General features: G+C 48.0%; 51 protein-coding genes (1 of these 51 running past the window's edge). 14 read left to right on the top strand and 37 right to left on the bottom strand.

Annotated elements, in window-relative coordinates:
* A protein-coding gene (gene arsJ / locus TW77_RS01840) for an organoarsenical effux MFS transporter ArsJ (RefSeq protein WP_046003250.1) crosses the window boundary here: on the top strand, positions 1-1,175 show its 3' portion. The gene continues 25 nt to the left of window position 1, outside the view; 1,175 of the gene's 1,200 nt are visible here — the last part of the coding sequence; its start codon lies beyond the left edge, outside the window; the stop codon is at positions 1,173-1,175.
* 59 nt (positions 1,176-1,234) lie between these two features.
* Here the strand turns inward: arsJ and TW77_RS01835 are convergent, their stop codons facing one another.
* From TW77_RS01835 to ccoN, 12 genes are all read right to left on the bottom strand, one after another.
* Entirely contained in the window at positions 1,235-3,214 is a 1,980-nt protein-coding gene (locus TW77_RS01835) for a methyl-accepting chemotaxis protein (RefSeq protein WP_046003249.1), read from the bottom strand.
* 229 nt (positions 3,215-3,443) lie between these two features.
* Entirely contained in the window at positions 3,444-4,361 is a 918-nt protein-coding gene (gene ttcA / locus TW77_RS01830; protein ID WP_046003248.1) for a tRNA 2-thiocytidine(32) synthetase TtcA, read from the bottom strand.
* A gap of 148 nt (positions 4,362-4,509) precedes the next feature.
* Positions 4,510-5,433 carry a universal stress protein UspE gene (gene uspE, locus TW77_RS01825; RefSeq protein ID WP_046003247.1) on the bottom strand — a complete coding sequence of 308 codons (924 nt, stop codon included), beginning with the start codon at positions 5,431-5,433 and terminating at the stop codon, positions 4,510-4,512.
* A 100-nt stretch (positions 5,434-5,533) separates the two neighbouring features.
* Positions 5,534-6,262, bottom strand: a complete 729-nt coding sequence (locus TW77_RS01820; protein WP_046003246.1) for an FNR family transcription factor — start codon at positions 6,260-6,262, stop codon at positions 5,534-5,536.
* Between the two features lie 226 nt (positions 6,263-6,488).
* On the bottom strand, positions 6,489-7,160 hold the full coding sequence (locus tag TW77_RS01815; protein WP_046003245.1) for a sulfite exporter TauE/SafE family protein: 672 nt from the start codon (positions 7,158-7,160) through the stop codon (positions 6,489-6,491).
* The gene (gene ccoS, locus TW77_RS01810; RefSeq protein ID WP_010385448.1) at positions 7,138-7,320 is read right to left on the bottom strand and encodes a cbb3-type cytochrome oxidase assembly protein CcoS; all 183 of its coding nucleotides are present in this window, start codon (positions 7,318-7,320) and stop codon (positions 7,138-7,140) included. Before ccoS ends, TW77_RS01815 begins: the two co-directional genes overlap by 23 nt.
* Complete coding sequence (locus TW77_RS01805; protein WP_046003244.1) at positions 7,317-9,692, bottom strand: heavy metal translocating P-type ATPase; 2,376 nt, start codon at positions 9,690-9,692, stop codon at positions 7,317-7,319. The genes ccoS and TW77_RS01805 overlap by 4 nt, the downstream gene beginning before the upstream one ends.
* 5 nt (positions 9,693-9,697) lie before the next feature.
* Complete coding sequence (locus tag TW77_RS01800) at positions 9,698-10,189, bottom strand: FixH family protein (protein WP_046003243.1); 492 nt, start codon at positions 10,187-10,189, stop codon at positions 9,698-9,700.
* Between the two features lie 118 nt (positions 10,190-10,307).
* Positions 10,308-11,273, bottom strand: coding sequence for a cytochrome-c oxidase, cbb3-type subunit III (ccoP, locus tag TW77_RS01795; protein ID WP_046003242.1), 966 nt, complete (start codon positions 11,271-11,273; stop codon positions 10,308-10,310).
* Positions 11,270-11,455, bottom strand: coding sequence for a cbb3-type cytochrome oxidase subunit 3 (locus TW77_RS01790; RefSeq protein WP_010373992.1), 186 nt, complete (start codon positions 11,453-11,455; stop codon positions 11,270-11,272). Before TW77_RS01790 ends, ccoP begins: the two co-directional genes overlap by 4 nt.
* A 6-nt stretch (positions 11,456-11,461) precedes the next feature.
* A complete protein-coding gene (gene ccoO, locus TW77_RS01785; RefSeq protein WP_046003241.1) occupies positions 11,462-12,082 on the bottom strand; it encodes a cytochrome-c oxidase, cbb3-type subunit II in 621 nt (206 codons plus the stop codon).
* A gap of 12 nt (positions 12,083-12,094) precedes the next feature.
* Positions 12,095-13,528 carry a cytochrome-c oxidase, cbb3-type subunit I gene (gene ccoN / locus TW77_RS01780; RefSeq protein ID WP_046003240.1) on the bottom strand — a complete coding sequence of 478 codons (1,434 nt, stop codon included), beginning with the start codon at positions 13,526-13,528 and terminating at the stop codon, positions 12,095-12,097.
* Between the two features lie 97 nt (positions 13,529-13,625).
* Here ccoN and TW77_RS25025 point away from each other — a divergent pair, with 97 nt between their 5' ends.
* The 5 genes from TW77_RS25025 to TW77_RS01755 all read left to right on the top strand — a co-directional run bounded on the left by TW77_RS25025 (position 13,626) and on the right by TW77_RS01755 (position 22,165).
* On the top strand, positions 13,626-14,336 hold the full coding sequence (locus TW77_RS25025; RefSeq protein ID WP_156158574.1) for a hypothetical protein: 711 nt from the start codon (positions 13,626-13,628) through the stop codon (positions 14,334-14,336).
* Between the two features lie 196 nt (positions 14,337-14,532).
* Positions 14,533-18,531, top strand: coding sequence for a hypothetical protein (locus TW77_RS01770; RefSeq protein WP_046003239.1), 3,999 nt, complete (start codon positions 14,533-14,535; stop codon positions 18,529-18,531).
* 65 nt (positions 18,532-18,596) lie between these two features.
* Positions 18,597-19,688: a hypothetical protein gene (locus tag TW77_RS01765; protein WP_046003238.1), complete on the top strand. Its 1,092-nt coding sequence runs from the start codon at positions 18,597-18,599 to the stop codon at positions 19,686-19,688.
* 10 nt (positions 19,689-19,698) lie between these two features.
* On the top strand, positions 19,699-21,609 hold the full coding sequence (locus TW77_RS01760; RefSeq protein WP_046003237.1) for a hypothetical protein: 1,911 nt from the start codon (positions 19,699-19,701) through the stop codon (positions 21,607-21,609).
* Between the two features lie 79 nt (positions 21,610-21,688).
* Positions 21,689-22,165 (top strand): GreA/GreB family elongation factor, encoded by a 477-nt coding sequence (locus tag TW77_RS01755; protein WP_046003236.1) that lies wholly within the window; start codon positions 21,689-21,691, stop codon positions 22,163-22,165.
* Here the strand turns inward: TW77_RS01755 and TW77_RS01750 are convergent, their stop codons facing one another.
* Positions 22,166-23,161, bottom strand: a complete 996-nt coding sequence (locus TW77_RS01750) for a GlxA family transcriptional regulator (RefSeq protein ID WP_046003235.1) — start codon at positions 23,159-23,161, stop codon at positions 22,166-22,168.
* A gap of 117 nt (positions 23,162-23,278) precedes the next feature.
* Between TW77_RS01750 and TW77_RS01745 the strand changes: the two genes are divergently transcribed.
* Positions 23,279-25,180, top strand: coding sequence for a beta-ketoacyl synthase (locus tag TW77_RS01745; protein WP_046003234.1), 1,902 nt, complete (start codon positions 23,279-23,281; stop codon positions 25,178-25,180).
* A 48-nt stretch (positions 25,181-25,228) separates the two neighbouring features.
* Here the strand turns inward: TW77_RS01745 and fghA are convergent, their stop codons facing one another.
* Both fghA and TW77_RS01735 read right to left on the bottom strand, forming a co-directional pair.
* Positions 25,229-26,071, bottom strand: coding sequence for an S-formylglutathione hydrolase (gene fghA / locus TW77_RS01740; protein ID WP_046003233.1), 843 nt, complete (start codon positions 26,069-26,071; stop codon positions 25,229-25,231).
* A 9-nt stretch (positions 26,072-26,080) separates the two neighbouring features.
* Positions 26,081-27,205 carry an S-(hydroxymethyl)glutathione dehydrogenase/class III alcohol dehydrogenase gene (locus TW77_RS01735; RefSeq protein WP_275041922.1) on the bottom strand — a complete coding sequence of 375 codons (1,125 nt, stop codon included), beginning with the start codon at positions 27,203-27,205 and terminating at the stop codon, positions 26,081-26,083.
* 94 nt (positions 27,206-27,299) lie between these two features.
* Here TW77_RS01735 and TW77_RS01730 point away from each other — a divergent pair, with 94 nt between their 5' ends.
* A complete protein-coding gene (locus TW77_RS01730) occupies positions 27,300-28,166 on the top strand; it encodes a LysR family transcriptional regulator (protein WP_046003231.1) in 867 nt (288 codons plus the stop codon).
* Here the strand turns inward: TW77_RS01730 and TW77_RS01725 are convergent.
* Complete coding sequence (locus tag TW77_RS01725; protein WP_046003230.1) at positions 28,163-29,824, bottom strand: SulP family inorganic anion transporter; 1,662 nt, start codon at positions 29,822-29,824, stop codon at positions 28,163-28,165. The genes TW77_RS01730 and TW77_RS01725 overlap by 4 nt on opposite strands.
* 167 nt (positions 29,825-29,991) lie before the next feature.
* On the opposite strand from TW77_RS01725, the gene TW77_RS01720 reads away from it, so the two are divergent.
* From TW77_RS01720 to TW77_RS01710, 3 genes are read left to right on the top strand one after another with little or no spacing between them, the layout of a single operon-like run.
* Positions 29,992-31,203: a lipoprotein-releasing ABC transporter permease subunit gene (locus TW77_RS01720; protein WP_046003229.1), complete on the top strand. Its 1,212-nt coding sequence runs from the start codon at positions 29,992-29,994 to the stop codon at positions 31,201-31,203.
* Positions 31,196-31,894 (top strand): lipoprotein-releasing ABC transporter ATP-binding protein LolD, encoded by a 699-nt coding sequence (lolD, locus tag TW77_RS01715; protein WP_046003228.1) that lies wholly within the window; start codon positions 31,196-31,198, stop codon positions 31,892-31,894. The genes TW77_RS01720 and lolD overlap by 8 nt, the downstream gene beginning before the upstream one ends.
* A gap of 4 nt (positions 31,895-31,898) precedes the next feature.
* Positions 31,899-33,125 carry a lipoprotein-releasing ABC transporter permease subunit gene (locus tag TW77_RS01710; protein WP_046003227.1) on the top strand — a complete coding sequence of 409 codons (1,227 nt, stop codon included), beginning with the start codon at positions 31,899-31,901 and terminating at the stop codon, positions 33,123-33,125.
* 63 nt (positions 33,126-33,188) lie between these two features.
* On the opposite strand, the gene TW77_RS01705 is transcribed toward TW77_RS01710, so the two are convergent.
* The 10 genes from TW77_RS01705 to TW77_RS24080 are packed head-to-tail and all read right to left on the bottom strand — an operon-like array spanning position 33,189 to position 43,719.
* On the bottom strand, positions 33,189-34,808 hold the full coding sequence (locus TW77_RS01705; protein ID WP_046003226.1) for a bifunctional diguanylate cyclase/phosphodiesterase: 1,620 nt from the start codon (positions 34,806-34,808) through the stop codon (positions 33,189-33,191).
* A gap of 5 nt (positions 34,809-34,813) precedes the next feature.
* Positions 34,814-35,878 carry a protein-glutamate methylesterase/protein-glutamine glutaminase gene (locus TW77_RS01700; protein WP_046003225.1) on the bottom strand — a complete coding sequence of 355 codons (1,065 nt, stop codon included), beginning with the start codon at positions 35,876-35,878 and terminating at the stop codon, positions 34,814-34,816.
* Positions 35,875-36,678, bottom strand: coding sequence for a CheR family methyltransferase (locus tag TW77_RS01695; protein ID WP_046003224.1), 804 nt, complete (start codon positions 36,676-36,678; stop codon positions 35,875-35,877). The genes TW77_RS01700 and TW77_RS01695 overlap by 4 nt, the downstream gene beginning before the upstream one ends.
* A 6-nt stretch (positions 36,679-36,684) precedes the next feature.
* Positions 36,685-37,230, bottom strand: coding sequence for a chemotaxis protein CheW (locus TW77_RS01690; RefSeq protein ID WP_046003223.1), 546 nt, complete (start codon positions 37,228-37,230; stop codon positions 36,685-36,687).
* Between the two features lies 1 nt (position 37,231).
* On the bottom strand, positions 37,232-37,801 hold the full coding sequence (locus tag TW77_RS01685; protein ID WP_046003222.1) for a chemotaxis protein CheW: 570 nt from the start codon (positions 37,799-37,801) through the stop codon (positions 37,232-37,234).
* Positions 37,802-37,807: 6 nt separating this feature from the next.
* Positions 37,808-39,790: a methyl-accepting chemotaxis protein gene (locus tag TW77_RS01680; protein WP_205623840.1), complete on the bottom strand. Its 1,983-nt coding sequence runs from the start codon at positions 39,788-39,790 to the stop codon at positions 37,808-37,810.
* A 22-nt stretch (positions 39,791-39,812) separates the two neighbouring features.
* Entirely contained in the window at positions 39,813-41,903 is a 2,091-nt protein-coding gene (locus TW77_RS01675) for a chemotaxis protein CheA (protein WP_046003221.1), read from the bottom strand.
* A 2-nt stretch (positions 41,904-41,905) separates the two neighbouring features.
* A complete protein-coding gene (locus TW77_RS01670) occupies positions 41,906-42,187 on the bottom strand; it encodes an STAS domain-containing protein (protein ID WP_046003220.1) in 282 nt (93 codons plus the stop codon).
* 5 nt (positions 42,188-42,192) lie between these two features.
* Positions 42,193-42,561 carry a response regulator gene (locus TW77_RS01665; RefSeq protein WP_046003219.1) on the bottom strand — a complete coding sequence of 123 codons (369 nt, stop codon included), beginning with the start codon at positions 42,559-42,561 and terminating at the stop codon, positions 42,193-42,195.
* A 21-nt stretch (positions 42,562-42,582) separates the two neighbouring features.
* The gene (locus TW77_RS24080; RefSeq protein ID WP_052712998.1) at positions 42,583-43,719 is read right to left on the bottom strand and encodes a methyl-accepting chemotaxis protein; all 1,137 of its coding nucleotides are present in this window, start codon (positions 43,717-43,719) and stop codon (positions 42,583-42,585) included.
* 180 nt (positions 43,720-43,899) lie between these two features.
* Here TW77_RS24080 and TW77_RS01655 point away from each other — a divergent pair, with 180 nt between their 5' ends.
* The gene (locus TW77_RS01655; RefSeq protein ID WP_046003218.1) at positions 43,900-44,334 is read left to right on the top strand and encodes a DUF4826 family protein; all 435 of its coding nucleotides are present in this window, start codon (positions 43,900-43,902) and stop codon (positions 44,332-44,334) included.
* On the opposite strand, the gene TW77_RS01650 is transcribed toward TW77_RS01655, so the two are convergent.
* The 8 genes from TW77_RS01650 to cspD form a co-directional block, all read right to left on the bottom strand.
* Complete coding sequence (locus TW77_RS01650; RefSeq protein ID WP_046003217.1) at positions 44,318-44,776, bottom strand: GNAT family N-acetyltransferase; 459 nt, start codon at positions 44,774-44,776, stop codon at positions 44,318-44,320. The genes TW77_RS01655 and TW77_RS01650 overlap by 17 nt on opposite strands.
* 122 nt (positions 44,777-44,898) lie before the next feature.
* Positions 44,899-46,053 (bottom strand): cupin domain-containing protein, encoded by a 1,155-nt coding sequence (locus TW77_RS01645; RefSeq protein ID WP_046003216.1) that lies wholly within the window; start codon positions 46,051-46,053, stop codon positions 44,899-44,901.
* Positions 46,054-46,133: 80 nt separating this feature from the next.
* On the bottom strand, positions 46,134-47,504 hold the full coding sequence (gene purB / locus TW77_RS01640) for an adenylosuccinate lyase (protein WP_046003215.1): 1,371 nt from the start codon (positions 47,502-47,504) through the stop codon (positions 46,134-46,136).
* A gap of 35 nt (positions 47,505-47,539) precedes the next feature.
* On the bottom strand, positions 47,540-48,142 hold the full coding sequence (gene hflD, locus TW77_RS01635) for a high frequency lysogenization protein HflD (protein WP_046003214.1): 603 nt from the start codon (positions 48,140-48,142) through the stop codon (positions 47,540-47,542).
* On the bottom strand, positions 48,142-49,242 hold the full coding sequence (mnmA, locus tag TW77_RS01630) for a tRNA 2-thiouridine(34) synthase MnmA (RefSeq protein WP_046003213.1): 1,101 nt from the start codon (positions 49,240-49,242) through the stop codon (positions 48,142-48,144). The genes hflD and mnmA overlap by 1 nt, the downstream gene beginning before the upstream one ends.
* A gap of 107 nt (positions 49,243-49,349) precedes the next feature.
* Positions 49,350-50,009, bottom strand: coding sequence for an rRNA large subunit pseudouridine synthase E (locus TW77_RS01625; protein ID WP_046003212.1), 660 nt, complete (start codon positions 50,007-50,009; stop codon positions 49,350-49,352).
* A gap of 102 nt (positions 50,010-50,111) precedes the next feature.
* On the bottom strand, positions 50,112-52,334 hold the full coding sequence (locus TW77_RS01620) for an NADP-dependent isocitrate dehydrogenase (RefSeq protein WP_046003211.1): 2,223 nt from the start codon (positions 52,332-52,334) through the stop codon (positions 50,112-50,114).
* A 409-nt stretch (positions 52,335-52,743) separates the two neighbouring features.
* Entirely contained in the window at positions 52,744-52,962 is a 219-nt protein-coding gene (cspD, locus tag TW77_RS01615) for a cold shock domain-containing protein CspD (RefSeq protein WP_046003210.1), read from the bottom strand.
* Between the two features lie 203 nt (positions 52,963-53,165).
* On the opposite strand from cspD, the gene clpS reads away from it, so the two are divergent.
* On the top strand, positions 53,166-53,483 hold the full coding sequence (gene clpS, locus TW77_RS01610) for an ATP-dependent Clp protease adapter ClpS (protein ID WP_046003209.1): 318 nt from the start codon (positions 53,166-53,168) through the stop codon (positions 53,481-53,483).
* Between the two features lie 28 nt (positions 53,484-53,511).
* Positions 53,512-55,779 (top strand): ATP-dependent Clp protease ATP-binding subunit ClpA, encoded by a 2,268-nt coding sequence (gene clpA / locus TW77_RS01605; RefSeq protein WP_046003208.1) that lies wholly within the window; start codon positions 53,512-53,514, stop codon positions 55,777-55,779.
* Positions 55,780-55,883: 104 nt separating this feature from the next.
* Here clpA and infA read toward each other — a convergent pair whose 3' ends face one another.
* The 3 genes from infA to aat all read right to left on the bottom strand — a co-directional run bounded on the left by infA (position 55,884) and on the right by aat (position 57,608).
* Positions 55,884-56,102, bottom strand: a complete 219-nt coding sequence (gene infA, locus TW77_RS01600) for a translation initiation factor IF-1 (protein WP_002962494.1) — start codon at positions 56,100-56,102, stop codon at positions 55,884-55,886.
* A gap of 92 nt (positions 56,103-56,194) precedes the next feature.
* Complete coding sequence (locus tag TW77_RS01595; RefSeq protein ID WP_046003207.1) at positions 56,195-56,899, bottom strand: arginyltransferase; 705 nt, start codon at positions 56,897-56,899, stop codon at positions 56,195-56,197.
* Positions 56,892-57,608: a leucyl/phenylalanyl-tRNA--protein transferase gene (aat, locus tag TW77_RS01590; RefSeq protein WP_046003206.1), complete on the bottom strand. Its 717-nt coding sequence runs from the start codon at positions 57,606-57,608 to the stop codon at positions 56,892-56,894. The genes TW77_RS01595 and aat overlap by 8 nt, the downstream gene beginning before the upstream one ends.
* Between the last annotated feature and the right edge of the window lie 63 nt (positions 57,609-57,671).

Genomic DNA, 57,671 nt, shown 5'->3' with positions numbered 1-57,671 from the left:
TTAAGCAGTATCTGGTTATCACAGGCAACTATTGGTCGTTTACACTGACTGATGGCGCACTGAGAATGCTGGTGGTGCTGTATTTCCATCAGCTGGGTTACAGTCCCATTGCCATCGCGTCGTTGTTTTTACTTTATGAAGTATTTGGTGTGGTAACTAACTTGGTTGGCGGCTGGTTGGGTGCCAGAATGGGCTTGAACAAGACCATGAATGTGGGGTTGTTTTTGCAAATTGTCGCACTGCTTATGTTAGCCGTGGATCCACAATGGCTCAGTGTTGCTTATGTCATGGTCGCTCAGGCCTTATCCGGCATCGCCAAAGACCTCAATAAAATGAGTGCCAAAAGCGCCATTAAGTTGTTGGTGCCAAAAGAGCAAGATGGCGTACTTTTTAAGTGGGTTGCGATACTGACAGGCTCTAAAAACGCACTCAAAGGAGTCGGGTTCTTCCTTGGTGGATTATTGCTGACACAGCTGGGTTTTCAGGGCGCATTGTGGTTTATGAGTTTGATGCTGCTGGTAACCTGGGTACTCAGTTTAATATTACTCAAGCAGGATCTGGGCAAGAAAAAACACAAGCCCAAGTTCTCAGAGATGTTTTCGACCAGCAAACAGGTTAACTGGCTGTCGGCTGCAAGGCTATTTTTGTTTGCTTCCCGGGATGTCTGGTTTGTGGTGGCGTTGCCTGTCTACCTGGCCAGTGTGTTTGGCTGGGATCACTGGTGGGTTGGCGGATTTATGGCCAGCTGGGTGATTGCTTATGGGCTGGTGCAGGCCAACGCGCCCAAGCTTTTAGGCAAGCAGTGCTCGAGTAGTCAGCAAGCCTTAATATGGGTTGCCGTGCTGACTCTGTTACCTGCGCTAATTGCCCTGGCATTGTGGTCGCAGTGGTATGTACAAGTGTCGATTGTGGCGGGTTTACTGATATTTGGCGCCGTGTTCGCCGTGAACTCTTCTCTGCACAGTTTTTTGATCGTGCATTTTGCTGATGAAGACGGGGTGTCGATGGATGTTGGTTTCTATTACATGGCCAATGCGATGGGTCGCCTTGCGGGAACCATATTATCGGGCCTGGCCTATCAGTATGGCGGACTAGTTAGCTGCTTGCTGATATCCAGTGTTTTACTCATGCTTGCGACTGCACTTACGTATGGGCTGCAACGCCACACCAGGTAGGCTTGTAAAAGTAAGACAAACCAGAAGGTTTGTCTTACCTTATGAGCGTATTGAGCTGCTTATGGCAACTTAAAGCTCGCGGTGATTTGCTTGAGCTTTCTTGACTGTTTATCCAAATCCAGGCTGGCACTGGCCACCTGATCTGCGCCTGCGGCGTTATCCAGTGCAGCTTGTTTAATAGCGTCAATATTGTAACTGATCTCTTCCGTGGTTGAGGTCTGCTGTTGTGCTTCCTGAGCGATACGTTTTGCACTTGCCGAAATTTCCTGAATTTGTTCGACGCTGGTTTGCAGGCTGGCAGCACTATCATTGGTTGCTGAGATGGATGCCTGAGCAACTTCGGCAGACTGATGCATTTTATCAACCGCTTGTGCGGTGGCACTTTGTAGCTCCTGGATCATGGTCTCTATGTCACCGGTAGACTGCTGAGTTTTGTAGGCAAGCTGGCGTACTTCGTCTGCAACGACGGCAAAACCGCGGCCATGCTCGCCAGCTCTGGCTGCCTCTATGGCGGCATTAAGCGCCAGCAGGTTGGTCTGCTCGGTGATAGCCTGGATCACCTCAATCACTTTACCTATGTTCTGAGCCCCTGATTCTACGTCTTTGATCGCTCGTTCAGAGTCGCTGATCACCTGATCGAGAGTCGTCATTTTAGAAACACATTCCGCCAATGTCTGGCTCGCGGCCTGAGTGCTTTCTTGTGTGTCGACACTGAGCGCTGCAACCTGATTGGCGCTATTCGCAACACTTTCGACAGACTGAGCAGTGGCGGCAATGGCCAGGGCGACTTGCTCAATGTTGGCATGTTGCTCCTGCAAGCTGGTGTTGGCCTGCTCACTGGCTGCACTGGTCTGGCTGGCCGTAACGGCAAGCTGAGAAGTCGTTTCACTGATTGTCCCAATCACGCCGGTGAGATAGCTGGTCATTTGCCTCATAGCGCCATATACGCCGGTCACATTGGTGTCCTGGCTAAAATCCTGGCGCAAATCACCTGAAGCAATACGCTCACTGATATCGCGCATCGTGCTGGGCTCTCCACCGAGTGGGCGCAGGACCGAGCTTGCGATCAACCAGGTTGCCACACTGATTGCGATAATTGCAATAGCACCTATCAGGGCAATAAACCAATACAATTGATAAATTGGCGCAAATGCCTCTGCTTTGTCAATCTCACTCAGTAGCACCCAGTTTAGGCCAGCAAATTGAAATGGCATATAGGCCGACAAAACGGGGTTACCATTGTAATCAATGATCAGTTCTGTCTCAGAAAAGCCCTGCAGGCCACGCCTGACTGCATAGGTATCTACACCATTACGCGCGACTGAGCCGGCAAAACTGGCTGTTACACTGTGCGCTGTAGGGTCCAGGTAGGAGTCGGAACGCATTCTTAAATCTGAGCCCACCAGATAGGATTCGCCCGTTTCGCCCATACCATCACGTTGTTGCATAATGTCGTTAATCGTATCTATGGCGATTTGTAACGCAATAATGGAGTGAGTTTGCCCGTCAACCTGAACAGGCACGCCGATAAATGCAGCGGGCTCGTTATTACTCGGAGCGTATTGTTGATAATCTGTGATAGAAAACTGGCGACCATTGAATGTGTTGCGAAATAGCTGAGCAAGTCCTGAATCGCGATAAGGCCCGGTTCTCAGGTTGGTCTGATAGTCACTCTCTTTAGCGACGGTATAGCTAATAAAACCGTTAGTCTCGATGATAAACAGGTCATAAAACCCTTTTTGCTCGATAAAATGCTTGAACAGAGCGTGATTATCTTGGGCAAGCTCAGCTGTGCCTGAGCGAGTCTTGGCGCTGGCTATTTGCTGCCATTGTGCAGCGATCAGGCTCAGATCTGCCTTACGAGCCTTGAAATAATCGTCGATTTGACGGTGTTTGATGTGTTTGATGGAGGTCAGCTGGTTATAAGCCTGACGCTCTAAAGCATCTGATGCGGTAATTAAGGATGTGATTGCCATAAACGCAGCGGGCAGCAAGCCAACGAGCATGAATGAAATCAGCAAACGGAGTTTGGTGGACATGGGTTACCTGACTTAAGGTTGTTTTGCTAAATGCAATTAAAAATGATTATTATCACGCATTGTAAACAAAAATCCCTTTAGTGGGAACTATTGCACCCTAAAAGTTAAAAAAAAGAAACAAAGTTCTTATTTTTCGCTTGCGACAGATTTGCTGACAGTACGTAATGTGATTGCGTATGGTTGGATCTGCGGTGGCAGAAACCGGGCGCAGGCGCACCCGGCAGATAATTTAACTGAGTTCTATTGCCTGGATCTGAACTGTTTGCTCGTCTTCATCCTGCTCAGCGTTTGCAGGAACGCTTGGAAACTCTGGCTTATCGAGCGCAATATCGCCCCCATCAATAACATCGTCTTTTTGCAAAGCACGGAAATCAAATAAAGCATGATCTGCCAGGTGCGAGGGCACGACGTTTTGCATGGCAGTAAAAATGCTCTCAACTCTGCCCGGGTGAGTGGTATTCCACTCATTGAGCATGGCTTTAACATGCTTACGCTGCAAATTTTCTTGTGAGCCACACAAGTTACAGGGAATGATTGGGAATGCCTGACTTTGCGCATAATGTGCAATGTCGGCTTCTTTACAGTAAGCCAGCGGGCGGATCACCATATGCTGACCATCATCGCTCATCAGCTTAGGTGGCATACCTTTTAATTTGCCGCCGTAAAACATGTTCAAAAACATGGTTTCAATCATGTCGTCTCGGTGGTGACCCAGCGCAATTTTGGTTGCGCCCATTTCTTTGGCCGTACGGTACAAAATACCGCGACGCAAACGAGAGCAAAGAGAGCAGGTGGTTTTACCTTCCGGGATCTTATCTTTGACGATTGAATAGGTATCTTCTTCGACGATTTTGTATTCTATGCCAAGGGTATCAAGATACTCAGGCAGAATATGCTCTGGAAAACCCGGTTGCTTCTGATCCAGGTTGATGGCGAACACGTCGAACTTAATGGGAGCAACGCGCTGTAAGTGTTGCAGCACGTCCAGCAAAGTATAACTGTCTTTACCGCCAGACAGGCAAACCATTACGCGGTCGCCTTCTTCGATCATATTAAAATCGCCTACAGCCTGACCGGCCAGCCTTCTTAAGCGTTTTTGCAACTTGTTCAGGCTATATGCTTGCTTTGCTTCTTGTGAGTGAGACACTCGCCCCCCTATATAAAAATGACGGCAAAAATAAATAAGGGCGCATTATACCGCCAGACCAGTAAACTGCAATATTAGCGGTGTGATTATGAACAGGCAAAAAGAGGAAAGGATCGGCACCTGTTCGGTGCCGATAATGGTATTGGACTTATTCTGCTAGCGGGCTTTTGTAACCGTCAGGTTTAAGGGCCAGTACGTCGCAATCCAGGCTGTCGATAACATGCTCTGCCGTGTTCCCAACCAGTGCTGCACTGAGACCTGTCCGTCCGACGGTACCAATTACAACCAGCTCGGCATTTTTTTGTTTCGCAATATGCGGGATCACATCCTCTGGTAAGCCTTCCTTAATCACACACTGGCTGTCGCTCAGGCCAAATCGCTGCGCCAGTGCCCAGGTTTCGTCTTCGTGATGCTTCTTCACCGCTTCATTGTATTGAGACGGGTTAAACTCTGGGATCTCAATGGCGATATTGACGGGGGTTGCCGGATAAGTGTTAACCAGGCTCAAAGAGGCGTTGGCAAGCTCACATAAAAACTGCGCGTCTTTGATAATACGATTGTTCAGCGCCTGATGCTGTTCGTCATCACTGACCGCATTGACTGCCGCGAGTATTTCGCCTTTTTCCGGCCAGGCATGATCTTTGACCAATAAGACCGGGGCAGGGCACTTTCTGATCAGGTGCCAGTCTGTCGGTGTAAAAATCACAGACTTAAGGGTGTCATGTTGATGAGTTGCCTTAATGACGAGATCAAATTCGTGTTCGAGTACCGTTTTGATGATGGCTTCATAAGGCCGGTTATGCCACACCACTTTGGTTTCGATTTCAATGTCTTGATAGCCACTGGTGAGTTCTGAAATCCAGGCTTCACGGTCCTTAATCACCGCTTCTCTCATCGCCTCACGTTCTTCTCGCGACAACATAGTCGTCATCTCGTAAGAAAAATCATAAATGGATAAAAAGGCTGTGATCTTCGCGCCTGTTTTTTGCGCCAGACTGATAGAACGATCCAGACTGTTCTGTTGTTGTTTGGTCGGATCTATGATGGTGAGAATGCGTTTGATTTGTTCCATAACGGGCTCCTTAATCTTGCACGGACGATTTCAACTCTGTTTACAGTGTAATCGAAATCGCCGTGGTATAAAGCAAAAGTGAGCCGTTAATTGCCTTAGATCAAAGAGAAATTGCGGCGGCCTTGGCCAGCTCATCAATATCCAAAATGGTGATGAATTTGCCTTCTACTTTAATGATCTCTGCTTTTTGAAAGCGACTCAACAGGCGGCTAATGGTTTCAACGGTTAGCCCCAGATAATTGCCAATTTCGCCTCGGGTCATGGTAAAGCGGAACTCTTTACGCGAGAAGCCCCGCTCGCCAAAGCGGTTCGACAGGTTGTAGATAAAAGTGGCCAGGCGCTCTTCAGCTGTTTTCTTGTTAAGCAACAATAACATTTCCTGATCGTAGTTAATCTCGCTGCTCATCAGGCGCATGATCTGCTGTCTGAGCTTCGGTAGCTTACCAGCCAGCTCGTCTAAGGTGTCAAATGGGATTTCACAGACCATAGAGGTTTCTAATGCCTGAGCAAAACTTTGGTGCTGCATTTTGTTAATAGCATCAAAGCCGACTAAGTCACCGGCCAGATGAAAGCCAGTGATCTGTTCATCACCTTGTTCTGAGATAGTGTAGGATTTAAAGGACCCAGAGCGCACCGCAAAGATTGCGTTGAGCTCGCTACCGGACTCGAACAAAAAGTCCCCCTTGTGCAGAGGTTTTTTACGCTCGATGATTTCATCCAGCTTATCCATTTCACTGCCGTTTAAAGAGAAGGGCAGGCATAATTGGCTGATACTGCAGTTGTTGCAGCTGATAGTACATTGACTTTTTGAACGATTATTTAAATCCATAACAAATCCGTTATCTATGACGCACGTTAATGACATTCTATTAGATGCGGCCATATTTTAATACTTGAACTTTGCGATACCTGATATTCGGGTATACCATCTACTAGCTGTGTTTTAGATACTGCAAACAGAGTACTAAGCCACATTTTGATCAACTCAGGTCAAAAAACTCCCATTCTTTAACCGAAGCAAATGACTCTCATCTAATAGTATTACTGCGTCTAGATTAATGTACTAGTTTGTCCGTTGCAATGATTAGTAGATAAAAGCCATACCAAATAAAAATATTGCCAAGCGCAATGCGTGTTGCCTTGTGATTTAAGAATGTATTGAGCAACTGGGCGGTTTGGCCTACCGCTAGCATGGCCGGAAAAGTGCCCAGTGCAAACGCGGCCATTGTGAGTGCACCGCTCAGGCTGCTGCTCGCCTGCAGGCTCCAGGTCAGTGCTGAATAGACCAGCCCGCATGGCAGCCAGCCCCACAAGGCTCCGTATGCCAGCGCTTTGACCTTGCTGTCGATGGGGAGCAAGTATTTGTTAAGCTGCACCAGACGTTGCCAGAGCAGCCATTTTCCTGCTTTTTCCAGCCAGTTGAGCGTCGCGGCAAGCCGCATGACATAGATACCAACCAGCAGCATAAATACGCCACTCAGCACATTTAATATGTTAGCAAACAAGGTGCTTTGCTTGGCAAATGCCGCGCCGAGTCCGGCAACCAATGCGCCAGCCACCATGTAACTGCCTAATCTGCCGAGGTTATATAGCAGCGCAGTAACAAAAGGCGACTGCTTGGTTTGGGCAAGTTGCAGGCTGGATGCGATACCACCACACATCACCAGACAATGGCCGCTGCCAATCAGGCCCATGACAAAGGCGCTAAACAGACTTATCTCGGTCATTACTTTTGTTGTGTTGCTCTTTATCGTCTTCGAACAGAATGCTGTGGCCCTGCTTATTCAGATCAGAAAACTGCTCGCTTTTGACAGCCCAAAAAAACACCCCGATCGCGATGATGACAAACAAGATTGCAATCGGAATAAGGATATAAATAATACTCATAGCTTCAGTAACCTCAAAGAGTTAGTGATCACCAGAATTGAGCTCGCAGACATGCCAATGACGGCCACCCAGGGCGGCACCAATCCCATCGCGGCGAGCGGTAATATAGAGCCATTGTAACAGAGTGACAAAGTGAGGTTCTGTTTTATCACCGTTTTGGTTTTCTTCGCGACCTGATGCAGGGTTTGCAGTGATTTAAGGTCACTGTTAAGCAACACGACATCGGCGGTGTTTTTGGAAATATCTGCACCGGTTTCCATTGCAATGGATAAATGGGCACTGTTAAACACCGGGCTGTCGTTCACGCCATCACCCACCATGCCAACAACGTGCTGCTGTGCTGACCAGGATTCGACCTGCTTTTGCTTATCCTGTGGGGAGCAGGCATTTTTGTAAGTATCCAGTCCTAGCTCTAATGCTAAGTCTTTGACCGCATTGGAGCTGTCGCCACTGAGTAAGTGGCAGCTCAGACCCTGTCCCTGGGCATAATTGATGATCTCAGGGGCACTGTTTCTGACCTTGTCTGCCAGATAGAAATCTGCAATGGGCTGATCATCGACAAACAGGGTCGCCTGAGCAAAGGAACTATGATTACCAAACCAGGCGGACTTACCAATGGCAACACTTTGCTCGCCAAAACGGGCTTTAACACCACTGCCGGTGATGACTTCAACGTCACTCAGCTGCCTGGGAGATACCACCAGTTCAGTAAAAGCCTTGGCGATTGGGTGCTCTGAGTAGCGCTCCAGCGCAACAGCCAGTGCCATCACATCGGATTCCTGCCAGTTTTTATTAAGGACACTGACCGACTCAATAGAGAAGCGCCCCTCGGTCAGAGTACCGGTTTTGTCAAAGGCCATTCTGGTCAGCTTAGGCACCGTTTCCAGCACATGGCTTTCTTTTATCAGTATTCCTTTTCGGGTCAGTGTGGCCACGGCGCATGTTAGCGCAGTCGGGATGGCCAGGCTCAGTGCACACGGGCAAGTTGCAACTAATACCGAGATGGTGACCCAAAATGCGTGGGGGGGATCTATCTGATACCAGGCAACTGCGGTGATAGAGGCAAATATCAACAGGCAAGCGACAAACCACTGGGCGACTTTGTCGGTGACTTCAACGATTTTAGGACGTTTGGTCAGGGCATTGTGTTGCAGCTTAATGATTTGATTAAGCAGGGTGTTTTGACCCACTTTGTTGATTTCAATGGTGATCACCCCATCGTGGTTGATGGTACCAGCATAGACTTGATGGGTTTGATACTTCTTAACAGGCAGGTGCTCGCCCGTCATCATAGATTCGTCAACTGTGGTAGAGCCTGAGATCAATACGCCATCGGCCGGAATGGTTTCGCCGGGCTTGATCATGATTTGGTCGCTCAGTTGCAGGCTCTTTGCTGCGACGATTTTTTGCTCGCCGTCGGGCAATAACTGACGCGCGGTCAGTGGCAGCAGTTTTTGCAGGTTGGCTGTAAATTCACTGGCTTTTAGTCGGGCCCGGAACTCCAGGTACTTACCGAGCAAGAGCAAGAAGGTGAACATACAAATCGATTCAAAGTAGACTTCGCCCACCGACATCACAGTGGCGTAACAGCTTGCCGCATAGGCACCAAATATGGCCAGCGACACGGGCAAGTCCATATTGAGCTGCTTAGCTCTGAGACCTTTGATGGCATTGGTCAAAAACGGCATGGCCGAGTACAGGATCACCGGAGAGGCCAAAAATAAACTGATCCAGCGGAAGTATTGTTCGAAATTGTCTTCCATGCCGGAAAACATGCCAAAATACATGGCAAATGCAAACATCATGACCTGCATGGTCATCAGGCCAGCCACGCCAAGTCGGCGTAAATAAGCTTTGGCTACCGTTTGTTTTTGCGCGGCTTCATCATCGGCCTGAAAAGGGTAGGCCTTATAGCCAATCTGATGCAGTGACTTGATAATATCACTGAGCTTACAATGCTGTGGGTGCCACAGGATCATGGCTCTGTGAGTTGACGTGTTAACATCAACCCGGGCAACGCCTTTAAGCCCGAGCAGTTGCTTCTCAATTAACCAGGCGCAGGCTGCGCAGCTTATGCCTTCAACACTGAGCAAAACTTCCTGTAATTCGCCTTGCTGGCTGACAAAATCCTGTTGAATGTCGGCATTGTCATAGCTCAACAGCTCTTTTAACTGCTCGGGTACCAGCTCTTCGACTTTGCCCGCACTGTCGGTACGAAATTTATAATAGTCGCTCATGCCCTGAGCGAGAATGGTCTCGGCGACCGCCTGACAGCCAGTGCAGCACACCGGCTGCGGCTGGCCTTCGAATTGTACATGAGCAGAAAACCCCGGCGGTACGGGCTCCAGACAATGAAAACAACTGCTTGTCATAGTGTCTACTTATATTCTGGAGAAATGGCGACTTTCTGTGTAGTGGGTAACTGAAGCTTCTCTTTAAGCTTCCAGCTTTGGTCCATAGGTTCAAGAAACACGGTAAACGCACCATAATGTGGCTCATCCAGAATCGCGGTAAATTCACCGGATGCATTGGCCAGCAGGGTGACTTCAAAATCGTATTTTTTCACGGTACGGTGATAAAACGACGCTTTGAGCGCGTTGACTTTGCTGTGGTCACCCTTGGTGAAGGTGAAGCTCACTCTGTCATCACTGACATCTATATCACCATGTAAGTACAAAGCTTTGGCTTTATCGAACTTGCTGAGTTCAAGGTTTATGGCTTTGCCTTTTTTGTAGTAGTCGTCGACCACCATGTCCGGACCATTACCGACAGCAAAGATCACTAAAAATACGCAGGCAATGATGGTAACCAGCGGAAAAAACATTAAAAACCAAGGCCAAAAATTCTTATACCAGGGAGTAGGGTTCATAACGACTCAACAGCTTAATTTCAGTGGCAATATTCTATCTTATTTGGGGGTAAATACCTAAAAAAAAGCCTCCGATTGGAGGCTTTTTTGATCTTAAATAAACTTATAATCTATTCGATTATTTCTCCTGAGAGAGGCTGTACACGTAAGCCGTTAGCAGGTGTACTTTGTCTTCGCCCAGAATGTCTTTCCACGCTGGCATCACACCGGCACGGCCGTGACGCAGTGTTTCTTCAACAGCGCGTTGAGAACCACCGTATAACCAAATGTTGTCAGTCAAGTCAGGTGCACCAAATGGCAGGTTATGGGCAACAGAGCCTTTACCGTCCATACCGTGACAGGCCGCACACATTGCGAACTTAGCTTGACCTGCAGCTGCATCTTTTTGATTCACTTTACGGCCTGATAGGCTCAGTACGTAAGCGGTCATTTCTTTGATACCCTGGTCGCCCAGTGCATCTTGCCAACCTGGCATCGCAGCAACACGACCTTGCAGTAGTGTTTCTTTGATCTTGTCAGGCGTACCGCCATACAACCAGTCATTGTCTGTCAGGTTAGGGAAGCCCATTGCACCACGTGCATCCGAGCCGTGACACTGAGCACAGTTTTGTGCAAACAGGCGCTGACCAATTTCAAGTGCTTTTTGGTCTTTTACCAGAGTTTCAATGTCTTGCTCAGCAAATGCTTTGAAGATAGGACCGAAACGCTCGTCAGCGGCTTCAAACTCTTTATCAAGTTGAACCCAGTGACCGTTTGCTTTGGCTTCTTCAATTGCCTTTTTCGACTCTTCAAGAGACGTTACGCCCTGGTTAGAGCTCGTCCAGTTCAAAAAGCCTGCAAAGTTACCCAGACCTGGGTAAGCAGCAAGATAGTAAACAGACCAGATAAATGTTGCGAAGAACATGTAAGTCCACCACTTAGGTAGTGGGTTATTAAGTTCTTCGATTCCGTCAAACTCGTGACCACAACTTTCGCCTTCTTCAACACCTGTGTAGTTTTTCAGGTTCCAAAGCAGCAGGCCAAAGATCAGAGCCAGACACGCCAAGGTCAATACGATGACCCAAATACTCCAAAAGCTAGTCATTTTTCAGACTCCTTTTCCTCGTTTGAGATTGTGTTGTTGTGTTTCTTTTCATCTTCAAAGATGGCATTGGCAGCGTCATCAAAACGACGTTTGCTACGTTTGCTGTATGCCCACACAACAATCACTATGAACAGTACTAAAATTACCAGAGTCAAAATGCCTCTGTATGTGCCGTAATCCATAACAAATTACTTCAAATGTGTGCCAAGTTGCTGAAGGTAGGCAATCAGGGCTTCCATTTCGGTTTTGCCCTTTACTGCGGCTTCAGCACCTTGAATGTCCTCATCGGTGTAAGGCACACCGAAGTTACGGAACACTTCAAGTTTCTTAGCGGTTAATTGACCGTCCAATACATTCTCATTGAGCCAAGGGTAGCCAGGCATATTTGACTCAGGTACCACAGAGCGTGGATCCATTAAGTGGGCAAAGTGCCAGTCATCAGAATAACGTTGACCAACACGCGCCAGGTCTGGACCTGTACGCTTAGAGCCCCACTGGAACGGGTGATCCCAAACAGATTCACCAGCTACAGAGTAGTGACCATAACGCTCAACTTCGTCACGGAATGGGCGGACCATCTGTGAGTGACAGTTGTAACAACCTTCACGTACATAGATATCACGACCTTCCATTTCCAGTGCTGTGAGCGGGCGCAGGCCATCAACAGGCTGGGTAGTGTCTTTTTGGAACATCAGCGGTGTGATCTCAACGAGCGCACCGAAGCTGATGGCAAAAACCGTCAGGATAGCCATCAGGCCAACGTTCTTCTCGACGATTTCATGTTTATTTGTAGAGTTATTATTGCTCATACTCGACACCCCTTAAGCCATTTGCGTGTTAGCATCAGTGGTCAAAGAGCCACTCTTAGCTGCCACTGTACGGTAGACGTTGTAAGCCATTACCAGCATACCAACCACGATGAATACACCGCCCAGGAATCGCATGATATAGAAAGGCTTAGACGCTTCAAGCGACTGTACGAAGCTGTACATCAAAGTACCGTCAGAGTTAACTGCACGCCACATCAGACCTTGCATTACACCTGAGATCCACATTGCTACGATGTACAGAACAACACCAACAGTGTGTAACCAGAAGTGAGTGTTAACCAGTTTAACGCTGTACATGTTAGCGTGACCAAATAGTGCAGGGATCAGGTGGTAGATAGCACCGATAGAGATCATTGCAACCCAACCCAGAGCGCCTGAGTGTACGTGGCCAACAGTCCAGTCAGTGTAGTGTGACAATGCGTTTACAGATTTGATTGCCATCATTGGACCTTCGAAGGTAGACATACCATAGAAAGACAGAGAAACAACCAGGAAACGCAGTACAGGGTCGGTGCGTAGTTTGTGCCAAGCGCCAGACAGCGTCATGATACCGTTGATCATACCACCCCAAGAAGGCACGAACAGGATCACTGACATCACCATACCCAGAGACTGAGTCCAGTCAGGTAGTGCAGTGTAGTGAAGGTGGTGAGGACCTGCCCAAATATACAGAGAAACCAGCGCCCAGAAGTGAACAACCGATAAACGGTAAGAGTAAACAGGGCGACCTGCTTGCTTAGGTACGAAGTAGTACATCATACCCAGGAAACCAGCAGTCAGAAGGAAGCCTACCGCGTTGTGACCGTACCACCACTGAACCATAGCATCTACTGCACCCGCATAAATAGAGTATGACTTAGTCAGAGATACAGGTACCGCCATGCTGTTAACAATGTGCAGCACTGCAACGGTAATGATGAAGCCTGCATAGAACCAGTTAGCAACATAGATATGAGACACTTTACGCTTGATCAGTGTGCCGAAGAACACGACTGCATAGGTGACCCAAACAACAGCAATTGCGATATCGATTGGCCACTCAAGTTCAGCATATTCTTTAGAAGATGTGATACCTAATGGCAAAGTGATGGCTGCTGAAAGAATGATTGCCTGCCAGCCCCAGAAAGTGAAAGCGGCTAGCTTGTCAGAGAATAAACGCGTCTGACACGTGCGCTGTACAACATAGTAAGATGTTGCAAATAGTGCACTTGTACCAAATGCGAAGATTACTGCGTTCGTGTGTAACGGACGAAGTCGAGAGTAAGTTAACCATGGAATGTCGAAGTTTAACGCAGGCCACGCAAGTTGCGCCGCGATAAATACACCTACACCCATGCCAACGATGCCCCAAATCACTGTCATTATAGCGAATTGGCGTACAACCTTATAATTGTACTCAGTTTGTGATGCTACTGTTTGGCTCATTTTCTGGATTCCGCTGCAATTAATGCGATTAGAAATGATTAACCTGTAATACAGGCCCTGTTTTTTTATTTCAACAAACCCGCTCGAGTCACATCCCGTGGAACAAAACTCTCACCAGCTTGAGAAACCCTTATTTTTGCAAGGAAATAATAATTTTTTTGCAAACGAAAAGATACTACAAACACCTAAAATAATGACATCAATCAAACTTTGTACGAGTCATTTGTTTAATGAGTACGCGAATTGCGCAATATCAAAACAAATTGCAAAACTTAACGCCAAAGGCTGGTTGAAAAGAGCAATTCCACATACACTGAACGTCTTTTCAAGATGTCACACACTAAGCATTATGCAGAAAATTTGCACACTACCTGGTGTTTTTTTAGTCACTTTCCTGACGGCCTGTTCAGACCCGAGTACTATTATACATGAAAGTTCAGAAAAAAGTGAAAGTTCGCAAACTTCCTTAAATTGTGTTGCAGCTTCGCCTTGTGTCGATGGCGAAATGTTACTTTGGAGTGCAACCGAGAAATTGCGGCCAGAATCGCCATTTGAGCTTTATTTCAACACTCAGGCTCCTGGTGTGAAGTTAAAAGCTGCCTGGTTAGAAGGCGTAACAATGTACATGGGGAAAATTCCCGTTTTCTTTGAGCAAAAAGACAGTTCACTTTGGTCTGCACAAGTGATGGTTGGGGCATGTAGTGAACCCGTAATGGAATGGCGAATGACAGTAGAAACCGTTAACCGGATTAATGGGAACGAATATGTCAAAAATGTCACATTTACCCTTTATACTACTCAGGAATGAAATCTATGTTGTAAATCATCGTTTTTGTGTTTTATATTTGTTTACAAAGGGGCGCTGTTTGCAATGACTTTGTTACTAGTATTGGGTATATTGTAAGTTCAAAGTACCCAAATTAGCTTAGAGTCTTGTTTGACAAAAACATTCGCATAGGCAGATAAATAAAGAAAAACACGCAAGCTATTTAAGGAGACCTCTAGTGGCAAAGCGCATAAATAAATTTACTCCAGTGGCATCCACCATTGCTTTAAGTCTTGGACTCTCGGGCTGTAGCCTTTTCGAAGATGATGACAATAACGTTCCTGTGACTACTCCCCAGGAAGTTGAAAGTACAGTGACGGCAAACTTTTCTGTATCTGTATCAGGTAAGGCGGTTAAGGGCACACTGAGTGGAGCGCAAGTGAGTGTGAAAACGCTTGATGCTCAGGGTAATATAGTTGACCTTGCATATCGTACTCAGGCAGGCGAAGAGTCGGCTACGGAAAAATCACTCAATACCGAAGACGCGAAAAAGAAAGCTGAAGAAAAACTAGTTGCTTCCAACCCGGCAGACTTCAAAACTGACCCCCGAGGTTTCTTCCAGCTGTTCGTTGACGAAAATTTCAGTGGGCCACTTTATATTACGGTCAAGACAACCAAAGATGGTGACGCATTAGTCAAATGTGATGCGTTCGTTGGTTGTGGTGAAGGGGTTGCCATAGATAATGGTGATGGCATCGTAAAAGACAATGGCAAAATCGACTTTGGCGAATGGTATAAAGACGACATCGAGTTATCCGTCGTTAAAGTCATTTCACCAAATACAGCGGCACGCCCTGCGTCAGCTAGAAATCAACCAAGTTTTGCTGATGGGGACAATAACCAATATACGGCCAATGCAACTATTTTCACCTCTACAGCAGTTAAAATGTTGTTGGATGCAGCAGCAGAACAGGGAATAGATTCAGCAAAAGTAGGCGAGGCCAGTACCAAGGTACTTAAGGCTCTGATAGGCAATACCAAGCTCGTTGCTTCACTGACAGGAGATTTATCTCTTGGCGGCGCAGTTGATTTTACAGATGTAGGTCAGGGAGAGTCTATTGACGAAGGTGTGCTTGCACTTATTCAGGTCGCTGCATCCCTTCAGACGATAGCGGGTAAAGAAGGTAAGAGTACCAACGACGTGCTTACTGACCTGGCAAATGACGTTGGTGGTGGCGATCTGACTCAAAGTGATACCTTTAAAAAAGTCAGAGATGAAACATCCAAAGCTGCCAAAATCTTAGTTGCAATGGTGAGTAACGATGCGGCTGCGCTTGAACAAGCTTTGGTTGATGCTGGTGTTTCTGCGGAAGATGCCGCTTCAGTTGCTGATAAAGTTAACGAAGCGAAGAAAAAGGCCGTGGACAATGGCGCTACGACAGATGAAGACCTAAATAAGGATGTCGAGCAAGTTAAAGAACAGCTTGAAGATTTAGGAAACGAAGATGTTGTAGTACCTGATGAAAATGACGAAAACGATGTTGCAAACGCCGCATTGTTGATAGAGATTAATGCGAGCTCTTCACAGCTTGATACAACGGATACGGACCTATCTCAGCTTAACGCTACTTTGACAGACGTCAAAGCGTTGGCTGAAACGCTGGACACAAAAGCGCAGGCAATCGCATACTTTGCCGCTGCCAGTGAGCTAAATGCAAGCTTCGAAGCGCAAAAAGACGCAATCGCGACTATTCTCAGCACCGAGACCACTAATATTGATGCACATATCGCAGCGGCTCAAGCGCTTGTTGAAATAGATGCTAAATATCAGCCCACTTTGGACTTGGCTGTCACTCTTAAAGAAAAGCTGACAAGTCTTGTTGAGTTCAACACCAGTTTAGCGACACAAATTGCGGAACAGTTTAGTAATGCCACTAAGGTAGTGGATGAATTTGACGTCAAGCTTGATGCATCAGCACAAGCGGCTGCGTCTGCACTTGAGTCCGCGACGACAGCAAAGGCGAGTTACACTGAGCAGGAAACACCTCTGCAAGCCCAGGTCGCTGCTGTTAAGAGCGCGGTTGAGCAAATTGTTGACTTAGACACTGCAATTGCTGCGTTGAACTTAGTGACGTCAGCTAAAACAGCGTTGAGTGGTTTGACTGATTTATCACAAGATTTTTCAACTAAAGCAACGGTTGCTGTGTCCACTGCAACGGACTACAAAGCCGAAGCAGATGCTCAGGGCGAACAGGTAGAGCAAGCAACTGAAGCACTACAGAACGCGCAACAAATTAAAGCTGATGCTGATACTGCTGCGTCAAGCGTAACTTCTTATACCAGTGAGATAAATACGGCTGAGGAAACGGCTCTTGAGCGCAAGCGTGCTTTTGAGCAACAACTTGAAGACGACAAAGAGCTTAATGAAGCGCTTATCGGCCAGATTAGTGAGCAGCTTCAGATCTTAAGCGTCCCTCAGGGTGAGATCACAGGCTATGAAAGCGAGTTGGTCCAGGTAAAAGAAAAAGGCGCCAATGCCAATACGTTGGATGGTGCGACAGAGTATTACACTGCCGCTTTAACCCTTCAGACCACTGTGTCAGTTGAAAAACAAAATAGCTGGAACACGACACTGTCAGGTGTCTCTACTAAAGCTCAGGAAATTGTTAGTTCTGCAACCGCGTTGGCGAACAGAAACAGTGACTATACATCCACAAAAGACAATGCTGATGCATTGTTAGCTTCAACGGCACAAACGCAAAGTAAAGTGTCTACTTTGGTGTCTGACATTGACGCTGAGGTTATCAATGCGGCATCTAAACTCACTCTGGAGCAACAAATCGCTGCAGCACTGAAGCTCACTCAAGATGTCATTCTTGAAACGCAAGATGCAGCAGCAGAAGTGACGACTAAACAAGCTGAGTTTGAAGCCGCTTTCATTGCTGCTCAGTCTGCATTCAATGCTATTGAAAACCTGGGAACCGCTCAGCAGGCGCTTGATGCTGCAAATGCTGCTATTGCAGCCGGCGACGCGTACAAGCAAGCTGTAGCCAATTATGTTGCATTATCTAATGCTGCTGTCACCGCTGCGCAGAGTTATAAGAATTTGGTTGATAGTCGCGAAGCAGGGCAGTCGGTAATTATTCAGACTAATAGCGAGGATCCAACAGAGCTGTTGGCATTAGCGAATGACTTACAAGTCAAAGCGGTTGCAGCAAATACTGCGTTTGAACAGGACGCTCGCCCAACAGAGGCCGCTGAGCTTAAAACGCTTTCAGAAGAGAAACGAGATGACTATGTAGCTGACAATGATTACACCGAACTTGGTAAACAAGGCACAGATAAACTCGTTAATATCAGCTTTGTTACTAAAGAGGGAGCTGATGCTGTCTTTAATGCCGGTGAGGTTATTTACGATGTCGTGAGGGATATCTGGGACTCAGGGCTTGACTCTGGTAACCACTCTGGCACAGCGCCAAACTTCCCTGACTGGACTTACAGTTATGACACGGATGAATATAAGCTTAGCTTGACAAACACCCAGGGTGATGAGCAAATAGATGGTATCGGACAAGTAAACTCTGGTGCTCAAAGCAAGATACTGTTCACCTGGTCTGGTTTATTGACAGCCGATTCAGGTCAGAAAATTGAGATCCAAAGTGCTGATTTGGCAGAGTGTGAGCGTTGGTCAATCGACGCTGTCGTTACGCCAAATGCTTCCTGTACCATACTTTATGTGGATGGCAGTATCCAAAAAGTAGAAGACGCCCGTGATTTCGATATAACGCGCGCTAAGACCTTCAATGTGGTTGAGTTTGTTGATGGTCAATACGGATTTGATGGTGTCTTCTCATCTGAGGCAACGGCTGTCGATGCTCAGGGTAATCCTATTGCACTATTCACCAATGGTGCCATTGAGCTTGCCGATGTGACTTTGTCGGGCAGAAGTGAAGATATTGACTTTACAGCTCATTTCGACTTGCGTAATGAAAGCGACAGCAATGATTTAGGGTTAGCTAATGTCATTTTGGATAACTTTAATGGTTATGTATTTAAGGTGAGCTTAATCGACGAGTCAGGCCCGTTACTGGGTGATGTGTCAATCAATAATGACACAAACCAGCCCATTAAAGTGGGTGATGTAGAAGAGGTTAACAATGGCTTCCGCATCGACTATATAAACGGAGAATCAATTGAATACACAGATATTGATTTCTTAGGCCAGTCCAATAACTAAAGCCGGTCTAAATTAAAGAGGGGAAAGGTCAACCTTTCCCCTTTTTTTTGTTAAAAGTGAAGTTTATGAAATTAAAAAAAATCTCTCCATTACTCCTAATTTGCGCTTTTCCTCAGGCTAAAGGAGCTGATGCAACTAACGATATTGAGTTGATCCATCAGTTTCACAGTGAGATATATACCGAGGCACAACCGGTTAAAGCGTTTGTTGAGGATTTTGACAAACCTCTGACAGAAGGAGACAGTGCCTTTACCTACAATGTGTTTGAACTGGGTGTGAAGTACAAAGGCATTGGTCTTGGCGCACAAAGTCGTTTTGACTATTTGCTGGCCTTTGATCCGGATACTGCACTGTATACACATACAGAGAAAAATGACTTGCCATTTGAGAAGCGTAATTACCGTTACTACCTGTGGGGCAGACAGGCAACGACCAATGGTGTGTTTTTAAGCTATGATTTTGAACTACTGGATAAAGCCCTGGTTATCACGCCAAAATTTACTTACTTCAAAAGTACACACTTTCAGGATGCGCGGGTAGATGGCACAATTTTTGGTGACGAGGTCGAAGGGAAATTAGACGCAGAATATTACTTTTCCAAGGACATTCTGTTTAAATCATTCACACCAACGGACAACCCAGAGGGCGATGGTTACAGTTTTGATTTGGCCTTTAGCTGGCAAATAACACCCGACCTTAAGGTGTGGGCAGCTGGTAAAGACCTGATGTATGAGACAAAGTACGAAGGCGCAGGGTTTGTTAACGGATTCACCACCGATATTCCATTTACTGAGCGAGAAGATGGGATAGACACGACACCTTCCGTCAGATTGCGCACCTCTGCGTATGACCAAGAAATAGAATACACCTTTGAGCGGGATGCCAGATACTATCTGGGTGTGAATTATCGCATCAACAGCCGTTTCTCCACCACTGTAAAAGCACGCAAGTATATTGATGATGCGTTCGTTCAGGCTAACGTTTCCTATCATTTCGGTGAAAGCTGGGAACTATTTGGTGGGTATGAAACACATAGCGAGGCCTTTGAGTTAGGTGTTAAAACTCGCTATGCAGGTATCTCTGTGAAAATGGATAATCCTGATATTGAAGATGCACATTATGTAAATTTGAATTGGTTTCTTAACCTGGCATTTTAGGGGATAAAAGGTGCAAAATATCAATAAAATCTTACCTTTGTTGTTGGCTGGCATTTTAACAGCATGCGGTGGAAGTAGTGACCCGGCCCCGACCGTGAGCGATACTGAAGCTGGGCTTGGCCACGATGTCACGCAAGTTCCCTCAGCGGCAGTGACTTTCTATTTGCCCGAGTTTGCTGATGCATCGGGTACATTGACGGTTACCGAAGTAAGCTCAAGGGAAACACAAGAGTTTACTGTCAGCGATCTAAATCAACAGACGGTCACTCTGGACGCAGGTCGCTTATATCAATTTGAATTTAGTCCAGGCGCTGGGCGAGTGCTTTGTCCCAGGAAGTTAGGGTGCGGTCGTGCGCTGCGTGACGATCCTAATGATCTCAATGGTAATGATGAAATCGACTTTGCAGAGCCAGTCTCAGCAGATGTGTCCTATTCTCTTGCGGCAAAACCGGTAGCTGGTCAGAATCAGTTATATTTTTCTTCTTATGCAACATTACTGAGTGAGTCGACTTTAGACAGCACGGTCTTGTCTTTGACCAATACGCCGATTTATCACTTGAGCCACAGTCGTTTAAATAAGTCTTTACAGGCGGAGTATGCAGCCAAGGCCTTTACCTATGCTGATATCATGAGGCAGCTCAATATCCAGGGCAACGAAGGTGACGTTATTCCACCCTTGAGTGATGCATTTGGCCTTGCTTATACGAGCAATGACTACACGCTTTGGCAAACCTACATCAATGAAGTTAATCAGTATTTTATGGAAGAGCTGTTAGACGAAAAAGGCAGTAAGTTGTTTGCTGGTGTTGTCGATCAGGTATTGCTCATTACCAATGAAGCGATGCAGCTACAGGATATTGAAACGTTAAAAGACTCTGAAACCGTGTTCAATAATAACTTGCTCAACCATTTTCGGGATTCTCTGGGTGTAGTTCGCCTACAGGAAGAAAAATATAGCGAAGAGCTGGATGTTAAGTTGAGCGAGATAGAAAGACTGGTTTCAAACGAGGTGGCTCAAGAGTCATTTTTGGCCCTCTCTGAGGCTGTGTATGACGTTATAAACAATGTCTCTCCAGCCCGTAACTCCGAGCCCGGAAACTACCAGGTTGGTGATCTAGACATAGTGTATACCACAGATTCATCTTTTGGCTGGCGAGTAACAGGCACAAATAGAGAATTTGAGGTAAGTATGGACGTTACTGCGCCCGAATGGCGCAAAAGCCCAGCTCTGGGTGACCGTATTTTGGCGAGCGGTGTGGTATCTGTTCGTAAAGGTAATGTGTCTTTAGAGGCTGATTTGAGTGATATCTTTTTATTGTTTGATGGCTCGATTGATGCAGACAACCTGCAAATGGCGACAGGTACTTCTCGTTTTGCCGGGAAGGTCAGCTTACAAACGGCGGCCTCGACCACCAAAGCGGATATGAGGCTGCGTTTAAACCGGGTGTTATCTCCTCGCAATACGGTTGAAAGTATCATTGCCAATTTACGTTTGCGTGGTGACTTTGAAACCGTAAATCAGGTAACACCGGTTACAGTATATGCCGCTGAGCAATCGCCTTTCGAGTTTGACACAATGCTGGACTTAGTATTCGGGTTGCATGTTGACTTTGACCTCAAGGGGGCGCCAGATTTTCAACTGCAATTGGCAGCGGACCCGGCAAATTTCACAAATTTAAACTCAGCTGAGATCTCCTACCTGCTTGGTGGCAAGGTGATGCAGTTGGATGTTCGTCGCTCGGGTGATAACAATAGCATTGTTGCGCAAGGCAAAGACGGCTACTGGCTGGATGTAAAACAAAAAGGACGTAACTTCACCGGTGGATACTATTATGGTGATCAGCTGATTGGTGACGTGAAAACAGTACGTGGGATCCCTGGAGTACTGTTTCCGGACGGAAGCTTTGAATCTCTGTTCTGAATGTATGCTTGCTGTTAGAATCACTGACTTCTAGTAAAAGGGCCCCGCGGGCCCTTTTGACGTTTGACAGGGGCCAGGTTTGAACAAACAGCACGTTATTGAACATTTAAGATTTGCTTTGGAGCGTAAACTTCATGAGGCACAAGAGGCTGCGGATAGTGCCCGCGCAGATGCGATACACGAGCAAAGCGCAGCAGAAACTCAGTACGACTCGCTGAGCATTGAGTCCGGTTACCTAGCCGAAGGACAGAGTGAGCGGGTCGACCAGGCACACCATGCAATCCTGGCATTTGAGCAGATTTATTCGGTCAGTCGGCCTGCTGCTGTTCAGGTAGGTGCTTTGGTTGAGTTGGCTGACGAGCAAGACGATCGCCATTGGTTTTTCATGGGTCCGTGTGAGGGGGGTCTGAAAGTGACATTGGATAACAAAGACGTCAGAGTCATTACCCAGGCTGCCCCCATCGGGCAGGCATTGCGCGACCGTCGTATTGGTGAAGAGGTCGAATTTCATTTTAATGGCACGACTCAGTGGTTAGAGGTACTGAACTTGTTGTGATCAGGAGAACAGTTTTTTCCTGACTACCTGTCTGTACTGACTCGGAGTCTGATTCATTGTACTTTTGAATACTCTGCTCAGCTGTCCCTGGGAGTTGAACCCACAAGCGAGCGCTATTTCCTGAATACTGAGGTTGGTTGAGGCCAACAGCTCGGTAACCTGGCGGACCCGGACAGTTTGTAAATAGTTTGCGGCAGTCTGGCCGGTAGCAGCCTTAAAACGGCGGTTAAAGGTGCGGTAACTCATGCCAAACTGCTTAGCGACATCAGGAAAGGTGATTTCATCAGCGCAATTGTTGCGTAGCCAAAATTGGATAGAGGCTATCTGTTCATCACTGTGCCGGTCGACAGCACCTTCAAGATATCTTTGTTCTTCATAGGGTTTACGCACTTCGTGAGAAAAATTTTGTTGTACATGATTGGCGGCTTCCTGGCCATAAAACTGGGCGATGAAATGCACAATCACATCAGCCAGTGCGTTCAGGCTTGCTACCGTATATAAGCGATCTGACTGAGTAATAAAGTAGTCCGGGCGCAATGCAACCAGCGGATAGCTGCGTTTGAACTGCTCTGCGTAATGCCAGTGGGTTGTTGCTGAGTGGCCATCCAGGATCCCGGATTGCGCTAAAAAGCAGACACCTGTTCCAACTCCTATGAGGGTAGCACCTTCTCGCCGAGCATCCGCCAGATTTGCAACCAAAGAAGCATTTTTTCTCAGCACCGGGCGCGGGTTACGCCAGATACTTGGGATGATGATGTAGTCGAAGTCGCTTAGCGCGCTGAAGCTGGCATGTGCAGAAAATGGCACGCCCATTGACGAATGAACAGTCTCTCCCGACTCACTGAGCCAGGCAATTTCAAGGGGTATAAACTCATGACCAAGGTGACGTCTTGCAAAGGCTTCGCCAGCACGCAGCATTTCTACGGGTAATGTCACGCTGGTGATCAGCATTTGCTCATAAAGTGTAAAGGCAATACGGTGCGTGTAAGTGCTCATCTCATCCGACCTCTTTTTGGTGGCGTATTTTGCTCGTTGTGTGGCGAAAAATGTAAAGTATCATAATTATCTTCGTTCTAGAATCGTATCATTAGTTTTTGTTGATAAGAGATTGATATGACAGCATTACCAATTATCGTAGGTATGGGCGGCGTGAATGCAGCCGGCAGAACCTCGTTCCACCAAGGCTACCGTCGCATTGTATTAGACAGCCTGGATGATGCTGCAAGACAGGAAACCTTTCTCGGTCTGGCAACCTTGATGAATTTGGTTTCATTACAGGGCTCAGACCTGGTCACTGCGCAGGGAGAAGTCATTCAGCCTGAGCAAATTGAGGCACGTTTTGGTCAGCAGATCATCGCAGGCACCTTGATCCGTAAAATTGAAAAAACACATTTTGACGTTGATGCAACGCATTGGCAGCAAAAGTTGACTATGCAGGCTAATGACGGCAAAGGTTTAACATTCACCTGCCGCAAGCGCGACTTGCCAACACCGGTTCCGTCAAGCTGGCAGATTGAAATGCTGGATGAGAAAACAGCTCAGGTGGTGATCCCTGAGCAACTCGAAGTGAAGGTCGATAGTTACAGAGACAATCCAATTAAAGCAGCAGGTCAGTTGCCAACAGGGTTCGACCCTTCAGTTATGTACAATAGTCGTTATCAGCCACGAGGTTTGCAGGCAACAATCTTTGCAGCGACTGATGCGGTTCGCTCAACCGGCCTTGACTGGCAAACTGTAATGAACAATGTTGAGCCGGATCAAATCGGCACCTATTCGGCTTCTGTCATTGGTCAGGTTAATGGTGAAGGCTTGGGAGGCCTTTTCCGCAGCCGTATGAAAGGTGAACGGGTTAGTACCAAGCAACTGGCTTTGGGCCTCAATACCATGTCAACGGACTTCATCAATGCCTATGTAACTGGCAGCGTGGGGACGACTTTCTCGACTTCGGGTGCTTGTGCGACCTTTTTGTACAATTTGCGTGCAGCAGTCAATGATATTCAGGCGGGCCGAACCCGGGTTGCCGTGGTGGCCAGCGCCGAATGTGCGCTAACCCCTGAAATTGTAGAGGGCTTTGGCAATATGGGTGCGTTGGCTAATGAAGAAGGCCTGCGTAAACTGGACAACACTGAAGAGGTTGACTATCGTCGCACCAGCCGTCCATTTGGCGAAAACTGTGGTTTTACAATCGGTGAGGGCGCTCAGGTTGCCATCCTGATGGATGATAAATTAGCGCTGGAGCTGGGCGCCGATATTATGGGTGCAGTTGCGGATGTGTACGTCAATGCTGATGGGGTTAAAAAATCTATTACCGCGCCTGGCCCGGGGAATTATATTACCATGGCTAAGTCTGTGGCACTCGCCGAACAAATTGCAGGCACAGAAGCTTTACAGCAGCGCAGCTTTATTTTGGCACATGGTTCAAGTACGCCACAAAACCGCGTGACAGAGTCGTTTATCTACCATCGCATTGCAGAGACCTTTGCGATCGAGGGGTGGAAAGTGGCTGCACCTAAAGCGTTTGTTGGCCATACGATTGGCCCGGCGTCCGGTGATCAGTTAGCAATGGCGCTGGGTATTTTTAGCCATCAGATCATGCCGGGCGTGACGACCATAGATGCGGTTGCTGAGGATGTTTATGATCAACACCTGGACATTCGTACGCATCATTATCACTGTGGACAAATGGATATTGCTTTTATTAACTCCAAAGGGTTTGGTGGCAACAATGCAACCGCAACCGTGGTGTCACCAGCGATGACTTTGAAGATGTTATCCAAACGCTACGATAAAGCCGACTTTGCTAGGCACAGCGATAAGCTGGCAGAAACTAAGCAACAGCAAGCGCGCTACCAGCAGGCAGCTGACTTGGGTCAATACGAGCTTATCTACCGCTTTGGTGATGGCATGATTGATGAGGCGCAATTGCAGTTGAGCAAAGAATCATTGAGCATCCCTGGCTTCGACAAGGCCGTCAAGCTGACCGTCAATAACCTTTATGGCGATCTGGCTGATTAGAATACTATGTTAAGCAAGCAAAAGGCGCGTTAGCGCCTTTTTTTGTGGTTACTTTATATGTTGCGCGTGGAAATCCAGATGCGCGTCGATAAACGAGGAAATGAAGAAGTAACTATGGTCATATCCAGGGTGCATAGTCAGTATAAGCGGATAGTCCACAGCCTTAGCTGCCTGAACTAAGGTCTCTGGCATGAGCTGCTCGACTAGGAACTGATCGGCTTCGCCCTGATCAACCCGAATGGGCACCCTAAGACCTTCCTGACTTTGTCTCAGCAGATGGCAAGCGTCGTAAGCATGCCAGAGGGTTTGATCTTCTCCAAGATAGCCCGTAAAGGCCTTTTTACCCCAGGGGCAATCAATAGGGTTAGCAATGGGGCTGAACGCAGAGATACTGTGATAACGGGTTGGGTTTTTCAGCCCTACCACCAGCGCACCATGACCCCCCATCGAATGCCCGGCAATGGCACGCTTTTCGGATACCGGAAAATGCTGCTCGATTAAGGCTGGCAGCTCTTCGCTGACATAGCTGTACATCTGATAATGTTTATCATATGGCGGCTGCGTGGCATTGACATAGAAGCCTGCACCCAGCCCAAAGTCATAGCTTTTGTCCGGATCATCGGCCACATCTTCACCGCGCGGCGACGTATCCGGTGCCACAATGGCGATGCCCAATTCATTAGCCCGTTTAAACGCGCCCGCCTTTTGCATAAAGTTCTCATCATTACAGGTCAATCCCGACAGCCAGTACAGCACAGGTACTGGCTGGTCGCTATTGGCCTGCTCAGGCAAGAAGATAGCAAAGGTCATGTCACAGTGAGTATGCTGACTTCGATGACGGTAACGTCGATGCCAGCCCCCGGCAACTTTATTTTCGCTCACTAATTCCATAGGGCTTCCTCAGAAATGGATCACTGAACGAATGCTCTTGCCCTGATGCATCAGCTCAAACGCTTCGTTGATATCATCCAGCGACATAGTGTGGGTAATGAAATCATCCAGCTTAAACTCACCCGCCAGATAGCGCTCGACGATTTCTGGCAGTTCAGAGCGACCTTTCACTCCGCCAAATGCAGTGCCACGCCAGACGCGTCCTGTTACCAGTTGGAAAGGACGGGTAGAAATTTCCTGACCAGCGCCGGCAACCCCGATGATCACGGACTCGCCCCAGCCTTTGTGACAACATTCCAGGGCACTGCGCATCACATTGACGTTACCAATACATTCAAATGAAAAGTCAACGCCACCGTCAGTCATCTCGACAATCACCTCCTGAATGGGTTTGTCGTAGTCATTTGGGTTGATGACATCGGTTGCGCCAAGCTTTTGTGCCAATGGGTATTTGTCTGTGTTGATATCTACGCCGATGATCCGGCTGGCACCCGCCATAACCGCACCGATCACCGCCGACAAGCCAATACCGCCTAAACCGAAGATAGCAACGGTATCACCGGGTTGCACCTTGGCAGTATTCATTACCGCGCCCATGCCGGTGGTAACACCACAACCCAGCAGGCAGATCTCTTCAAGCGGCGCCTCTTTGTTGACTTTCGCCAGAGAAATTTCAGGCAGTACGGTATACTCAGAGAAAGTTGAGGTGCCCATGTAGTGGTAAATTGGCTCACCGTCTTTATAAAAACGGGTAGTGCCGTCCGGCATCACCCCTTTGCCCTGAGTGGTACGGATCTTCTGGCATAAGTTTGTTTTGCCAGAAGTACAAAATTTACACTCACCACATTCAGGTGTATAAAGTGGGATCACATGATCACCGACGGCAACACTGGTGACACCTTCGCCCACCGCTTCAACAATACCGCCGCCTTCGTGACCTAAAATGGCCGGGAAAACGCCTTCTGGATCATCGCCCGACAAGGTAAATGCGTCTGTGTGACACACGCCGGTGGCAACAATTTTGACCAGTACTTCGCCTGCTTTAGGCATCATTACATCCACTTCTTCAATACTGAGTGGTTGTCCCGGTCCCCAGGCAATTGCCGCCCGTGATTTAATAAATTCAGCCATTATTACTCCAGTTTTGTAGTGTGAAAACAAAAGTATAACTTGCTGTGAGAGTTTGATAATCTTAAAAAATAAGAAAGACTTTTACGTATTTGTAATAATGGACAGATGGTCAGGTTTAGATGAATTTGTCGCGGTAGCGACATGTGGCTCTTTTACCGGTGCTGCGCAACAGTTAGATACGTCGGTGGCGCAGGTTAGCCGCCGGGTTAAAACCTTAGAATCGGAGCTAGGCTATCAGCTACTGACCCGGACCACCCGCAATCTGGCACTCACACCCGAAGGCCAGATATTCCTGGGTCATGCCCGATTACTGCAACATGCCTACGAGGACGCCACCGCAGCATTGCGACAAAGAGACAGTGAACCTACGGGTAAAATCAGGCTGACGGCACCTGTGATGTACGGCGAGCAATATATTATGCCGCTGGTACATCAGTTTATGTGTCGTTTTCCCTCCGTTACTGTTGAAATGGAACTGACTAACGCGCAGCTGGATCTTGTGGAGCAGGGGGTTGATCTGGCTATCCGCATTGGCCAGCTCAAAGACTCGTCGCTGCACGCAAAGCGCCTGTCTCAGCGGCGTACTCTGGTTTGTGTGTCACCTGAGTACCTACAGCAACAGGGTCCTATCACTTCCATCAGAGATCTGGCCAGGCAAAATTGTCTGCTCGGTAATGCGCAATATTGGCGTTTTATGGACCACGGTGTTGAGCGACATGTCAAGGTGACGGGTACGCTGCGCTGTAACAGCGGCTGGGCGCTGCTTGATGCGGCAAAACAGGGACTGGGGGTGGTGCAGTTGCCACACTATTACGTGCAAGATGCCATTGAGTGCAAAGAGTTGGTGACCGTGCTGGATGATTTCACACCCAAAGAGGAAGGGATCTGGGCGGTTTACCCACCCAGAAAATACCTGTCGACCGCCATCCGTGCGCTGATAGACTTTTTGGCGCAGTCGCTTTAAGCCTGAATGCTATTTTCCTCCATGGCTTCCAGCGCTCTGGTCAATGCCTGCTCGCGGCTTTTACAGAATGCATGGTCTCCCAGCTTGCTGCGAATATCAAACTTTTGTAGTTGTTCACTGGTGTCTTTGTTTGGTGAATAAATAAACACCTGACAGTTGGCATCCAGTGCGTCGCTGATGGCATTTTCAATGGCCAGGCTGACGGTCACATCGAGCATGGCCACATCGCTTAGATCCAGTACCATACTTTTATACTCACCGATATGGCGGTGCTGGCGGGTTATAGCCTTTGAAACACTGAAGATCATCGGGCCCGACAGGTAAAAGAACAAAAGCTGACCTTTTGCCTGTTCCAGCAGGGCGCGCTCGTGTTTTGACAAGGGCACGTCCTCATCTGCATCACTGATGGCCTTTACATGTTGTTCCTGCACCTGGCTCAGACGCTCGATTACCATAATATTGGAAATAAATACACCCAGGCCTACTGCAACCATGAGATCAACAAACACGGTCAGTAACATTACACCATACATGATGGCCATCTGGCTGATGCTGAGCTTGTGCGCACGCTGAATAAAACTCCAGTCGAGGATATTGATCCCGACATAAACAGCGATACCAGCAAGCACTGCCATGGGAATGGGCTCTGTCAGGCTCCCAGCCACAAAGACCACAGCCATCAGGATCAGTGCACGGAAAATCCCTGCAAGCGGAGAGCGCGCGCCGACCTGGATATTTACCACTGTGCCCATGGTGGCTCCGGCACCCGGCAGGGCACCAAAGAAACCGGCGATCATATTGGCCACCCCCTGACCGCGCAACTCTTTGTCGGAGTCATGTTCGGTGCGGGTCAAACTGTCTCCGATAACCGCGGTAAGCAAGGTATCGATACAGCCCAATGTACCCAGTACCAGCGCGTCGATAACCATTTCAGTAAACAGTTCGGGTGTAAAAGTCGGCCAGACTATTTCGGGCAAGCCGCTTGGGATCTCACCAATACGACGAATGCTATCGGTATCGAAAAGTACAATAGAGATCAGGGTTACCACCACCAGAGCAACCAGCTGAGCGGGCACGTACTGGCGATACTTCTTAGGCATATAGAACAACACACCCAGGGTCAGAATACCTAAAAAGAGTTCGGAGAAATGGAGATTAAGAAATAATTCAGGGAAAGCGGATAAGGTACCGGGAACGCCGCCTGGCGGCGCTTGGTGGCCAAGCAAAGGTGCCAGCTGCAGGATGATCAGTATGACGCCAATGCCCGACATAAACCCGGAAACCACACTATAGGGCATCAGGGTGACATATTTACCGAGTTTGAGGGTGCCGAGTAATACCTGGAATGCCCCGGCCATCATCACCACAGTAAACGCCATTGCCGGTCCGGCTTCGGGGTATTTTGACACCATAGTGGTCAACACTGCTGTCATAATGACCGTCATCGGGCCAGTTGGCTCGGAGATCAGGGAAGTTGAACCGCCAAACAGGGCAGCGAAGAGGCCAACGAGAATTGCGCCCCACATGCCGGCTTCAGCTCCGGCGCCGGATGCCACGCCAAAGGCGAGGGCGAGTGGTAGGGAAATGATTGCAGTGGTCACACCACCGAACAAATCTCCCTTTAAATTCATATGTTTAAATCTTGATAACGAAAACATTGAAGGTCCATACCGCGAGATTTGCCGCATTCTACACTAAAACCTAAGGTAATTTAGGGCCGCATTAAAAAAATTTTACACTTTTTTTTGGGGTCAAAGGTATGACCCGGCTTTCGGGATTGTGCTAGTATCGTGCACTGAACTTATGTGTAGAAAAATAAACTATTATGTTTCAGCCTGTTAGCCTTTATATAGGGCTCAGATACAGCCGTGCTACGAAAGGCAATGGGTTTGTGTCTTTTATTTCGTTTTTTTCCATCGCCGGGATAGCGCTCGGATTAATGGCACTCATTACGGTTAGCTCTGTGATGAATGGGTTTGAACAGAGCCTCAAAAATGCCATGCTCGATTTGATCCCCCATGTGCAGTTACACAAGTCGTCGGACGACAAAGCGGGTGATGCATCCACGCTGTTAAAGCAGCTGAGCGGCTTGCCTGAAGTTAAACGTGTGACCCCTTATGTGACCAGCGACGTGATCCTGCAAACTAATAAGGATCTGGTGGGCGTGCGTCTGCAAGGCGCCTTCTCTGGCTATCCTTCAGCACTGGAGGCTCATATCGAAGCTGGCAGCATAACGCAGTTTAGTGAGCAGAAATATCAACTGGCCCTGAGTCGTTACCTGGCTAATCAGCTGGATGTGCGACTGGGACAAAAGGTTCGGGTGATCATGCCGGACATCAGCAGTTACACGCCGATGGGGCGGGTGCCTAAGCAGCGCCTGTTTACCGTTGCGTTAATCTACAACACCCACAGCGAAGCCGATGTCAACCTGGCATTTGCCGATGGTAAAAGCCTGCAACGCCTGTTAAAACGCAACCCCGGCGACTTTGATATCAGCATTACGCTTGAAGATGCTTTTGCGGTGAATGCATTCAAAACCACCCATGCGCCGCTGTTATCGGGCCTGACGTATTCAGACTGGCATGTGCAGCAGGGCGCGTTATTTGCTGCGGTGGCAATGGAAAAGCGCATTATGTCTTTGCTGCTGGGGCTGATTGTGATTGTGGCCGTGTTTAACATTGTTTCGGCGTTGTCGATGATGGTCAGCGAGAAGCAAGGTGAGGTGGCTATTTTGCAAACTCTTGGGCTCGCTCCGGGTGCCATTGCACGCGTTTTTATGGTTCAGGGCTTGTACAACGGCGTAGTGGGTACGTTTATCGGCACAGTATGTGGTTACCTGCTGGCGAGTAATATCAACCAGGTGCTGGCGTTGAGTGGGCTATCTCTGCTCGGTGGGGCAGAGCTGCCAGTCAGATTTGACTGGCTGAGTTTGAGTCTGATTGTTGTAACCAGTCTGGTGTTGAGTTTTCTGGCAACATTGTATCCGGCGTTTATGGCCGCAAAAGTGCTACCTGCTGAGGTGTTAAGGTATGAGTGATTTAGTAATTGAATGTCAGGGTCTGAATAAGGCTTATGATGAAGCTGGCCAGCAGGTTGAAGTGCTAAAAGGAGTAAACCTGTCACTTGCTCAGGGAGACATGTTGGCAATTGTGGGGAGCTCTGGCTCGGGTAAAAGTACCTTGCTCCATATTCTTGGTACGCTGGATACCGCAAGTAGTGGTTCGGTGCGCATTAAAGGCACCGATGTGGCCAGCTTGTCGCGTCGCAAACAAGCCGACTTTCGTAATCAAAATCTGGGCTTTATCTATCAGTTTCATCACCTGCTGATGGATTTTACGGCGCTTGAAAATGTCGCAATGCCGCTGTTGATATCGGGTCAGTCACCCAAAGCGGCGCATGCACAGGCTGAGGAAATGCTGGGCAAAGTTGGTCTGGCCCATCGCGGTGGCCATCGTCCGTCAGAGTTGTCAGGGGGAGAGCGCCAGCGAGTGGCGATAGCACGCGCACTGGTTACGCGCCCGTCACTGGTTTTGGCCGATGAACCAACTGGTAACCTGGATAAGCAAAATGCCTTGAGAATTTATGCGCTGCTTAAGGAGCTGAATCGGGATTTAAAAACCAGTTTTGTGGTGGTGACACACGACTTAGAATTAGCTGCAAAACTGGGCCGAGCCGTTGCATTGGACGACGGTGTGTTGGTCGAGCAAGCGCTACATAGCGAGGCTTAATGCAATGCTGAGTGTGTTTATCAGTAACCGGTTACGCGCATCCAAGCATCAGGCGGGGTTGATCGGGTTTTTGAGTAAGTCGTCAACGCTGGGCGTGATGCTGGGGGTTGCGGTATTGATCGTGGCTTTGTCTGTGATAAACGGGTTTGAACAGCAGCTGAAAACCCGTTTATTGTCTGTGGTCCCGCATGTTGCTTATCAGGCGCCTTATGATCCTATTTCCAGCTGGCCCGACAAAGTATCGCTGCTAGAGGCGCAACCTGGCATAGTGGCGGCGGCACCTGAAATATCGGTGACAGCCATGGTTCAGTTCCGCGGTGAGCTCAAGGCGGCGCAGGTAAAAGGCGTTGATTTCCTCACCCATCACAAAGTGTCGGATGTGGGGCAGTTCATAAACGGAGCTGCATTGGCCTCTTTGTCTGACGATGATATCGTGCTGGGCCGTCATATTGCGGCTGAGCTGGGGTTAGAGCGTGGTGATAAACTCACTCTGTTGGTGGCAAACCCGCAGGCTGACTCTCCACTGGCGGCGCCTAAACGATTGAACTTTGTATTGGCGGGCGTTATCGATATGGGCGGGCCAATCGACCGTACTTTGGCTTTGGTCTCGGTGAACAGGTTACAGCAGGCGATGGGGCTTGCACAAGATCAGGTAACCGGACTGCGCGCCAAAGTTGATGATGTGTTTGCTGCGCATCAGATAGCGATGTCTGCAGGCAGGGCGTTGCCTGATCTGGTTTATGTTAACAGCTGGTTTCGTACTCAGGGCAGCCTTTACCAGGACATTCAGATGGTCAGAACCATAGTCTACCTGGTGGTGTTTCTGATAATCGCAGTCGCCAGCTTTAACATAGTGTCTTCCATGGTAATGGAAGTGAAAGAAAAACAGGCCGATATCGCGATTTTAAAAACCATGGGTGCAAAAGACAGTACCATTTTTACTACTTTTGCGATCCAGGGAGTGAGTTATGCGCTTATTGGTGCCCTGGTAGGCTTGTTTATTGGCATTTTGCTGGCGCTGAATATCTCTGATTTGTTTCGCGCCTGGGTTGAGATGGATGGGGACAATCCGCTTCAGGGAGTGTACTTTATTGAGTTTTTACCCAGTCAGCTGATGTGGTTTGATGTCGTGGCTGTATTGTCTATCACTCTGGTGATTGCCGTATTGTCCTGCCTGTATCCAGCCTGGCAGGCTGTTAAAGTCGACCCTGCCAGAGTTCTGGGTGGTTAGGACTGAAAACGCATACGATAACGTATAAATAATTTGTACGTTGTGTATGCGTTATCGTATTCGTTACTCTTCAAAGTGCAGGTAGCTTGACTTATCGGCGACAACATAGTCTACAAAGTCTTTAATACTTAATGGTTTACTGTAGTAATAGCCCTGCACATATTCAACGCCTTTGGCCTTGGCGTAAATCATTTGATCTAAGTGTTCAATGCCCTCAGCAACCAGAGGCTTATCGAGGTTTTTGGCCAGTGACACAATAGAATTAAATAAAGACTGCATTTTACCGTCGCTGACAACATGAGTCACAAAGGCCCGGTCGATTTTTATCTCGTCGAAATGCAGTTTACATAAATAACTCAGGCTGGAGTAGCCAGTGCCAAAGTCATCTATGGATATCATCAGCCCCTGACTTTGTAGTTTCTGTAAAATCTCATTGATGTAATTAAAGTTGTCAATCAGGGCCGACTCAGTCAGCTCTAGTTTTATCTTAGCGGGATTGAGTGCCAGTCTGTCCAGAGCTTGCAGCAGTCGGGTGGTAAAGTTTACATCGAGAATTTCTACAACGCTGATATTGATGGCAAAACGAAACAAGCTGGCTTCAATTTGCTCTTCTGCCAGCAGTCCCTTCAATACATTGATCTGACTCAGGGTAAAGTGCGTGAGTTTATTGATTTCCCCGGTGCTTTCTATAATGGGAATAAATTCGCTAGGCGGAACAGGCTGGCCATCAAGCTGCCAGCGCATCAGACACTCTGCGCCTATCAGCCGCTCGGTCTTGGTGTCATGAATTGGCTGAAAGACGACCTCAAAGCTGTCTGTCAGGTTGCCCTGATAAAGGGCACTACGCAAACCAGTCTCGATTTTGTTTTGCCGCTCAATTTGCTTTGCCAGTGTCTCTTTGAACTCGACCAGACGATTATGATCAGAGAGCGAATCAAAGGTGGCCATTTCCGCTTTATTGAGGCTCAGTTCATGGTCGTCATCGGGCTGCTCCTTGTAATAGCCAAGTGAGACATTACTGTAGAAACTGTTGCCGTTAAAATTAAAGGGCTCGTTCAGCTGTTTGTATAATGTTTCTATGTTGATGGGCACAAAGTGCGGGATAAACACGCAGTAACAATCGGAAGAATGCTTTGAAAAAATACCCTTATCGAACTCGCCCTGAAATCGTGCCAGGATCTCCATAAACACCAAATTGGCAACGCCAATATTCCACACCTCAGAAATACGCTGAAAATTACAAATACGGACGCAGCAAATGGTGCCCTGATGTGGTTGCTCTTTAATTTTGCTGATAAAGGCATCCCGATAGAGTAATCCGGTATGGGGGTCTCGGATTGCCAATTGTTTATTCAGGCGTCTGATAGAGATTAGCTCTTCTATGGGCTCCAGCCGGACATAATGAAGGTCTTCCTGTCTGAAACTATACAACTTCACCCAGGTTACGCTGCTGTTATCAATGCTAACGCCAAGCTCTATCTGGTCAAAAATAGGGTCGAACAAGATTTCAGAAATACTGAGTTCTTTAAAATCTTCGTCAATAAACACTAATTTTTGTGACAGAACATCGCGGGGTTTTAAGTCCAGCATACGTTCAGCCGCTTCAGAGAGGGTGATGATCTGGCCCTGCTCATCATAGCTGAGATAGGCAATGTCCAGAAGTTGAGTCAGTTGGTTTTTCATACAGATCACCCAAGCGCTTTTTGGATCTGGTAAGGGAGGTTACTTAGCGCGTAGATTTTGTCGGCGGCCCCCCTTGCGATGGCTTCTTTAGGCATGCCAAATACCACACAGCTGGCTTCACTTTCTGCAAAAGTAACCGCACCTTTTTGCTTCATTTCCAGCAAACCACTGGCTCCGTCGTTTCCCATGCCGGTTAAGATCACGCCAATGGCGTGGTTTCCAACCGACTGAGCCACAGAGCGGAACAGCACATCGACCGAAGGTTTATGACGGCTCACAAGTGGTCCATCGCGTATTTCTAAATAGTAGTCCGAGCCTTGACGTTTTACCAACATATGTTGACCACCCGGCGCGATATAAACATGGCCTGGGCGGATCCGTGCGGCGGTTTGTCCTTCCGTGACGGTATGTGGTGTGATGTCATTGAGACGTTGTGCAAACGCCGCCGTAAACTTGCCTGGCATATGTTGCACAATGACAATGGGAGGAGAATGAACTGGCAGTAGCTGGAGCAGCCGAGCGATTGCCTCTGTACCACCGGTAGAGGCACCTACGGCTATGACTTTCCCCGCGCTCTCTGGAGGTTGCGCTGTCTTGTGTGCAGGCAGTACCTCTTCCGCTGTATGCAATTCCCGGAACGTGCCTTCATCCAGATACTTTAGCTGACGAACTTTGGCTTTGGTGGCAGCTTTGATGGCGTCAATGATCTGCGACACCGAGTCGCTGTGCAGAAACTCTCCCAGCCCCTGAGTGGGTTTGGCAATAACATCGACCGCCCCACAGGCCAATGCCTCGATGGCAGTGGTCGTTTTTTCCTGAGCCAGCGCTGAGCAGATTATCACTGGCGTAGGACGTTCCTGCATGATTTTTTTCAGGAAGGTTAAGCCATCCATTTTTGGCATCTCGACGTCTAACAAGATAACATCTGGCCAGTTGAGTTTCATTTTGCGCTCAGCAATGATGGGATCCGGTGCTGTACCACTGACATTTAGGGTGCGCTCATGGGCGATGACCTCACTCATGATCTGGCGCATCAGGGCAGAGTCATCGATGATAAAGACGCTGGTCATAAGGCTACCTTCTTATAGATGCATGGGCTCAGGGTTTGCAGGCATGCGGGTTTATCGCGCATGGCTTCCGAGTGCCCAAGAAAGAGTAAACCGCCATGGTTTAAACGCTTGATGATATTATTCAGGATGGCTTGTTGTTTTGGTTTGTCAAAGTAGATAAGTACATTACGCAAAAAGATAACATCAAACGAGAAATCTACTGTGGTCAGGTTCAATAAGTTGTCTTCCTGAAAACTGCACTGTTTTTTCAGCGTTGGGATGAGCGTAAAATTATCAGCGTTTTTACCAGTCCCTTTCATGCAGTAGCGGATCCGATAACGTTTAGGAATTTTCCCCACGGTGGAAATCGCATAGCGGGCATCTTTGGCCATCAACACCGACATTTCCGAAATATCCGTGCCGATAACGTGCCAGGGGCGATTATAAAACAGATCGTCGAGGATCATCGCGAGTGAGTAGGCTTCTTCACCGCTGGAGCAGGCTGCACTCCAGGCGCGGATAGGTGAATGCCTGGGGCGATTGTGTTGATAATAATGGTAAAGAAACTCAAACTGGGCCTGCTCGCGAAAAAAATAGGTCTCATGTGTGGTCAGCTTATCGATGAAAATCTGCAGCTCATCCTGGCCCTCCGGAGTCAGTAATAATCGGTAATATTTGCTGAAAGAAGGACTACGACTGGCGCGCAGCCGGCTGGCAAGGCGACTGGCCACAATATCGGCTTTGTTTTTACCGAGACTTATTCCGGTATGCTGTTCAAACAGCCGATTGAGTTGTTGAAATTCCAGCGCTGAAATCGCCATAGTGACCTAGCGCTGGCAAAACCGGGTAAAAAACTCGGCCTGAGAGGACTTCAGTTGAGTATTGATTTCGCTGATATTGAGTACGCTTTTCATATCCAGCAAAATAGTGAGCTGATTATTGATCTTAGCCATTTTCCAGACGAAATGACGAGGGATATTGGCACCAAATGAGGGCGAATCTTCCAGCTGAGTGCAGTTAATGAATTGGATGGACATCACGCTGCTGACCAGCATGCCGAGCGTCATGGTTTCATCCAGGCTGGGGTCATAGAAGTCATATAATACGATGCAGCTGTATTTATTGTAGGGCTGAGGGTTTTTGAGCATCAGGCGGTATTGCAGGTCAAGTACGGGGATCACGCTGCCACGGACGTTGATCACGCCTCTGATCACCTGATTGCACATAGGCACCATAGTGGTGTCAGTCAGCTCAATCACTTCTTTGACCGAGTCTATGGGTATGCCAAAGGTGTCATTTCCGATAGACACCAACAGAGAGTGGAGCTCTTCGCTATCGGTATTATTGTTTATTCTTATAGACTCTGAACTCATGTTAGGTCTCCTCGAACTGGGTATTGGAGTCAGCGTCGAGAGGCAGCTCAAAAGATAGCTGTTTGTGTTGCTGCTGTAAGTCGTCAAACAACTGCACATCATTCAGGGTGAGTATTTTGGTGATATCCAGTATGGTCATCAGGTTGTCCTTCAGTTTGGCCAGCCCGTATACAAAGCGACTATGAAACTGACCGGCAATACTGGGCACCTGGTCAACCTCGTGAGCTGGGATATCCAATACTTTAGTGACCATGTCGACTTTTAAACCGACGGTAATATTTTGTGCTTTGTAGTCGCATTCAGCCACAATAATGCAGGTGCGATTAGTGATGGCCTGGGCTGGTTTGTTGAGCCTGACGGATAAGTCAAAAACCGGGATAACCAGTCCTCTGAGGTTGATGGCACCAATAATAAACTCGGGCGCCATGGGTATTTTGTCCACTTCAATGTATTCCATTATCTCCCTGACAATGGCAATACTGATTGAATAGGGGGCGCCGTTGAGCTCAAACGCCAGATACTTATCGTGGTCGTAAGGCGTGGTAGCCGGGCTGTGAATTAAGTCATTCATAGCGCATTACTCATCAAACGGGGTATAACCGTCTTCCCGGTTATGACTGTTGTCGTGGACTATATGAGAAGAACGTCCTTTGCTGCTGCCCCGACCATTATTACTTAACTTAAAGTAGCTCACGGTAGAGCGAATATCTCCGGTCTGGTCCTGAACCATCTTAGCGGTTGACGCGAGCTCTTCCGAAGCGGAGGCATTTTGCTGGGCGATTTCATCAAGCTGGGCAACGGTGCGGTTGATTTCAGCAACACTGGTGCTTTGCTCTGTTGAGGCGGCGGTGATCTCCTGTACCAGATCAGCGGTTTTGCCAATGTTAGGCACCATTCTGTCGAGCATAGCGCCGGCATGTTGAGCTATTTTAACACTGTTGTCGGCCAGTGTACTGATGTCCTGTGCGGCAACCTGAGAGCGTTCTGCCAGTTTTCTCACTTCATCTGCTACCACGGCAAAGCCTTTACCATGTTCACCGGCTCTGGCGGCCTCAATGGCAGCATTCAGCGCCAGCAGATTGGTTTTGTAAGCGATGTCTTCAATAATACCAATTTTTTCGGCAATCTGCGTCATGGCCTGAACCGTGTCTTTTACCGCCTGGCCGCCATCGTTTGCTTCACTGCTGGACTGCTTGGCAATGTCATTGGTCATTTTCGAGTTCTCCGTATTCATCGAGATAGAAGAGCTCATTTGCTCCAGTGACGCAGAGGTTTCCTCCACACTGGCTGCAAGCTGGTTCGAGGTGGAACTGAGCATACGAGAGGTCGTACTGACTTCGTTGGTGCTGTGGGCGATGGACTCAACGGACTCCTGGATATCCAGCAGAATGTTTTGCAATCGCTCAATAAAGCCGTTAAAACTCTGGGCCGTTTGGCCAATCTCGTCATTGCCAAAATCCGGGATACGCCGGGTCAGGTCACCTTCACCTGAGCGTAAATCTTCCGCGGCGTCCGCCAGTGCATTAATAGGGAGCACTATGCCGCGGATCAAAAAGGCGGCGGTGGCGATAGCCAGCACAATGGCGACTATCAGCAAGCCCCAGACTAGCTGAATGCTGTCACGAGCGGCAGACATCAGGTCGTTGAGAGAAGTTGTACTTTCTGCAATGGCTTCATTGGAAATTTTTTCCAGTAATTCCTCTATTTTACTAAAAATGTCATGCTCCAGTCGGTCAACATCTTTAGATGCCTGGATTTTTTGTCTGGGGTCGTACATAGCGAAAATCTCTTTACCGCCGTTATAGAGTCCCAGATACATGCGCTCGATATCACCAATGGCTTTAATTTCATCAGGCTTTCTTTCGAGCGGTTTGAGTTCAGCCAGAAAGTTAGAAAAGGTCCGGGCGTCTTTTTCAAACGCGGCTGTGGCACCGACTCGACCTCGCATATAGGCATTGAGTGAGCTCATCATGTCGCCTTGCTCGTCGATCAGTTCCAGATAGTAGCGTACGCCAGGTAAGTCATCGTTAACCACTTCGGCAAAATCACCACTGCTACCGGCATCGGCCACTTCGGCCTCTTTTTGTGAGTCGAGCAGGCTTTCCAGTGGCTCTGCGAATTCGCGGTTGAGGTATTCATATTTTTCGACTGCTTTTTCTTCCTGAAGGGGGTCAAAGCGGTCAAAGATCAGTTCCTGACTTTCGCTCGCATACCGGCGAATAAGATCTTCAAGTTGACGAATGTAGCTGGTATCAACAGAGTTGAGCCGTTTAAGGTCTTCCAGATAGTTAGTAAACTCACTGTAATTAGACAAAAAGTCCGCTTTTTCATCGGCTTCACCGGCAATGTACTCCAGTACATTGCTGTTCATATCGCCAAGCTCATCGAGCATATTCAGCGCATAGATGGCTTCGGGAATATCGTATTGCCCTACATTCGTGGCAAATCCTTCTATACGGCCATTTTTCATTTGCACAGACACGGCAATCACCAGTAGCAATAGTCCCATGGTAAACATGGCCAGAATGATTTTGTTTTTGATGGTCAGATTTTTAAACATTTTTATGCTCCGATTTATCTGACTAATGCTTGAGTTCTAAGGACTCGTACATAGTAATTGCGGTGCGGATCAGGGCAGAGACATCGAGAATGATAGCCACTTTGCCACTGCCGAGTATGGTTGCGCCGCTGATACATTTGAGGCCTTCGAACAGCCTCCCCAGAGGTTTTACTACGGTCTGAAACTCTCCTTGCAACGAGTCTACGACCAGGCCAGCTCTGAGCGTGCCAAACTGGACGATGACCAGTGATTCCTTCGTGTGTTCTATTTGCTGCTCGATCCCAAACAGGGTGCGCAGACGAATAAAGGGCAGGACCTCAGTTCTGAGGTTGATGTAGTTTTTATCCTGAATATCAGACTCCGACACCACCTCGTGCAGCTCCAGGCATTCCACTACGGTATCAAGTGGGATCACATAGTCCTCGGCACCAACGGTAAACATAAACCCGTCTATGATGGATAAGGTAAGCGGTAAGCGAATGATAATTTTAGAGCCTAATCCTTTGGTACTGTCGACTTCTACACTACCACGCAGGCTTTCGACATTGCGTTTTACCACGTCCATGCCCACACCACGACCGGAAATACTGGTCACGGCAGCGGCGGTAGAAAATCCCGGTTCAAAAATCAGCAGATTGATTTCTTTATCCTGTAACGAGTGGTCTGGATTGACCAGGCCATTTTCTATGGCTCGGGCCAGGATCTTGCTTTGATCCAGTCCCCGACCGTCATCCTGAATTTCGATGACGATTGAGCCAGAATCATGGTAGGCCCTGAGTGTTAGCTGGCCACATGCCGGTTTACCCGCAGCAAGTCGCTGCTCGGGTGGTTCAATGCCATGATCAATGGCATTGCGAATGATGTGCATCAGTGGGTCGCTGACTTTTTCGACAAAGGTTTTGTCCAGCTCGGTATCGGCGCCGACAATATTGAGCTCCACCTCTTTGCCCAGCTCATCTGCCACATCGCGAACAACCCGTTTGAACTTATTGAAGGTTTCACCAATCTGGACCATGCGCAGTTTTAACGAGCTGTCACGAATGTTTTCAACCAGTCGCTCCAGCAGGGCCATAGCTTCAATCAGTGTTTCGTTACCCGTTTCGTGTGCCAGCAGGTTGGTACGGGCACCTGTGATCACCATTTCCCCAACCTGATCGATCAATCGGTCGAGTTTCATGGCTTCAACTCGTAGGGTTTTACTGGTGTGGAGCTTATTTTTTTTCTTACCTTTTGTCTGAGCTGGTGGTTCGGCTTCATCTGGCATAGACGTAGGTTTCAAGGGTTGAGCCGGCAGGCGTGATTGTGTCAGTTGTGCCAGGGTGGCATGAAACTGGGCTGGTTCTGGAAAGTGTTTTGCGCAATCGGTAATGGCGTCGTAGTGACACTGATCTGGCGGTAAAATCTCAACCACCGCATCATTTTTTATAAATTCGAACACCTCTTCTATCACGTCCTTGTTCTGGCTGGTATGAAACAGCATCAAAAATGCCAGGTAACAGGATTCAGGGTCGTAGGGGGTATCGGCATTGAGCGCAGTACAATTGGTGGCAATTTCGAGAGACTCCACCTCGTTATTCAAAAAGTGAATAAAAGGGTACGGATCCAGGCCGTTGCGCAGCACATTTTCGTTAGGAACAAAACACATAAACCAGGTTCCATCTTGCGGCTGTGCTTCGCTATCAGCCTCTGTGTTTTGCGGCGCCTCGGCACTGTCGGTAAATGCACTGAATTGCTCGGTCAGCTTTGCAAGCTGGGTAAGCTGTTGCGCACTGGGCTCATTTTCCGATGCGGCGAGCAGGATCAATTCATCACATAAATCACCGGTTTCCAGATACAAAGAGAGCAGGGGCTTGCTCATTTCTCTGTTACCACCTCGGACGTCATCGAGTACCGTCTCGGCAATGTGTGTCAGGCTCACGACATAGTCAAAGCCGAATAGCCCGGCACTGCCTTTTATGGTGTGAATGGCGCGGAAGATGGCATTGATGGTCTCTTCCTGATCCCTACCTGCTTCACTACTTTCAAGATCAAGCAAGCTGTTTTCCATCTCTGCCAGCAGCTCTTTTGATTCATTGACAAAGGTAGTAATGGCAGCGCTCAAATCAACAGACATAATCAAGGCTCGCTTGTAGTGGGATCAGTAAGGGCCACATTTAATAAAGACAGTCTGGCAGTGAGCAGATCGGATAAAGCAAGGGTGCCTATCTGAACACCTGTGTTACGGCAGTAATTTACCAGCCAGATAGCCAGCTGGATCCCGGCACTGTCGAGCTCTTCGACCAGGCTTAGATCCAGTGCGACTTCCGTTTTTCCAGCCAAAAAAGCGATAAGCTCTGTATGTACATCCTGTACTTCGTAGATGGTCAGCTCCGCTGGAAACTTAAAACACTCGGACATGATAGTCACATCATCAGTAGTTTAGATACTGCCTGAAGCATTTGCGCAGGCTTGAAGGGTTTTACCATCCAGGCCTTCGCACCGGCCTTTTTACCTTCTTCCATCATACTTTGCTGGTTTTCTGTGGTCAGCATAATCACAGGGGTGAACTTATACTGCGGGAGTTGTTTTACATTTTTGACGAATTCAATGCCATTCATATTGGGCATGTTGACGTCGCTGATGATGAGGTGCACCTTATTGCCGTTAAGCTTGCTTAGTGCATCTTTGCCGTCACACGCTTCAATCACCTGATAGCCTGCGCCTGTCAGTGCAATATTGACAACTTGTCTTAATGAATCGGAATCATCCACCACTAATATGGTTTTGCTCATAACTTATCCTCATGCTGTATGTCAGAAGAAAGTGAGATCGTCGACTGTGTCGTCCTTATCATTCCTGGCACTGCTACTTTTTGTCGCCAAAATATGCCGTTGCTCTCGTGTTGCAGCGGTACGCGATAACGCCTCGCTGATCCGCTCGTGATTGAACCGGGCGTTGGCGCTGCTGCGACGCTGCGCAATAAATTCATCCAGCTCTTGGGTCATAATGTCCAGGGCAATCGTAACGCTAGCCTGGATCTGATCGACACGATCCTGAAACTGTAAGTCGACCAGTATTTCCGAGATTTTCTGCCGATTGTCCTCATTTGAGGTTTGCAGCACCTGTGCTTGCTGCTCTACGTTTTGTGACAGGCTGAGCCAGGTGTCGATTACTTCATTAATCTGTCGCTGATACTTGTCGGTCAGGGCCTGGCGCTCTTCAAGCTCACTTTCCATCATACTCATTGAGCTCTGCATTGCCTGGGCAATGGTTTCGACCATTTTGTTGATCTTGACGCCGGTTTCACCACTCGAATTGGCCAGTGCCCTTACCTCATCGGCCACCACGGCAAACCCCCGGCCATTATCACCGGCACGCGCAGCTTCAATAGAAGCATTGAGCGCGAGTAAATTGGTTTGCTCTGCAATTTTCGCGACGTCGATAGCCATTGCCTGTAGCTCTTTACTTTGCTCCACCATAGTTTTAAAGGTGTCTGTTCTTCGTTGCTGGCTGACATTAGACTGCTCGAGATACGTGAGGATCTGAGTAAGTTGTTCACGGCTGTGTTGCGCTGTTTGCTGCAGGCTGCTGGCGCTGCTATCGTCCAGACTGCTGAGGGTTGCGGTAATATTGCTGACAAGCTGCGAAAATTCAGCAGACATATTATCTGCGGCTTGCTTAGTTTGCTGCCGGGCGCTATCAATCTGATCCCTAAGCTGAGGGGTAATGGTGTGGCCAAGTTGCTCAAGGCAGGTCAGGTCGCTGTGCTGGCCGTCAGCATTATCCTGCAAGACCTCTGTGTCTTCGGGCAGTGCTGTTTGAGCCCCGCGATGGGCGATAAATGACCCGATGCAAGATAAGCCGGTTACGACCATTGCGAATACCCAGCCTGCCGCATACCAGGTTACAGCAAAAACCGAGAGCTGAATGACAATGGATAGTGGAAGCATATCGGCGCCATAGTGGCCACAGAAATCGTCTTTTAATCCTAGTCGAGTCTGTTTATTGTGCAAATGTAAATAGTTTATCAGCCCAATCACGCTCTACACGCAGATTTGTATCGGGATCCGTCTTGCATCTGGCTGACATAATCCCTACAGTAAGGGAAAAATAACAATGAAGTACCCAGAATGACGAATCAAGATACTCAAATTAATGAAGAAGAATTGCAACAACAAATTGCGCAATGGCAACACACTGCTCTGCAGACAGCTCAAAAATACCTGGCAGAAAAGGGAATACTCGGTTTAAATATCCAGGCCACAGAATCCCGCACTTTGCCTCCTGTCTGTGGCGTGTGGAAAATAAAAGATAATAAAGGCAAGGGCTACTGGGTGATATCTGGGAAAATGCCCACCGATTCCATGCCGGTTAGTGGCGCTGCTACTGCGCGCGATGCGCTCAAGCATTTTTCTTACCAATGGCAAATGAAAGCGGATAAAATCTTAAATGCAGAGCGTGTCGACCCGATGCAGGTCGACTATGCCAATATTCTGATCCACCATGCTCAAGGTTTGTATGAGCTTGCCGACAATGAGCAGCTATGGGCTAATGAAGCATCGTAAAGGGCTCAGAGTTTATTTCTTTTACCGGGCATTTCATTCTTTGTCTTGGAATGCCTGCCTCCATAAACACGCTGCCCTGTTTCGAAAAGCCAGACTTTAAAAAAGTGGGTACTTCGTCCAAAATACATTGCACAAAGACGTTCTCATACCCTTTTTGCTCTGCCAAAATACTGAGAAAGCCGATCAAAGACTGATACGCTTCGCGGTTTCTGTGTGAGCGGATGATAGCAATTCTGCTGATCAAACCATCACAACATAACCTGCCAGTTCCAATCGGACATTGATTTTCGTCCCGCACCAGCACATGCTCTGCGGTCTTATCGTGTTGATCAAACTCTACTTCTTTTGGAAGGTGAAGCTCGTAAACGAAGACTCGTTCACGGATTTGGCGCAGTTGTCCCTGAGTTTTTTGCCAACTCACTCTATCGACGTGGTAATTCATGATTGCCTCGCATCAAACATCATAATCACGCCTGACCAAGGGACCAGCCTGTGCTCTTTATTATTAAGGCACCGACCTTGCCGATGCCTATTATTGTGTGACTAACCCTTAGATTCAGGTAATTACACCCAGTCCTCAATGTAAAAGGACCCATCGTTTATAAGCGTAGTTAAAGTTTGTTTAAATTCCAAACAGTCAATGCAGTCTAATAATGCAGACATGGGGGTATTGTTTTGATCTGTCAGCTTTTTAACCGCTGGTAAGACCTCTAAAGGCAAAGCAAAATTTTGCCCGTTCACGCTCAGGAGTACGGCTTGTGTCGTTACCTGGTACAAAGCTCTGACACCACCAGAGCGTACTAAAATATCTTCAGGTGTAATATCTTCCAGCAAGGATTCCACTGACAGTGGTGGGTCTAATGGCGCTAAGTCCATCTCGTGCTTTGGTTCACTCAGGGTGCGCCCGAGCCACTCGTCGAATATCTCACTGTTGTGTAATACGGACTCTAGCATGGTACGGATCTTCCCTTTATCCTGGCTGCTGATTTCACCCAAGGAATCACGTATTGTAAGGTCCGGGTCGTTGTAACGTTGCGTACCCAGCTCTGAGTCAATCAAATGATCGGCGAGGCTGGAGAGCAGGTCTTTCTGATCCGGCGCTCTGAACCCGACGGAATAGTTCAGGGCATTTTCAACTGCATACCCTTCGTGGGGGCAACCGGGTGGAATATATAAGATGTCTCCGGGTTCCAGTTCGGCATCTATGATGGCTTCAAACTGTTCTACCTGCAATAAACTCTTGTTTTGAGCAAATTGCTTCAGGCTTGCATCGGGCATGCCGACACGCCAGCGTCGTTTGCCCTGGCCCTGAATAATAAACACATCGTACTGGTCGAGGTGCGGACCAACACCGCCTCCGGGCGTTGAAAAGCTGACCATTAAGTCATCAATTCGCCAGTTTGGAATAAACCGAAAGGGCTCAAGTAAAGTCGCCGCCCGTGGATGCCAATGGTCAACCGCTTGTACCAGTAACGTACTATGTTGCTCTGTAAGCAAAGAGAAATCTTCAAACGGTCCGTGATGTGCGTCCCAGTGATTGTCATGATTAGTGACAATACGCGACTCTATGTTTTCTTCCATTGCCAGACCGGCCAGCTCTTCTGGAGACAGCGGATCGCTAAAGTCCTGAAAGCCTTGTTTGATAAGTAGCGGTTTTTTTTGCCAATACTGAGTAAGGAAAGCTGCCTCGGTGAGGGCATTGAGAGATAGCTGATACATAAAGGGCTCCAATAAAAAAGCGAAAGTTCGGCACTGCGCCGCAACTTTCGCTTCTCAGACTTAGGTGAGATTAACTCAGTTTAGTTTAGCTCATCGATGAAGGCTTCGGCGCGGCCAATATAGTTGGCTGGCGTCATTAGCTTCATGTCAGCTTTTACTTGCTCTGGCAGGTCTAAACCATCGATAAACTCAGCCATGATTTCCTGGTTAACGCGCTTGCCACGTGTCAGCTCTTTGAGCTTCTCATATGGTTTTTCGATACCATATTTACGCATTACTGTCTGGATTGGCTCTGCAAGTAACTCCCAGTTGTCATCCAGCTCAGCCAGCAGGCGATCGGCATTGACTTCCAGTTTGCTGATCCCTTTAAGCGTTGCCTGGTAGGCGATCAGGGTATAACCCATACCAACACCCAGGTTACGCAGTACTGTTGAGTCAGTCAGGTCACGCTGCCAGCGAGATACTGGTAGCTTCTGTGCAAGGTGAGTGAAGATAGCATTCGCAATGCCCAGGTTGCCTTCTGAGTTTTCGAAGTCAATTGGGTTAACTTTATGCGGCATGGTTGATGAGCCGATTTCACCTGCAATGGTTTTTTGCTTGAAGTGGCTCAGTGCAATGTAGCCCCAAACGTCACGGTCAAAGTCGAGCAAAATGGTATTGAAACGTGCCACTGCATCGAACAGCTCAGCGATATAATCGTGCGGCTCAATTTGTGTAGTAAACGCATTCCAGGTCAGGCCCAGGCTAGTGACAAACTGCTCTGCGTGCGCGTGCCAGTCATAGTCTGGGTATGCGCTCAGGTGAGCATTGTAGTTACCAACGGCGCCATTGATTTTGCCCAGGATCTGAACGTTGGCGATTTGCTCGCGCTGACGTTGCAGGCGTACATAGACGTTGGCGAATTCCTTACCCATAGTAGAAGGAGAAGCAGGCTGACCGTGGGTACGGGTCATCATAGCGACCGATTTATATTCAATTGCTTTTTCTTTAATGGCTGCAAGTAACTTATCGCAGTAGGGCAGCAGCACCTGGTCGCGTGCTTCACTGAGCATCAGACCATGCGATAGGTTGTTAATGTCTTCTGAGGTACAGGCAAAGTGAATGAACTCGTTAACAGCCTGAAGCTCAGCGTTGTCGGCCACTTTCTCTTTTAACAGATACTCAACGGCTTTAACGTCATGGTTGGTGGTGCGCTCAATCTCTTTGACTCGCTGTGCATCGGCTTCGCTGAAGTTATCAACAATGCTGTCGAGCAGGGCATTTGCCTGCTCACTGAAAGCCGGAACTTCGTTGATTGCAGCGGCCTGGGCCAGGGCTTGTAGCCAACGCACTTCAACGGTTACGCGGTACTTGATCAGGCCGAACTCACTGAAAATACTTCTCAGCTCACTGGTTTTGCTACCATAGCGGCCATCCACTGGAGAGATAGCGGTTAACGCCGAAAGCTCCATAACTTCTCCTAACTAATTGGTTTTTTGAACGATATTTAAATATAACTTTGTGCAGCAGCAATAATTTTCTTCTTCGCAAAGAAGAACTGACGACGCTTACCACCGAGCTGACGCCACAGCACTGCACTGCGGATCCCGGCCAACAGCAGGGCCCGGATCTGATGTTGTACATTGGATTGTTTGAGCAACTCGGGTTTACCAAAAATTTGAATTTTCGGCCCAACCGGACTCACGACCTGGCTGTAAATATCCGCCAGAGCCCCAATGATTTGCTCATCAACAATGTCGAAATGTTGTAACTGTCTGTCGAGCTGTTCGATACGTTTGCCAAGTTCCGACATAGCCTTGTCGTTGGCGGACAGGGCACGCTCTAGCTGCATCAGGCTGCCAACGTATTTAACCATTTCGACGTCTTTTTCGCCTTGTGCGCTCAGCTGATCAACCAGCGCGCGACAGCCTTGCTTCACTGCACTGGGATCTTCATAGACATCTTGTGGGTTTTTTGGCGATGTAATGGTAATACTTTTTAGCAAGCTGTCCGCTTCATGACGATTAAAAGTGCCATAGCGGGCACATTTTTGCACAAGCTTGGCTATCTGACACATGGCTGCCAGGGGGATCACGACTTCACGTTGCATTACTTGATCACCGACTCAATAATACCGCCACCCAGGCAGACGTCATCTAAATAAAACACGGCAGACTGACCTGGTGTTACCGCTTTTTGCGGCTCATCGAACAGTACCCGAGCCATACCATCCTGACCTACCAGCAGGGTACATGGAATATCTTCCTGGCGGTAACGGGTTTTAACCGTACAACGTGTGGTGCCTTGCGGGCCGACTCGATCAACCCAGTGTAACTGGTTGGCGTTGAGTCCATTGCTGAACAGGCGAGGGTGGTTTTTGCCTTGTCCAACAACCAGCACATTGCGCTCCACGTCTTTGTCGACGACATACCAGGGCTCACCTGAACCTTCTTTCATGCCTCCGATCAGCAGGCCTTTGCGCTGGCCCAAAGTGTGATACATCAGGCCTTCATGTTCACCGACATGATTGCCTTCGCTGTCTTCAATTTTGCCAGGCTGTGCTGGCAAGAATTTTTGCAGGAAGTCTTTGAACTTGCGTTCACCAATAAAGCAAATGCCGGTACTGTCTTTCTTGTCATGGGTGATCAGATCTTGTTCTTCTGCAATACGGCGTACTTCTGGTTTTTCAATATTGCCAACCGGGAACAAGGTTTGCGCTACGTGCTCGTGGCTGAGCGTGTACAGGAAGTAGCTCTGGTCTTTGTTGTTGTCCAGTCCGCGCAACATGGCAAACTTGCCATCGCGCTCTTCACGACGTACATAGTGACCCGTTGCAATATAATCGGCGCCCAGTGCCTCGGCTGCAAACTCAAGAAATGCCTTAAATTTGATTTCTTTGTTGCACATGATATCCGGGTTTGGCGTACGGCCGGCTTTGTATTCGGCAAGAAAGTACTCGAATACATTGTCCCAGTATTCTGCGGCAAAGTTGACGGTATGTAGCTCAATACCCAGTTTGTCGCACACAGCCTGAGCATCTTTTAAATCTTCAGCAGCGGCACAGTATTCGTCATTGTCGTCTTCTTCCCAGTTCTTCATGAACAGGCCTTCAACCTGATAACCTTGCTGTTTAAGCAGGTAGGCTGAAACGGAGGAATCTACGCCGCCGGACATACCGACGATGACTTTAATTTGACTGTTATCGCTCATAAACTCGCTGTGTATTTTAATTACAAAAAAGTGAGCTGCATTATAGCATGTAAATCAAGGTGCCCGGAAGTCGCGGGCCGATTAATCACGAGTTTTTCGTGGCCGGATCACGAGGCTTTCACCACCTTATAGTGGCCATTTTCAATTCCATCCAGTGTGTAGGGTCCGATCCGGTAGCGAATAAGCCGCAATGTCGGATGGCCAACATGAGCGGTCATCCGTCTAACCTGACGATTGCGACCTTCTGAGATGGTGATCTCGAGCCAGCTGGTTGGAATATTTTTCCGCTCTCGGATCGGCGGGTTACGTGGCCACACGGTTGGTGCACAGATCAGGCTGACCTTAGCGGGGCGGGTAGGGCCGTCTTTGAGTGTGACGCCGTCACGCAGTGCCTGCAGTGCCGTTTCATCCGGCTCGCCCTCGACCTGAACCCAGTAGGTTTTATCGGTTTTTTTGCCCGGTTCAGTGAGTTTGTGCTGCAAGCGGCCGCAGTTAGTCAATAACAACAGGCCCTCGCTATCACGGTCAAGCCGCCCTGCGGCATAGACTTCTTTGATGTCAATAAAATCGGCGAGAGTTTGACGGTTTTGGTCGTCGGTAAACTGACATAAAACATCAAACGGCTTGTTGAACAGTACGACCTTGACCTGATCTGGCGAAAGCTTTGGTTTGATAGTTCGTTTAGAGCCGGGGCGCTTATTGGTAGGGCGCTTAGCATGACTTGGTTTTGCTGTATGTGTTCGGGTTTTCGGGCGCGGAGCGGGCATAATGATGAAGTTAGCTAATAGTGCAATGGCGGGAGTGTAGCAAAAATTAGCGCTAAATAAAAAAGGTGGCCGTTGGGCCACCTTTTTTGAACACGTAACGAATTAAGCCATGCTGGCTAGTACGTCGTTAAATGTTTTGCTCGGGCGCATGGCTTCAGCTGCCTGCGCTTCGTTTGGCTGGAAGTAGCCGCCGATATTCATGGCCTGACCCTGCACATCGTTCAGCTCGCTGACGATGGCCGCTTCGTTGTCTGTCAGACCTTTCGCAACGTCGGTGAACTTGGCTTGTAGCTCTGCATCTTGCGTTTGCTCAGCCAGTGCTTGTGCCCAGTACATAGCCAGATAGAAGTGGCTCCCACGGTTGTCTAGTTCTTTCACTTTACGTGAAGGAGACTTGTTCTCGTCCAGGAATTTACCGGTTGCTGCATCCAGAGTATCAGCCAGTACTTGCGCCTTGCTGTTACCAGTTGCCTGGCTCAGGTGTTCAAGAGACGCAGCCAGTGCCAGGAACTCACCCAGTGAATCCCAGCGCAGGTGGTTTTCTTTTTCGAACTGCTGAACGTGCTTAGGTGCTGAGCCGCCCGCACCTGTTTCGAACAGGCCGCCGCCATTCATCAGTGGTACGATAGACAGCATTTTCGCACTAGTACCCAGCTCAAGGATTGGGAACAAGTCTGTCAGGTAGTCACGTAAAACGTTACCCGTTACAGAGATAGTGTCTTTGCCGTCTTTCATACGTGCCAGTGAGAACTGAGTGGCTTCAACTGGCGCCAGGATGTGAATTTCCAGGCCGTCAGTGTCATGCTCTGGCAGGTAGGCATTTACTTTCTTGATTAGTTCTGCATCGTGTGCACGGTTTTCGTTCAACCAGAATACCGCAGGAGTATTAGAAGCGCGTGAACGGTTAACCGCCAGCTTAACCCAGTCTTTGATAGGCGCATCTTTTACCTGACACATACGCCAGATATCGCCTTGCTCAACGTCGTGTTGCAGCAATACGTTACCAGCCTGGTCAACCACGCGGATTTGACCTGCTGCAGGTGCTTCGAATGTTTTGTCGTGTGAACCGTATTCTTCGGCCTTTTGTGCCATTAGACCAACGTTAGGGATAGTGCCCATAGTACGTGGGTCAAATGCACCGTGCTCTTTACAGAACTCGATTGTTGCCTGGTAAACGCCAGAGTAGCAACGGTCCGGGATCACAAAGCTGGTGTCTTGTTGTTTACCTTCAGCATTCCACATTTGACCGCTGGTACGGATAGCGGCTGGCATTGATGCATCGATGATCACATCACTTGGTACATGCAGGTTAGTGATGCCACGATCAGAATCAACCATAGCGATGCTTGGACGTACATCGTAAACCGCAGCAAGATCGGCTTCGATTTCTGCACGTTTTGCGTCGTCCAAGTTGGCCAGCTTGTTATAAACGTCGCCGATACCATTGTTAACATCTACACCCAGCTTTTCGAAAGTTTCGCTGTGCTTGGCAAATACTTCTTTATAGAAGACTTTTACAGCGTGGCCGAAGATGATTGGATCAGAGACCTTCATCATAGTGGCTTTCATGTGCAGTGAGAACAATACGCCTTTTTCTTTGGCAGCTTCTACTTCAGCTTCCAGGAAGCTGCGTAGTGCTTTAACGCTCATGCGTGACGCATCAATGATTTCACCAGCAAGCAAAGGTGTGCTTTGCTTAAGGACAGACACTGTGCCGTCAGCAGCAACGTGCTCGATGCGAACATCGGTCGCTTCGGCGATGGTGGTTGACTGCTCAGAGCCAAAGAAATCACCTTCGCTCATGCTGGCAACATAAGATTGTGAGTCTTTCGACCAGGCACCCATTGAATGTGGGTTTTTGCGCGCATACGCTTTAACAGAGGCAGGGGCACGACGGTCAGAGTTACCTTCACGCAGTACCGGGTTTACCGCACTACCTTTGATCTTGTCGTAAGTTGCTTTGATCTGCGCTTCTTTGTCGTCTTTTGGCTCTTCCGGGTAGTCAGGCAGGGCATAGCCTTTTTCCTGAAGCTCTTTGATGGTGGCCTTTAACTGAGGGATAGACGCACTGATATTAGGGAGTTTGATGATATTGGCTTCTGGCGTTTTCGCCAGCTCGCCCAGCTCTGCCAGGGCGTCACCAATTCGTTGCTCTTCGCTCAGAAATTCTGGGAAGTTAGCAATGACACGGCCCGCCAGTGAAATATCACGGGTTTCAACTTCAACACCAGCCGCTTTGGTGTAAGCCTGGATAACTGGCAATAAAGAATAAGTTGCCAGAGCCGGCGCTTCATCTGTTTTAGTGTAAATAATTTTTGATGTCATCATCATTCCTAGATAGTTTAGGGCTAAATAGCCGTTCAACAAAGCAAAAGCTTGCTATTCAAGGACGTATCCGCATACACGATCTTTATTCAACCATCAGTTTGTTGACCACAATAAGAGGTCATCAAACTGATGGTTGAGTTCGGCATATAGCAAGTTTGTTAGGTATTGTTACTCACAGGCACAATAAAAATATCTAACACACCTGACGTACCTTTTGGCATACCAGATCAGTTGGCTCGTTTGACACCGGCGGGGATTGTATCAACCAAATGACTAAGTCGCTAATGCAATTTAATAAAGATATAAAATTTTATGAACTAAGATGGAAGAAATGAGACTAATTGATGAAAGGGATTAAGCGAGCAACAAATGTAACCCGCTTTGAGTGTGCCAAAATATTGCAATCCTACACAACTTCGTCCGCAAGCGGTGCGATGTTGGTAGCGTGCAGGCCTTTGGGACCTTCTTGCAGATCGAATGTTACATCCTGACCAGCTTTAAGCGTTTTGTATCCATCCATTACAATCGTGGAGTAATGGGCAAAGATATCTTCCTCGCTGCCGTCTTCTACGATGAAACCAAACCCTTTGGCATTGTTGAACCATTTGACTTTTCCGCAAGCCATACTTCTACATCCTTCTATAAGTTGACTAAATTAAGTTAATCTAACCTTTGAAATTTGCTAAGCTGCCCATATGATTAATATGTCCAGCTAGGTAAAGACTGTAGTTTATTTGGCCAGACAGTCAAGTTTTTAAAGCGATTTTTTAACAATTTATTTATTTTTCAATTCAAGTTGCTTGAGTTGATAAGACAAGACTATATTTTATGAGTGGGACAAACGAATCTGGTGTGGTTGACGCGGTCCGCGAGGAACAGAAACAAAAGTTGCAACCGCCGCGCAAGTACAAAGTGATTTTAAACAATGACGATTACACACCTATGGATTTTGTCATTGAAGTTTTAATGACATTTTTCAATATGGATAGCGAAAGAGCAACTGATGTGATGTTGAAAGTACATCACGAGGGAAAAGCGGTATGTGGACTGTACCCTGCCGACATCGCCCATACAAAGGCTGAGCAGGTAAATCGATATGCTCGGGATCACGAGCACCCGCTGCTCTGTAGTTGTGAGCAGGAATGACCTTATATATTCTCGTTGGGGGTTGCCAATGCTAAATAAAGACTTAGAAATTACTCTGAATACCGCATTTCGTGAGGCAAGAAATCGTCGTCACGAATTTATGACGGTAGAACATTTACTGCTCGCATTGATTGATAACCCGTCCGCCAGTGAAGCATTGAATGCTTGTGGCGTTGACACAGAAGGGCTAAAACGGGAACTGTCGGAGTTCATTGATGAGACGACTCCGGTAATTCCAGACTTGGAAGAAGACCGCGAAACGCAGCCTACATTGGGTTTTCAGCGTGTTTTACAACGTGCGGTTTTCCATGTGCAATCATCTGGTCGCAACGAAGTGACCGGTGTAAACGTGCTGGTGGCGATTTTCTCTGAGCAAGAAAGTCAGGCTGTTTATCTGCTGAAAAAAGCAGATGTGAGCCGCCTGGATATTGTCAACTATATCAGCCATGGCATTTCTAAATCTGACGATGAAGCTGAGCCAGAAGACAATGAAGAAGCGCATGAAGAAAGTCATGAAACAGCGTCAGAAGAAAAAACCAAACTGGAGAACTTTACAGCCAATTTGAATGTGCTGGCCAAAGCCGGACAAATTGATCCGCTGGTCGGGCGCGATCAGGAAGTGGAAAGGACCATTCAGGTCTTATGCCGCAGAAAGAAAAACAATCCATTATTGGTCGGCGAGGCCGGGGTTGGTAAAACGGCTATCGCTGAGGGGCTGGCTTATCGTATTGTCAATGAGCTGGTGCCTGATGTGATTGCTGATGCGGTGGTGTATTCACTTGATATGGGCGCTTTACTGGCCGGTACTAAGTATCGAGGTGACTTTGAAAAACGTTTCAAAGCCTTGCTCAAAGAATTACAAGCAAAGCCCAATGCGATTTTATTCATCGATGAGATCCACACCATCATAGGTGCGGGGGCGGCATCGGGTGGCGTGATGGACGCCTCAAACCTGATCAAACCATTATTGTCGAGTGGCCAACTGCGTTGTCTGGGTTCAACCACTTACTCCGAATTCAAAAATATTTTTGAAAAAGACCGTGCTCTGGTACGGCGTTTCCAGAAAATTGATATTGTAGAGCCGAGTGTTGCCGATACTGCCAAGATCCTTAGCGGCCTGAAAGAGCGTTACGAAGAACATCACGGCATTCGTTATACACAGAAAGCCTTGAAGGCAGCTGCTGAGCTGAGTGCAAAATACATTAATGAACGGCACTTGCCTGATAAAGCCATTGATGTGATCGACGAAGCCGGTGCCAACCAGCGTCTGTTGCCTGCCTCGCGGCGCAAGAAAACCATTGGTGTTGCAGACATAGAACAAATTGTCTCTAAGATTGCGCGTATTCCGCAACAGAATGTGTCTTCCAGCGATAAAGAAGTGCTTAAGAACCTGGATCGTAACCTGAAGATGCTGGTGTTCGGTCAGGATGAGTCAATCGACGCGCTGACTTCGGCGATCCGTTTGTCACGCTCAGGCCTAGGCAGTGAGGACAAGCCTATAGGCTCATTCCTGTTTGCCGGACCTACTGGTGTGGGTAAAACTGAGGTGACCAAGCAGCTGGCGAAGTGTATGGGCATAGAGTTCGTGCGTTTTGATATGTCTGAGTACTCAGAGCGCCACGCAGTGAGTCGATTAATTGGTGCGCCTCCGGGCTATGTTGGTTTTGAGCAGGGCGGTTTGCTGACAGATTCAGTGATCAAACACCCACACTCTGTGGTACTGCTGGACGAAATCGAAAAAGCCCACCCAGACATTTACAACATTCTGTTGCAGGTGATGGATCATGGCACGCTGACCGATAACAATGGTCGTAAAGCCGATTTCCGTAATGTGATTGTGGTAATGACAACCAATGCGGGTGTGCAGGAAACAGTGCGTCAGTCTATTGGCTTCCAGGAGCAGGACCATTCGCACGATGCCATGGTTGAGATCAACAAGGTATTTACTCCTGAATTCAGGAACCGTCTGGATAACATTATTTGGTTCAACCACCTTGAAAAAGACGTTATTTTGCAGGTTGTTGATAAATTTATTGTTGAGCTTCAGGCGCAACTGGATAAGAAGTCAGTTTGCCTTGACTTGACCAATGAAGCCAGAGACTGGTTAGCAGACATTGGCTACGATAAGTCGATGGGTGCGCGTCCTATGGCGAGGGTCATACAGGATAACCTTAAAAAGCCACTGGCCAACGAGATCTTGTTTGGTGAGCTGATAGACGGGGGAACGGTTACTATCTCGGTTAAAGATAAGAAGCTGGCATTTAAGTTTGAGTCCAATGTGGCTGAGCCTGCTTAATGTAACGCCCGAACAACAAAAAGCCCGGCACTAGCCGGGCTTTTTGTTTTAATCGTCTCTTGTCCACGGTTACCTGATGGGTAAGCGTATCTGAGCTGGGCGAATTAACGCGCGCGGAAGACGATACGTCCTTTGCTCAGATCATAAGGTGTCATTTCAACAGTCACCTTGTCACCGGTCAAAATACGGATGTAGTTTTTGCGCATTTTGCCAGAGATATGTGCCACAACTACGTGACCATTTTCCAATTCAACACGGAACATAGTATTTGGTAAAGTGTCAAGGACCGTGCCTTGCATTTCAATAACGTCTTCTTTCGCCATGGGGAGCGTATCACCTCTTTGATAAGTTTAACGGTGCAGATTTTGCCGAAAAGCGCGCGATAAGTAAAGGCAGGAGCGCTTATTTTTGTAATCTAAATGTTGACCCAGACATCACTTTTGAACTGTTGTGCAGGCAAATATTGCTGCTTGTAGCGCATTTTGGGGCAGGCATCTATCTGATAGCCAAGATAGAGATAGGCTTTGGCATGCTGGCGTGCAAACTCCAATTGCGCCATGATCATCACAGTACCCAGGCTTAAATCAGCGTAGTCGGGGTCAAAAAAAGTATAGATGGCGGACAAAGCGGTTGGCATGGTGTCGGTCACCGCAACCGCTATCAATTGCTCTTTGTGCCACAGTTCAATAAAGGTGATGGGCAGCCAGCGACAAAATAAGAAGCTTTCGTACTGCAACCGGTTAGGCGGGTACATAGAGCCGTCACTATGGCGCATGGTGATGTACTTTTCGTATAACTGGTAATAATCTGCCTGCTCCTGAGTGCTGTACTTGAAGCGAAATTCTGAGTTTATTTTATTCCACTTGCGTTTTTGTGAGCGTGAGGGCACGTAATCGTCGGCCAGCACCCGCACCGACTGACAGGCATGGCACGCAGGGCAGTGAGGGCGGTATATTTGGTCACCGCTGCGGCGAAAGCCAAACGAGAGCAAGGTCTCAAAGCGTGACGGTGTATAGCAGTTGCTATCCAGAATAACCAATAGCTGTTCTTTCTTGTCAGCCAGGTAGCTGCAATCAAACTGCTGGCTCAGGCCAATTTTTGAAGGGAAATGTTCAGTCATATATCGCCCTCAGTGGTTGCGGATGCCACATCGTTTCAGGCACTTGATAATGGCTTGCTGCTTTAAGTTTAGCTAAAAATTCTTTTCTTGAAATGACTTTTGCACCTAAAGACAGCAAATAAGGGTTTTCCAGCTGACAATCTATAAAATGGGCATTATGCCTTTTGAGCCAGTTAACCAATGCCCACATCGCCAGCTTAGAGGCGTCGGGTATACGATAGAACATTGATTCACCGCAAAAAACGCCATTTAACATTACACCATACAAGCCACCAATCAAGGTCTCTTCATGCCACACTTCGACACTGTGAACGAATCCCTCTTCATGTCCTTTAAGATAAGCGCCGAGCATGGCACTGTTTATCCAGGTACCTTCTTTATCCAGCCGCTGTTCTCTGCATGCCTTAATGACTTGCTCAAATGCTGTGTTAACGGTAATTTTTGGTGTCAGTTTGCGCGCTGTTTTCTTTAATGAGCGGCTGACATGAAATTCATTTAGCTCCAAAATTCCTCGCTCGCTGGGCGTCCACCACATGATCGGCTCGCGCTCATTAAACCAGGGAAAAATGCCTTGTTGATAAGCGCGGCGCAGTCTTGCGGTACTCAGACATCCGCCAATAGCGAGTAGGCCATCGGGGTCTTTCAGTGCAAAATGGCAGGGGGGGAAAATAAAGTCGGTTGAAGACAGGTGAAACAATTGCTGAGTCATATTCGCGGTTCTGAATTACAAACTAAAAACCTCAGGGATGACGTTAGTTTAACCTATTTTTGG

The sequence above is a fragment of the Pseudoalteromonas rubra genome, assembly GCF_000967655.1.
GTDB classification, from domain to species: domain Bacteria; phylum Pseudomonadota; class Gammaproteobacteria; order Enterobacterales; family Alteromonadaceae; genus Pseudoalteromonas; species Pseudoalteromonas rubra_A.
This window is presented reverse-complemented; position numbering and strand designations above follow the sequence as displayed.

Bases quoted from the DNA above. Each gene is read 5' to 3' on its own strand.
- clpS (WP_046003209.1), top strand. From the start codon at position 53,166: ATGAGTGGGACAAACGAATCTGGTGTGGTTGACGCGGTCCGCGAGGAA.
- TW77_RS01750 (WP_046003235.1), bottom strand. From the start codon at position 23,161: ATGAGCACTTACACGCACCGTATTGCCTTTACACTTTATGAGCAAATG.
- TW77_RS01835 (WP_046003249.1), bottom strand. From the start codon at position 3,214: ATGTCCACCAAACTCCGTTTGCTGATTTCATTCATGCTCGTTGGCTTG.
- TW77_RS01655 (WP_046003218.1), top strand. From the start codon at position 43,900: ATGACGAATCAAGATACTCAAATTAATGAAGAAGAATTGCAACAACAA.
- TW77_RS01725 (WP_046003230.1), bottom strand. From the start codon at position 29,824: ATGTTTTCGTTATCAAGATTTAAACATATGAATTTAAAGGGAGATTTG.
- TW77_RS01800 (WP_046003243.1), bottom strand. From the start codon at position 10,189: ATGAACCCTACTCCCTGGTATAAGAATTTTTGGCCTTGGTTTTTAATG.
- fghA (WP_046003233.1), bottom strand. From the start codon at position 26,071: ATGGAATTAGTGAGCGAAAATAAAGTTGCCGGGGGCTGGCATCGACGT.
- TW77_RS01805 (WP_046003244.1), bottom strand. From the start codon at position 9,692: ATGACAAGCAGTTGTTTTCATTGTCTGGAGCCCGTACCGCCGGGGTTT.
- clpA (WP_046003208.1), top strand. From the start codon at position 53,512: ATGCTAAATAAAGACTTAGAAATTACTCTGAATACCGCATTTCGTGAG.
- TW77_RS01625 (WP_046003212.1), bottom strand. From the start codon at position 50,009: ATGCCCGCTCCGCGCCCGAAAACCCGAACACATACAGCAAAACCAAGT.
- TW77_RS01695 (WP_046003224.1), bottom strand. From the start codon at position 36,678: ATGGCGATTTCAGCGCTGGAATTTCAACAACTCAATCGGCTGTTTGAA.
- ccoO (WP_046003241.1), bottom strand. From the start codon at position 12,082: ATGAGCAATAATAACTCTACAAATAAACATGAAATCGTCGAGAAGAAC.
- TW77_RS01690 (WP_046003223.1), bottom strand. From the start codon at position 37,230: ATGAGTTCAGAGTCTATAAGAATAAACAATAATACCGATAGCGAAGAG.
- TW77_RS01645 (WP_046003216.1), bottom strand. From the start codon at position 46,053: ATGTATCAGCTATCTCTCAATGCCCTCACCGAGGCAGCTTTCCTTACT.
- lolD (WP_046003228.1), top strand. From the start codon at position 31,196: ATGAGTGATTTAGTAATTGAATGTCAGGGTCTGAATAAGGCTTATGAT.
- TW77_RS01665 (WP_046003219.1), bottom strand. From the start codon at position 42,561: ATGAGCAAAACCATATTAGTGGTGGATGATTCCGATTCATTAAGACAA.
- TW77_RS01685 (WP_046003222.1), bottom strand. From the start codon at position 37,801: ATGAATGACTTAATTCACAGCCCGGCTACCACGCCTTACGACCACGAT.
- TW77_RS01745 (WP_046003234.1), top strand. From the start codon at position 23,279: ATGACAGCATTACCAATTATCGTAGGTATGGGCGGCGTGAATGCAGCC.
- TW77_RS24080 (WP_052712998.1), bottom strand. From the start codon at position 43,719: ATGCTTCCACTATCCATTGTCATTCAGCTCTCGGTTTTTGCTGTAACC.
- hflD (WP_046003214.1), bottom strand. From the start codon at position 48,142: ATGCAACGTGAAGTCGTGATCCCCCTGGCAGCCATGTGTCAGATAGCC.
- TW77_RS01730 (WP_046003231.1), top strand. From the start codon at position 27,300: ATGGACAGATGGTCAGGTTTAGATGAATTTGTCGCGGTAGCGACATGT.
- mnmA (WP_046003213.1), bottom strand. From the start codon at position 49,242: ATGAGCGATAACAGTCAAATTAAAGTCATCGTCGGTATGTCCGGCGGC.
- TW77_RS01705 (WP_046003226.1), bottom strand. From the start codon at position 34,808: ATGAAAAACCAACTGACTCAACTTCTGGACATTGCCTATCTCAGCTAT.
- aat (WP_046003206.1), bottom strand. From the start codon at position 57,608: ATGACTCAGCAATTGTTTCACCTGTCTTCAACCGACTTTATTTTCCCC.
- TW77_RS01720 (WP_046003229.1), top strand. From the start codon at position 29,992: ATGTTTCAGCCTGTTAGCCTTTATATAGGGCTCAGATACAGCCGTGCT.
- infA (WP_002962494.1), bottom strand. From the start codon at position 56,102: ATGGCGAAAGAAGACGTTATTGAAATGCAAGGCACGGTCCTTGACACT.
- ccoP (WP_046003242.1), bottom strand. From the start codon at position 11,273: ATGACTAGCTTTTGGAGTATTTGGGTCATCGTATTGACCTTGGCGTGT.
- TW77_RS01790 (WP_010373992.1), bottom strand. From the start codon at position 11,455: ATGGATTACGGCACATACAGAGGCATTTTGACTCTGGTAATTTTAGTA.
- TW77_RS01700 (WP_046003225.1), bottom strand. From the start codon at position 35,878: ATGACCAGCGTCTTTATCATCGATGACTCTGCCCTGATGCGCCAGATC.
- TW77_RS01765 (WP_046003238.1), top strand. From the start codon at position 18,597: ATGAAATTAAAAAAAATCTCTCCATTACTCCTAATTTGCGCTTTTCCT.
- TW77_RS01675 (WP_046003221.1), bottom strand. From the start codon at position 41,903: ATGTCTGTTGATTTGAGCGCTGCCATTACTACCTTTGTCAATGAATCA.
- TW77_RS01620 (WP_046003211.1), bottom strand. From the start codon at position 52,334: ATGACATCAAAAATTATTTACACTAAAACAGATGAAGCGCCGGCTCTG.
- cspD (WP_046003210.1), bottom strand. From the start codon at position 52,962: ATGGCTTGCGGAAAAGTCAAATGGTTCAACAATGCCAAAGGGTTTGGT.
- TW77_RS01710 (WP_046003227.1), top strand. From the start codon at position 31,899: ATGCTGAGTGTGTTTATCAGTAACCGGTTACGCGCATCCAAGCATCAG.
- TW77_RS01595 (WP_046003207.1), bottom strand. From the start codon at position 56,899: ATGACTGAACATTTCCCTTCAAAAATTGGCCTGAGCCAGCAGTTTGAT.
- ccoS (WP_010385448.1), bottom strand. From the start codon at position 7,320: ATGAGTATTATTTATATCCTTATTCCGATTGCAATCTTGTTTGTCATC.
- ccoN (WP_046003240.1), bottom strand. From the start codon at position 13,528: ATGAGCCAAACAGTAGCATCACAAACTGAGTACAATTATAAGGTTGTA.
- TW77_RS01820 (WP_046003246.1), bottom strand. From the start codon at position 6,262: ATGGATTTAAATAATCGTTCAAAAAGTCAATGTACTATCAGCTGCAAC.
- TW77_RS01680 (WP_205623840.1), bottom strand. From the start codon at position 39,790: ATGTTTAAAAATCTGACCATCAAAAACAAAATCATTCTGGCCATGTTT.
- TW77_RS01815 (WP_046003245.1), bottom strand. From the start codon at position 7,160: ATGACCGAGATAAGTCTGTTTAGCGCCTTTGTCATGGGCCTGATTGGC.
- TW77_RS01670 (WP_046003220.1), bottom strand. From the start codon at position 42,187: ATGTCCGAGTGTTTTAAGTTTCCAGCGGAGCTGACCATCTACGAAGTA.
- uspE (WP_046003247.1), bottom strand. From the start codon at position 5,433: ATGGAACAAATCAAACGCATTCTCACCATCATAGATCCGACCAAACAA.
- purB (WP_046003215.1), bottom strand. From the start codon at position 47,504: ATGGAGCTTTCGGCGTTAACCGCTATCTCTCCAGTGGATGGCCGCTAT.
- TW77_RS01650 (WP_046003217.1), bottom strand. From the start codon at position 44,776: ATGAATTACCACGTCGATAGAGTGAGTTGGCAAAAAACTCAGGGACAA.